General features: G+C 70.6%; 35 protein-coding genes and 2 pseudogenes. 20 read left to right on the forward strand and 17 right to left on the reverse strand.

Annotation, left to right across the window (positions count from 1 at the left end; all coding sequences use genetic code 11):
- On the reverse strand, positions 1-258 hold a 258-nt coding region (locus OO52_RS43510), incomplete at its 3' end, for a hypothetical protein (protein WP_159024659.1).
- Positions 259-395: 137 nt separating this feature from the next.
- On the reverse strand, positions 396-1,169 hold the full coding sequence (locus OO52_RS53680; protein WP_234339990.1) for an HNH endonuclease family protein: 774 nt from the start codon (positions 1,167-1,169) through the stop codon (positions 396-398).
- A 1,227-nt stretch (positions 1,170-2,396) separates the two neighbouring features.
- Here OO52_RS53680 and OO52_RS43520 point away from each other — a divergent pair.
- Together OO52_RS43520 and OO52_RS54425 are read left to right on the forward strand one after the other, a co-directional pair.
- Positions 2,397-3,965, forward strand: coding sequence for an alpha/beta fold hydrolase (locus tag OO52_RS43520; protein WP_051847982.1), 1,569 nt, complete (start codon positions 2,397-2,399; stop codon positions 3,963-3,965).
- Between the two features lie 849 nt (positions 3,966-4,814).
- Positions 4,815-5,204 (forward strand): hypothetical protein, encoded by a 390-nt coding sequence (locus tag OO52_RS54425; RefSeq protein WP_209439615.1) that lies wholly within the window; start codon positions 4,815-4,817, stop codon positions 5,202-5,204.
- A gap of 321 nt (positions 5,205-5,525) precedes the next feature.
- On the opposite strand, the gene larE is transcribed toward OO52_RS54425, so the two are convergent.
- The 8 genes from larE to OO52_RS43560 form a co-directional block, all read right to left on the reverse strand.
- Positions 5,526-6,350 (reverse strand): ATP-dependent sacrificial sulfur transferase LarE, encoded by an 825-nt coding sequence (larE, locus tag OO52_RS43525; protein ID WP_030655827.1) that lies wholly within the window; start codon positions 6,348-6,350, stop codon positions 5,526-5,528.
- A complete protein-coding gene (gene larC / locus OO52_RS43530; protein WP_030655825.1) occupies positions 6,340-7,521 on the reverse strand; it encodes a nickel pincer cofactor biosynthesis protein LarC in 1,182 nt (393 codons plus the stop codon). The genes larE and larC overlap by 11 nt, the downstream gene beginning before the upstream one ends.
- Positions 7,518-8,207, reverse strand: coding sequence for a nickel pincer cofactor biosynthesis protein LarB (gene larB, locus OO52_RS43535; protein WP_030655824.1), 690 nt, complete (start codon positions 8,205-8,207; stop codon positions 7,518-7,520). The genes larC and larB overlap by 4 nt, the downstream gene beginning before the upstream one ends.
- Positions 8,204-9,484: a nickel-dependent lactate racemase gene (gene larA / locus OO52_RS43540; RefSeq protein WP_030655821.1), complete on the reverse strand. Its 1,281-nt coding sequence runs from the start codon at positions 9,482-9,484 to the stop codon at positions 8,204-8,206. The genes larB and larA overlap by 4 nt, the downstream gene beginning before the upstream one ends.
- Positions 9,481-10,416: an amidohydrolase family protein gene (locus OO52_RS43545; protein WP_078877527.1), complete on the reverse strand. Its 936-nt coding sequence runs from the start codon at positions 10,414-10,416 to the stop codon at positions 9,481-9,483. Before OO52_RS43545 ends, larA begins: the two co-directional genes overlap by 4 nt.
- Positions 10,413-11,408: an aldo/keto reductase gene (locus OO52_RS43550; protein WP_030655817.1), complete on the reverse strand. Its 996-nt coding sequence runs from the start codon at positions 11,406-11,408 to the stop codon at positions 10,413-10,415. Before OO52_RS43550 ends, OO52_RS43545 begins: the two co-directional genes overlap by 4 nt.
- Positions 11,408-12,259: a fumarylacetoacetate hydrolase family protein gene (locus tag OO52_RS43555; protein ID WP_030655814.1), complete on the reverse strand. Its 852-nt coding sequence runs from the start codon at positions 12,257-12,259 to the stop codon at positions 11,408-11,410. Before OO52_RS43555 ends, OO52_RS43550 begins: the two co-directional genes overlap by 1 nt.
- A 112-nt stretch (positions 12,260-12,371) precedes the next feature.
- Positions 12,372-13,076, reverse strand: coding sequence for a FadR/GntR family transcriptional regulator (locus OO52_RS43560; protein ID WP_030655812.1), 705 nt, complete (start codon positions 13,074-13,076; stop codon positions 12,372-12,374).
- Positions 13,077-13,380: 304 nt separating this feature from the next.
- On the opposite strand from OO52_RS43560, the gene OO52_RS43565 reads away from it, so the two are divergent.
- The 7 genes and pseudogenes from OO52_RS43565 to OO52_RS43595 all read left to right on the forward strand — a co-directional run.
- On the forward strand, positions 13,381-14,688 hold the full coding sequence (locus OO52_RS43565) for an enolase C-terminal domain-like protein (protein ID WP_030655809.1): 1,308 nt from the start codon (positions 13,381-13,383) through the stop codon (positions 14,686-14,688).
- Entirely contained in the window at positions 14,685-15,443 is a 759-nt protein-coding gene (locus tag OO52_RS43570; RefSeq protein WP_030655807.1) for an SDR family NAD(P)-dependent oxidoreductase, read from the forward strand. Before OO52_RS43565 ends, OO52_RS43570 begins: the two co-directional genes overlap by 4 nt.
- Before the next feature lie 103 nt (positions 15,444-15,546).
- The gene (locus OO52_RS43575) at positions 15,547-16,623 is read left to right on the forward strand and encodes a sugar ABC transporter substrate-binding protein (RefSeq protein ID WP_030655804.1); all 1,077 of its coding nucleotides are present in this window, start codon (positions 15,547-15,549) and stop codon (positions 16,621-16,623) included.
- A 20-nt stretch (positions 16,624-16,643) separates the two neighbouring features.
- A complete protein-coding gene (locus OO52_RS43580) occupies positions 16,644-18,152 on the forward strand; it encodes a sugar ABC transporter ATP-binding protein (RefSeq protein WP_030655802.1) in 1,509 nt (502 codons plus the stop codon).
- Positions 18,145-19,206, forward strand: coding sequence for an ABC transporter permease (locus OO52_RS43585; protein WP_030655800.1), 1,062 nt, complete (start codon positions 18,145-18,147; stop codon positions 19,204-19,206). The genes OO52_RS43580 and OO52_RS43585 overlap by 8 nt, the downstream gene beginning before the upstream one ends.
- Positions 19,207-19,286: 80 nt before the next feature.
- Entirely contained in the window at positions 19,287-21,704 is a 2,418-nt protein-coding gene (locus OO52_RS43590) for a glycoside hydrolase family 95 protein (protein ID WP_030655798.1), read from the forward strand.
- 173 nt (positions 21,705-21,877) lie between these two features.
- Positions 21,878-22,282, forward strand: a pseudogene (locus OO52_RS43595) (transposase); the annotation flags it as partial.
- 4 nt (positions 22,283-22,286) lie between these two features.
- On the opposite strand, the gene OO52_RS43600 reads toward OO52_RS43595, so the two are convergent.
- Positions 22,287-23,000: an SDR family oxidoreductase gene (locus OO52_RS43600; protein ID WP_030655794.1), complete on the reverse strand. Its 714-nt coding sequence runs from the start codon at positions 22,998-23,000 to the stop codon at positions 22,287-22,289.
- Between the two features lie 71 nt (positions 23,001-23,071).
- Here OO52_RS43600 and OO52_RS43605 point away from each other — a divergent pair, with 71 nt between their 5' ends.
- Positions 23,072-23,887, forward strand: a complete 816-nt coding sequence (locus OO52_RS43605) for a helix-turn-helix transcriptional regulator (RefSeq protein ID WP_030655793.1) — start codon at positions 23,072-23,074, stop codon at positions 23,885-23,887.
- A gap of 888 nt (positions 23,888-24,775) precedes the next feature.
- Here OO52_RS43605 and OO52_RS43610 read toward each other — a convergent pair.
- The 3 genes from OO52_RS43610 to OO52_RS43620 all read right to left on the reverse strand — a co-directional run bounded on the left by OO52_RS43610 (position 24,776) and on the right by OO52_RS43620 (position 28,163).
- Complete coding sequence (locus tag OO52_RS43610) at positions 24,776-25,771, reverse strand: helix-turn-helix domain-containing protein (RefSeq protein ID WP_030940702.1); 996 nt, start codon at positions 25,769-25,771, stop codon at positions 24,776-24,778.
- Positions 25,772-25,965: 194 nt separating this feature from the next.
- Positions 25,966-27,267, reverse strand: a complete 1,302-nt coding sequence (locus tag OO52_RS43615) for an FAD-binding oxidoreductase (RefSeq protein ID WP_037630679.1) — start codon at positions 27,265-27,267, stop codon at positions 25,966-25,968.
- Positions 27,264-28,163: an LLM class flavin-dependent oxidoreductase gene (locus OO52_RS43620; protein WP_030655791.1), complete on the reverse strand. Its 900-nt coding sequence runs from the start codon at positions 28,161-28,163 to the stop codon at positions 27,264-27,266. Before OO52_RS43620 ends, OO52_RS43615 begins: the two co-directional genes overlap by 4 nt.
- Before the next feature lie 64 nt (positions 28,164-28,227).
- Here OO52_RS43620 and OO52_RS43625 point away from each other — a divergent pair, with 64 nt between their 5' ends.
- A complete protein-coding gene (locus OO52_RS43625; RefSeq protein ID WP_051818962.1) occupies positions 28,228-28,578 on the forward strand; it encodes a winged helix-turn-helix transcriptional regulator in 351 nt (116 codons plus the stop codon).
- Between the two features lie 182 nt (positions 28,579-28,760).
- Here the strand turns inward: OO52_RS43625 and OO52_RS43630 are convergent, their stop codons facing one another.
- Positions 28,761-29,633, reverse strand: coding sequence for a helix-turn-helix domain-containing protein (locus tag OO52_RS43630; RefSeq protein WP_030655788.1), 873 nt, complete (start codon positions 29,631-29,633; stop codon positions 28,761-28,763).
- Between the two features lie 255 nt (positions 29,634-29,888).
- Between OO52_RS43630 and OO52_RS43635 the strand changes: the two genes are divergently transcribed.
- Positions 29,889-30,812 (forward strand): SDR family NAD(P)-dependent oxidoreductase, encoded by a 924-nt coding sequence (locus tag OO52_RS43635; protein WP_030655786.1) that lies wholly within the window; start codon positions 29,889-29,891, stop codon positions 30,810-30,812.
- A gap of 44 nt (positions 30,813-30,856) precedes the next feature.
- A complete protein-coding gene (locus OO52_RS43640) occupies positions 30,857-31,702 on the forward strand; it encodes an NAD(P)-dependent oxidoreductase (RefSeq protein ID WP_030655782.1) in 846 nt (281 codons plus the stop codon).
- Between the two features lie 106 nt (positions 31,703-31,808).
- Here the strand turns inward: OO52_RS43640 and OO52_RS49020 are convergent.
- Positions 31,809-32,317, reverse strand: a pseudogene (locus OO52_RS49020) (MFS transporter).
- Between the two features lie 1,058 nt (positions 32,318-33,375).
- On the opposite strand from OO52_RS49020, the gene OO52_RS43650 reads away from it, so the two are divergent.
- The 7 genes from OO52_RS43650 to OO52_RS43680 all read left to right on the forward strand — a co-directional run bounded on the left by OO52_RS43650 (position 33,376) and on the right by OO52_RS43680 (position 40,545).
- Positions 33,376-33,957: a TetR/AcrR family transcriptional regulator gene (locus OO52_RS43650; RefSeq protein WP_030655776.1), complete on the forward strand. Its 582-nt coding sequence runs from the start codon at positions 33,376-33,378 to the stop codon at positions 33,955-33,957.
- A 545-nt stretch (positions 33,958-34,502) separates the two neighbouring features.
- Complete coding sequence (locus OO52_RS43655; protein ID WP_078877529.1) at positions 34,503-35,405, forward strand: NADP-dependent oxidoreductase; 903 nt, start codon at positions 34,503-34,505, stop codon at positions 35,403-35,405.
- A gap of 581 nt (positions 35,406-35,986) precedes the next feature.
- Positions 35,987-36,604, forward strand: coding sequence for a nuclear transport factor 2 family protein (locus OO52_RS43660; protein WP_078877530.1), 618 nt, complete (start codon positions 35,987-35,989; stop codon positions 36,602-36,604).
- A 55-nt stretch (positions 36,605-36,659) separates the two neighbouring features.
- Complete coding sequence (locus OO52_RS43665; protein WP_030655770.1) at positions 36,660-37,760, forward strand: Gfo/Idh/MocA family protein; 1,101 nt, start codon at positions 36,660-36,662, stop codon at positions 37,758-37,760.
- 1,576 nt (positions 37,761-39,336) lie between these two features.
- Positions 39,337-39,630: a DUF1778 domain-containing protein gene (locus tag OO52_RS43670; RefSeq protein ID WP_234339992.1), complete on the forward strand. Its 294-nt coding sequence runs from the start codon at positions 39,337-39,339 to the stop codon at positions 39,628-39,630.
- Entirely contained in the window at positions 39,627-40,010 is a 384-nt protein-coding gene (locus tag OO52_RS43675) for a toxin Fic (RefSeq protein ID WP_030655765.1), read from the forward strand. The genes OO52_RS43670 and OO52_RS43675 overlap by 4 nt, the downstream gene beginning before the upstream one ends.
- A gap of 268 nt (positions 40,011-40,278) precedes the next feature.
- On the forward strand, positions 40,279-40,545 hold the full coding sequence (locus OO52_RS43680) for a hypothetical protein (RefSeq protein ID WP_030655762.1): 267 nt from the start codon (positions 40,279-40,281) through the stop codon (positions 40,543-40,545).
- Positions 40,546-40,861: 316 nt separating this feature from the next.
- Here the strand turns inward: OO52_RS43680 and OO52_RS43685 are convergent, their stop codons facing one another.
- The gene (locus OO52_RS43685) at positions 40,862-42,427 is read right to left on the reverse strand and encodes a glycosyltransferase family 39 protein (protein ID WP_051818957.1); all 1,566 of its coding nucleotides are present in this window, start codon (positions 42,425-42,427) and stop codon (positions 40,862-40,864) included.
- Between the last annotated feature and the right edge of the window lie 288 nt (positions 42,428-42,715).

Here is a 42,715-nt window from a genome sequence, read left to right on the forward strand (position 1 = left end):
GGTCTCGGCGTAATGCGGGGCGGCGGTCCAGTTGAGCTGGCTGGAGCCGCCTGTGTTGCTGACGGTGGCGCCGAAGTCGTCGACCTTGGCGCGGTACGCTCCGTTCCGGGACGCGATTTTGTGGAACTGGCGGGCCATGAGCCAGGGCTGTATCACGAACAGCAGCACGACGAGCAGGCCAGCGATCACCAGCGACTGCGTGTCGGGGCTCTCACCTTTCACCAGCGGCTCCGCCGACGTTCCGACGAACGCGGCCACGCCGATGAGAGCGAACCGTTGCGTCCGCCGGGCACGGCCCGACGCCTTGGCCCGCGCTTTGAGTGCCTGTCTCATGTCCTCTCGCGACGAGGCTGTGGCAGCGTCGCGCCGTGCCCCCGCCGGGTGCCGGCACGGGGTCAGCGCGCGGTGGTGACGGTGACCGGGACGTTGGGGCAGGCGTCGAGGACGTCGGACAGAGCAGTGTGTTCGGCCGCATCGATGCTCAGGCCCCAGCGGATTTTGTCGGCGATCCAGTCGGTGACGTACTGGCAGCGGTAGCCGACGGTCGGCGGCAGCCACGTCGTGGGGTCCTGGTCCGCCTTCGACCGGATCGATGCAGCCGACACGGCGATGAGGGCGCGGTCGTCACCGAGGTCGTTGGCGTATGCCTCGCGCTCCGCAGCCGTCCAGGTCAAGGTGTAACAGCCGGTGCGGTCCGAGGTGTTGAGGACCTCGATACGGTTGACGGCGTAGTACGCGGCGCAGTCCGGACGGGTCGTGGTGCCGGCGCGGTCGGTCAGATACGCGAAGACCTGGCCGTCCGGGTTGACTGCGAGCCGCTGGGCCATCTCCTTGGCCGAGCCGACCACCTTGACGCGCCCGTATTCGTGGCCCCGGTGGTCCAGGAAGCGGACCCCTTCGCCGTCGTCGCCGTAGGTCGCCACCAGTCCGCGCCGGTGCGTGCCGACCAGTTCGTACGCGATCGCCGAGCGGTTGATGAAGAGGAGCGCGCCGGTTGCGGCCGAGATCCCGAACACGGCGTTCTGGGGGCCGTAGGGGGTGTATGCGCTCGCGGTCCCGTACACGTTGCCGTCGGCGCCGTTCATCAGCTTCCACACGCCCAGGGACGCGTTGTTGCAGGTGGAGGTGATCGGACGGGACCACAGGAGGTCCGCGCCGCGGTAGGCCACGACGGTCGACGGGTCCCGGTTGTCCGGATGCGGGCGGGCCGGATGCCGACCGTCAGGCCGGAGCTCGTGACCGTGCGGACGCACATGGCCAACGCGCCTGCGGGCGTGCCCGGCAGGGCCGTGCCGGTCGCGTTGAAGCGGCGCGTGGCGGGGGCGGTGCCTGCGGATCCGTCGCAGTCCTGCACGGTGACGCCGCCCTTGGGGTCGGTCTCCAGCCGCGCGGAGCGGCGCCCGGGACCGGGCGCTGCCAGGAGCCGGGCGCGGCCTGCGACGGGGGCGCATCCGCCTGCGCCGCGGGTGCGGCCGGCGCGCCGGCGCCCAGCACCAGGAAGGCGACGGCCAGGGTCCCCGTGATGCGGCACCTGCCCCGGGCCCAGTGTGTTCGAACAAGAGCCCCCGCCTCTTCCCTGGGCCCGGACACCGGGTGCGGTGGCCGGAGCGGGGCCACGGCCAGACCTCCGACGGGCGGCCGGAGGCCGGGCAGCGGACAGCCAGGGGCGCGGACGGGGCCACCACGGCCGGACGGCGGAAGGCGGCCTCCAAGCACAGCGCCGCGCGACCGCAGAACGGCGGGGCGCCGCGCGGGCGGCGGGCGGGGCGCCGCGGGACGGCGCGGACGCGCCGGGAGTACGGCGGGCCTGGGCGCGCGCAAGCGGCGCGGGGCCCGGCGGCCCCGGAGCGGGGCTCGTCCGGCCGCCGGCTCAGGGGGCCGGGGGCCGGCGCGGTGGGCGGCCGGAGGGACGGCACACGGGCGCAGCGGGGGCAGGCCCGGGACGCGGCAGAGGCGGCGCAGCACGGCGCAGGCTGCCGGACGGCCAGGTGGAGGCGGGGTCGGCGCGGCCGGGCGGTCAGGCCCGGGCTGGCGCGCGGGCCGCGGCGCGAACGCGGGCCGCGGCCCGGCGGCGCCGCCGGGCGGAGACGGGCGGCGAGCGGCGGCGCGGGCAGCTGGGCAGTGGGGCGGCAGGGCGGGTGCCCGGGCAGCACAGCGGCCGCACGGGAAAGCCCAGGAGCACGGCACGACCTCGCGGCACAGACGGCACGAGCAGCGCGGCCGGGTGGAGGCTCCGGGCACCAAGCGCAGGGGGCAGTGCACGACCGCTTGAGGCGGCCGACCCGCAGGACGGGCAGGCCATACCGGCCGCACAGCACCGGGGGTGAGCAGGGCGATCGAACCGCGCCCGCCACTCGTTCGAGTGGCGGGGGTGGGTCGGGCTCCCGGCGATCGGCATGCTCGACCAGTGGGGTCTCGCCGATACCTACGAGGTGCAGGCGGAGATCGCCGAGTACCGGGAGTTCCCGATCGTCATGGCGGACGGGACCCGGATCGACGCCGGGCTGAGCACGCCGCGCCGTCTCGCGCCGGGGCAGACCTGTCCCGCCATCGTCATGCCTGCCCCGCTGAACGACCTCGGCCGCCTGGCCTACTTCGGCACGATCCCGCGATGGACACTCGGGGGCTACACCGTCCTGGCCTACAGCCAGCGCGGCCTGGCCCGCTCCGAGGGTGAGATCCACGTCGCCGGGCCCCAGGACGTCGCCGACGGCGTCGAGATCCTCAACTGGCTCACCACACTCGAAGGCGTCGACGCGGAGCGGATCGGATGCTTCGGCGCCTCCTACGGCGCCGGGACAAGCCTACTGCTGGCCGCGGAGGACCCTCGTGTCAAGGCCGTGGCCGGCGCCAGCGCCTGGGGCGACCTGTTCACCTCACTCTTTGAGAACGGCACCCGACACACGCGGGCGTTCGATGCGCTCGTGGCCCTCTTCCACGAGGAGCGCTGCTCGACGGAGTTCCAGAAGATCATCGCGAAGATCCGTGAGAACGTCATCGACGACGACGTCAGGGAATTCGCCCGGCTGCGCTCGCCGATGCAGCACCTAAAGACGTACAACGAGCGCAAGCTGCCGGTCCTGATGACCACCTACTGGCACGAGACGATCTTCTCGGTGCCCGCCGTCATCGACCTGTTCACCCAGCTGCAGGGCCCCAAATCGCTGCTGGTGCAGATCGGCGACCACGGCAACGGCGAACTGCCCGGTCTGTTCGGCGCCATCTCCAAGCCCACCGAGATGACCTACCGCTGGATGGACCACCACCTCGGCGGCAGCGCCGGCGACGGCGCCACGCCGCAGTTCGGCATCCGCTCGGAATACATGCACAACCTCCTGTCCGACCTCGCCCACCCCGACTGGGCGAGCTACGCCCTGCCCAAACAGCGCTTCCACCTCGGCGCCGTCCCCGGCGGGCAGCAGGACGCACCGATGATCCAGGACCAGCCGCAGCCGGGCTGGACCCGCTCCGTGCAGCCCGCCGGCCCGGACACAGGGATCGTCGTCGCCCCAAAGCTCGTCCAGACCGGCCTGAAGGAGCGTGCCGGACTGCCTCACGTCTACCGGACCGCCGAAATCAAGCGCGACGTCGCCGCAGTTTGGACGACCGCGCCGCTGGAGCAGCCCATGCGCGTCCAGGGCGACCTGGAGGCCAAGGTCACCGTGAAACCGCAGACGAACAACGCCACCTTCGTCGCCTACCTCCTGGACTGCAACCCCGCCACCGGCCGGGCCGCCATCATCACCCACGCCCCCTACACCCTCACCGACCAGCAGGCCGCCACCGTCACCTTCCGCCTGCAGCCCGCCCACTACGTCCTCGCCAAGGGCCGTCAACTGCAGCTCATCATCACCAGCTACGACCCCTTCTTCGCGGACGACAACACCATCCCATCCGCCCTTGAGATCACTTCTCCCGAAGGAAACGAGTCCTACATCGACATCCCCCTCGCCCCGCTGCTGTGACACCTTTGCTCCGCCGGGCGTCCGCAGCCCGGCGCAGCAACGGCGCCAGACAGCACACCCCACGGGCGACATGCCCTTACCGGCGCAGCAAGGACAAAGGCCGACGCTCCGCTCCCCACCTGACGCGAACGCTGCCGGAGCCGACGTCGAGCACTCCCGTCCTTGCGCCGGGCCCGCGGCCAGATCGGGCGGGTAAGCCGCAGCGGGACGGGTTCCGGGCGGCCGTCGTGGTCGACGCGGGCCGGATGGTGCTGCGCTCCCGAACCAGCGGCTCGCCGCTTCGGGCGGTGAAGCGGCCGGTTCGCGGGGCGGTTGACCGCCGACGGTACTGATGTTGGCGCCGGCGCAGGGTTCGAGGCGCTTGGCGAGCGTGTGCGGCGGCGGGCGGGACGCTGCGCAAATGCACCGTCCCGCCCGGCCGGCGTCACGTTGCGGGCAGAACCTTCCAGGACGTCACGTTGCTGTTGAATCCAAGACGGCTCCGACGCCGTGATCACTGAGCGGCGAATCCCGGTGCGGCGGGCACCCGGGCCCGCGCCGGGTGGCGGGTGCCGCGAACGGCGAACGCACCGGCATCCTGCGGCACCGGCCGGGCCGGCTCGGCTGACAAGTCGGTACGGCGGCGCGCTGAGGGACGCCGGTCACCCGAGTTCGCCCGCTACCTCGGCATCCCCACCACCACCCGGGTGACCCAAGCCCAGTTCACCTCGGCCGTGTGTACCATCTCGCCCAGGCAGGCGTCCGGCTCGTGCTGATCGACGACATCCACCGGCTGAACCCGCACACGTCAACCGGGGCCGAAACCGCTGACCTGTTAAAGGATTCAGCGAACGCATCGGCGCGACGTTCGTGTACGCGGGCATCGACGTCACCCGCACCGAACTCTTCACAGGCATCCGCGGCGCTCAACTCGTCGGCCGGAACAGCCTGATCGACTTCGGTGCCTTCCCCACTCGCCTCGGAAAGCACCAGCCGTTCAAAGAGCTGATCGCTCTGATGGAACAGGCACTCGACCTCAAGAACCACACAGAGGAGCACGACCGGGCCGACACGGAACCGGGGAACACCGACCCGGGCAGGCACCCGGGACGTGCGCGAAAAGCCACGGCTGCCTTACAGCCCGGCAATGGATCTGCACAAGCCATCCCACCAGCACCCAATCAACCTGCGCAGACCAACAAAGCTCCAGGTCACCAGCGAAGGCACCCCCTGCCGAACGAACGGAACGGGCAGACCTAAAACCGGACTTGGCCCCCCCAACGGAAGATCACCCAGGCAGCCCGCGAAGGTCGTCGTCATCACTGATCAGAACCCTTGAGCGGACACCCTCCCCAGCCATCCAGCCCACCTGAACAATCCGCAGGCCACAGCACAACCACTACGCAGATCGCTGGGCGAGAAGCCTCCCGTCTGCTCGGTCCTGACGCGCCGCCCCGTCCCCGACTCGCCGCTCGCCCGCCGCACCGGCACCTTCCCCGTGGACGGGGTCGCGCGAGCGCACGTCAGCCCCCACGGGCGATGCGGTACAGGTCTGATCCGGCACTCCCCGACACGTCGGTTTCAGGGCTCGGTGTTGAGCCGTCCCGAGCGGAACGGTTCGACCCGGTGGGGCAGGCCGGCGAAGCCGGCGGCGGCAAGCACCTCGCCGAGTGCCGGAAGTGCCGCGGTCCGCGACACGAGCGCCGGGTCCACCTCGACGCGGGCCCGATCGCCGAGGTCGCGGACCCGGAGGTCGGTCACCTGCAGTCCGGCCTCGGCCAGGAGGGTCCGGACGGCCGCCTCGGCGCGGTCGACCCGGGCCAGGCGGTAAGGGGTGACCTCGATGCCGTAACGAACCCGGCTGGCGAGACACGGTGTCGCCGGTTTGTTCCATGTGGGCAGCGACCAGTGCCGGCTGAGGCGGCGTACCTCCGCCTTGGTCAGCCCGGCGTCGAGGAGCGGGGTGCGGATGCCGCGTTCCCGGCCGGCGCGGATGCCCGGCCGGTAGGGGTCCGCGGCGTCGTCCGCGTTGGTGCCGGTGGCCACCGTCTCGAAGCCGTGCTCGTGGGCCAGCGCCGCGATGGTGTCCAGCACCTCGGACTTGCAGAAATAGCAGCGGTCAGGGCCGTTGGCCCGGTAGCCGGGGAGTGCCGACTCGTGGGTGCGCGGGGTGAGATGGGTGACCCCGAGGTCGTCGGCCAGCCGCCGGGCGGCAAGAAGCTCTCCGTCGGCCAGGCTCTCCGACACGGCCGTCACCGCGAGGACCTGGTCGGGCCCGAGCACCCGTGCGGCCGCGGCGAGGACCAGCGCGGAGTCGGCGCCGCCGGAATAGGCGACGGCCACGGGGCCGCCGAGCGCGCGCACGCGGTCCGCGAGCCGGTGCTCCAAGGTGGCGTCACTGGGCACGTTCTTCCTCCTGGTTCGTCGTCATCGTTCCCGCTCGGCTCAGACGCAATGCGCGTACGGCGACGGCGCGCAGGGACAGACCCAGTGCGGCGGCCGCGGCCACCACGTCGTCGTGCTCCGGCTTGGCCGCGTACGGACCGTGTTTGACACGTATGGGGTGCCCGTCCACCTCCACCGTCTCGAAGGCGCGCGGCAGCGTGGTGCGGGTGGCGCCGACGCGCCGGATGCCGAGGGCACCGGTCTCGGACAGCAACAGATCGCGCAGCCGTCGTTCCTGGTGCGGGCTGGTGAGGACGTGCAGCACCTGCGCCGGTCTGCCCTTCTTCATCACCGCCGGGGTCGTCCAGGCGTCGAGGGCGCCGGCGTCCAGCGCCCTGGTGATGACGTGCCCGAGGAGTTCGCCGGTGACGTCGTCGAGGTTGGTCTCCAGCACGACCACGTCCTCGTCCGGTGCACTGGGAAGAGGGGAACCGAGGCTGACAGAGACGACGTTGGGCCGGTCTGGGAGGCGGCGGGTGCCCGACCCGTAGCCGGTGGCGTCCAGGGTCATGGGCGGGGGCGGGCCGTAGCGGGCTCCGGCGGCGTGCAGCAGCGCGGCGCCGGTGGGTGTCACCGTTTCGCCCGGCAGGTCGCTGCCCGTGACGGCGGCTCCCGCCAGAAGGGCGAGGGTAGCCGGCGCGGGGCAGGGCAGGACGCCGTGCGCGGCCTCGACGCGGCCCCGGCCGAGCGGCAGGGGCGCGCTGACCACGTCGGTGACACCGAGGGCGTGCAGGGCCGCGGCGCTGCCGACGATGTCGACGAGGGTGTCGTGGCCGCCGAGTTCGTGCAGGTGGACGTCGGCCGGGTCGGCGTCGTGCAGCCGCCCCTCCGCCTCGGCGATCGCGGTCACGGCGGCGGTGGCGAGGGCCGCGACGGGCCGGGGGGCCGCCCGGGCGGCCATCTCCAGCACCTCGGCGGCCCGCCGCTCGGTGTGGGGGTCGGTGACCTCCACCTGGACCCTGGTGGCGGCCAGTCCGTGGTCGGTGATGCGCTCGGCGGTCAGGTTCCAGCCGGTCAGACCGGTGGCGGCGACGGCGGACCGGATCCGGTCCAGCGGTGCCCCTGCGTCGATCAGTGCGGCCAGCAGCATGTCTCCGGCCAGCCCGGTGAACGGGTTGACCCAGCAGATCACTCGGCGCCTCCGCGGTCTGCCGCCGGCCGGGCCTGGGCGATGCGGTGGACCGCCATGGCCGCGGAGAATCCGGAGTCGATGTTGACCACGGTCACCCCGGCGGCGCAGGAGGCGTGCATGGCGAGCAGCGCGGTGACGCCTTCCAGTGAGGCGCCGTACCCGGTGGAGACGGGCACCGCGACGACCGGGGCGCGGACCAGACCGCCGACGACGCTGGCGAGGGCGCCTTCCATGCCGGCCACCACGATCACCGCGTCGGCCTTCTGCAGCCGGCCGCGCACCTGGAGGACGCGGTCGAGTCCCGCCACGCCCACGTCGTGGACGACCGTCGTGTCCAGCCCGATGGCCGATGCCACGGCGGCGGCCTCGGCGGCCACCGGGCCGTCGGAGGTGCCGGCGGCCGCCACCACGACGGAGAACTCCCCGGTGGCGGCCGGCCGCCAGGTCAGCAGCCGGGCCTTCTCGTCGTACGTTCCGCCTTCCACCTGCCCCAGGACCGCCGCCGCCGTTTCGGGGACGACGCGGGTAGTGAGGACGGGACCGGTGTTGTGGCGCAGGAGGCCGGTGACGATTCCGGCGATCTGCTCCACGGTCTTGCCGGGGCCGTAGACCACTTCCGGCAGGCCCTGGCGGGCCTCACGGCCGAGGTCGAGCCGGGCGTATCCCAGGTCCAACACCTCGTTCACGGCCGCCCCCGTCCGATGTAGGGAATGGTCTGCGGGCCTTCCGGCAGGACGCACACGCGGGCGTCCGGGCCCGCGGCGGCCAGCGCCTCCGCGACGGTGGCGGTGATGTCGTGGGTCTGCCGCAGATGGGCCGTGGCCAGCTCCTCGTCGCTGAGGAAGGAAGTGTGCATGATGACGCGGCTGCCCGACTGGATGCGGGCCTGGATCTGCACCTGCCACTGGTCCGGAACCGTTTCGGTGCGCGCGCCGATGTCGGCGAACAGGGCCTGCGGGGACGGCGCGGAGGCCAGCACCTGGCGGTAGGAGCCGTGGTCTGGGAAGCCGTCGCGGCACTCGGCCGCGCACACGATCGTCCCTCCGGGCCGGACCACCTGGTAGGCCGCCGACATCCCCTTGACCGCCTGGTACAGGTTCTGGTCCAGCGGGAAGCCGGAGTTGGTGGTGACGACGACGTCGAACGGCGCCTCGACGGGGCGCATCGCCATGCGCTTGGCCGTGGCCGTCGCGGCCGCGTGCATGGGCAGCAGGTCGCCGCCGAACGCGGACACGATGTCCTTGGCCCGGTTGAGCACCACGTCCAGCGCGAAGGTGACACCGGTGGCCTCGGCGATGGCGCGCACGTCGTCGTGGACCGGATTGCCTTGGGTGATGCCCCAGGTGGCGCGCGGGTCTCCGATGCGCGCCGCGTCGTGCAGCACGAGCACGGTCTCCAGCGCGGCGAGCCCGGGGGCGACGAGCTTCGGGCCGCCGGAGAAGCCGGCGAAGAAGTGGGGTTCGACGAAGCCGGTGGTGATGCGGACGTCCGACTCCCACCACTCGCGGTTGAGCCACACCGGGACGCCGTTGCCGTAGGTGCCGATCCACGCCAGTTGGTCGGCGTCGCGGGCGTCGTGGTTGACGATCCGTACCCCGTCGACGATCTCGTCGCCGAACATCGCCCGCAGCTCGGACTCGTCGTTGCCGCGATGCGTGCCGGTCGCGACGAGGATCACCACGTCCTCCCGGCGGACGACGCCCTCCAGTTCGTCCAGGACGGCCGGGATCATCAGGTGGCGGGGCTGCGGGCGGGTGCCGTCGCAGGCCGAGATGGCCACCGTCTGCCCCGGGCGGACCCGCTCGCGCAGCGGCGGTCCGGCGACCGGGTCGCGCAGCGCGGCGCGCAGGACGGCCATCTGGTCCGCGGCTCCCTCGTGATGGACGGGTTCGACGACCGTCGCCGTGCGCGGATCGACCTCGATGTCGAGCCCCGACTGCCCGTAGGCCAGACGTACTTTCACCGGACCACCCCCACCGGGCCGTCGTCCGCGGATCGTCCCGGCTGGTCGCCCTCGCCCAGTCCGTAGGCGCGTTCCGCCGTCGTGGCGAAGACCTGGGAGCGCTCGGCCGGGGTGAGGCCGGCGGTCAGTGCCTCCGCCGCGCCGACGACCTCCGCGTAGGAGGCGACCGGCAGGCAGACCGGCCAGTCCGAGCCGAACATCACCCGCTGCGGGCCGAAGGCGTCGAGCACCACGTCGGCGTAGGGACGCAGGGCGGCCACGCTCCGGTCGTTGCGGTCGGCCTCGGTGACCATGCCGGACAGCTTGCAGAACACGTGGGGCTGGGCCGCCAGTTCACGGATCAGCGACGCCCAGGGCTGGAGTGCGCCCGTGGCGATGGGCGGCTTGGCCAGATGGTCGAGGACGAACGTGAGTTCCGGCAGCCCCCGGACGGTGCTGATGGCGGCGGGCAGTTGGTGCGGGAGGACGAGCAAGTCGTAGGCGAGGTTCGCCTGCGCGACCGTGCGCAGGCCCCGGCGCACGTCCGGCCGGCTCAGCCAGCCGGGGTCCGGTTCGCTCTGCACCAGGTGCCGCAGGCCGACCAGACGGTCGCCGCCGGGCGCCGCCCGCAGGGCGTGCAGGGTGTCGGCGAGGCCGTCCGAGGTGAGGTCCGCCCAGCCCACGACGCCGGCGACCAGGTCGTCGGCCGCGGCCAGGGACAGGAACTCCGCGGTCTCGTCGAGGTCGGGCAGGACCTGGACCAGGACCGTACGGTCGATGCCCGCCGCCAGGGCCGCCGGCGCCAGGTCCGCCATGGTGAAGTCCCGCCGCAGGGGGGCCATGCCGGGCGCGTCGAGCCATGTGTGCACGCGGCGCCGCGGGCCGGGGCCCGGGGCGGGCCCGGGGGCCGAGGCCGGCCGCCAGACGTGGTGGTGTGCGTCGATCCTGCTCATGATCCGTCTCGTTCGCGTTCGAGGGCGTCGAGCTCCGTCCACAGCTCTTCGGGGATCGTCGCGCCGGCGTGTGCGACGTTGACGGTGATCTCCTGGGCACTGCGCGCCCCGACGACGACGCCGGTGACGGCGGGGTGTCGCAGCGGGAACCGCAGGGCCGCGGCGGCCAGCGCCACGCCGTGAGCGGCGCAGCGCTCGCTGAGGGCGAGGGCGTGGCGCCGCACCGCTTCGGGGGCCGGCGCGTAGTCGTAGGTGGCGTCGGATGCGAGGTTCGCCAGGATGCCGCTGTTGAAGACCCCGCCGACCAGGACGCCCACCTCGCGTTCGGCGCACGCGGGCAGCAGTTCGTCGGCCGCGCTGCGGTCCAGCAGGGAGTAGCGGCCGGCCACGAGGACGCAGTCGAGGTCCGTCTCGGTGACGAAGCGGGTGAGCATCGCCGTCTGGTTCATCCCGACGCCGATCGCCCGGACCGCTCCCTCGGCGCGCAGCCGGGCCAGTGCCGGGTAGGCGCCGGTGAGGGCCTCCTTCCAGTGTTCGTCCGGGTCGTGGATGAACACGATGTCGAAGGCGTCGAGGCCGGAACGCTCCAGGCTCTCGGTGAGGGAGCGGTGGACGCCGTCGGCACTGTAGTCGCGGATCCTGACCAGGCCGGGGTCCCCGTGGAAGTCCTCGTCGCCTGGTGCGGATTCGCCCGGCACGAGCAGTCGGCCGACCTTGGTGGACACCGTGCAGTCCGCGCGCGCGTGACCGAGGCCGGTCAGGAAGGCGCCGAGCCGTCGTTCGGCGAGCCCGGCACCGTAGTGCGGGGCGGTGTCGAAGTAGCGGATCCCGGCCGCCCAGGCCGCCTCCAGCGTGCCGGTGGCCTCCCGGCCGCCGACCGCGGAGAACAGACCGCCCAGCGGTGCGGTGCCCAGCCCGATGCGGCTGACGGTGACGCGGGAGCGGCCGAGGGGGACCCGTTCGGCATACCAGGGGTGCGCCGCGGCGGACATCAGGCCTGCCCGAAGACGTGCCGCTGACGGCCGAGCCGGTCGATCTCGGCCTCGACCACGTCACCGGCCCGCAGGTAGGGGAAGTCGTTGGCGCCGAAGGCCACGCCCGCCGGGGTTCCGGTGTTGATCACGTCGCCGGGGTCCAGCACCATGAACTGGCTCAGGTACCAGACGACGTGGTGCACCCCGAAGATCATGTTTTTGGTGTGCCCGTGCTGACGCGGCTCGCCGTTGACCCACAGCCGCAGCGCCAGCTCCTGGGGGTCCCCGGTCTCGTCGGGGGTCACCAGCCAGGGGCCGAGGGGGTTGAAGGTCTCGCAGGACTTGCCCTTGTCCCACTGTCCGCCGCGTTCGTGCTGGAAGGAGCGCTCGCTGACGTCGTCGGCGATGGCGTAGCCCGCGACGACGTCGGCGGCGGCGGCCGGGGAGTCCAGATAGCGGGCGGTGCGGCCGATGACGACCGCGAGTTCGATCTCGTAGTCCGTCCGGGTGCTGGTGCGCGGTATGAGGACGGTGTCGTCGGGTCCGACCACCGTGTTGGACGCCTTCATGAAGATCACCGGCTCCGCCGGGGGCGGGGTCGCGGTCTCCTCGGCGTGATCGGCGTAGTTCAGCCCGATGCACACGACCTTGCCCGGGCGGGCCACGGGTGCTCCGGTGCGCTGCCCGCTGATGTCGATGCGCGGCAGGGCTCCCCCGGCCAGCGCTTCGCGGGCGCGCTCCACGCCGTCACCGGCCAGGAAAGCGCCGTCGATGTCGGCGGTCAGCGAGGTCAGGTCGTAGGCGAGGCCGTCGGTGTCGAGGACGGCGGGACGTTCCGAGCCCGCGGGGCCCACGCGCAGAAACCTCATCGAAGTGCTCCTCACTGAGCGAACGTGCCTGCCCGTGGCTCACGGCTGTCCGGGCCAGGCACGGGGCTGGTGGCATGTGATGGACGAGGGTGGGTCGTGAATTACCCGGTGTTCACGGCCGGTCCGGGACGGCGCTGTTCGGCTCCAAGTGCTCGCGCAGCCACTGTTCGGTGGTGCTGACGTGCAGGAGCGCGGCGGCCTGCGCCAGGCAGGCGTCACCGGCGGCCAGTGCCTGGAAGATCGCCTCGTGTTCGGCGACGGTGCGGGCGGCGGCGTTGTCGTCGACCAGACCGCGCCAGACGCGTGCGCGCACCGTCCGGCTGGAGATCCCCTCCAGCAGGGTGGCGAGGGTGGCGTTGCCGGTGGCCGCGACCACCGCCCGGTGGAACGCCGCGTCGTGTTCGTTGAGCCGCTCGACGTCCTCCCGGGCCGCCCGCATCGCGTCCAGGTGCCGCTCCACCTCGGCCAGTTCCCCGGCCGAGATGCGGGTGGCGGCCAGTCCGGTGGCGACCGGTTCGAACAGCCGGCGCACCTCGGTCAGCTCCAGCAGAGTGTCGCCGCGGAGCAGTTCCACCGCCGATCCGATGCTGCTCAGCAGCAGCTCCGGTTCGAGGCTGGTCACGTATGTGCCGTCGCCCCGGCGGATCTCCAGCACGCGTGCGACCACCAGTGCCTTGACCGCCTCCCGCATCAGGTTGCGCGACAGCCCCAGCTCCGCGGCCAGCTGCTGCTCGGGCGGCAGTTTGGCGCCCGGCGGCAGCTCGCCGGACTGGATGAGGTCCCTGATGCGGTCGATGGCCTTGTCGGTCAGTGACATGCGGCTGCTCCCTGCTCGTTTCCCAGGCGGCGGCAGCGTAGCAATACATCCCATCACTCAGGAAGAGATGGGATGGCCTGTAGATGACCTCGCACATAGCCTCACTGCAAATAAGCAGGTGGGCAGCGACCACTTACATATTTCTCTCCTGAGGTATGGACACCAAGGCGGGGCGACTCTATAAATCCATCCCATGTCCAGCATCTGCCGTAGCAGAACGGACATCTCGTTGACACACGACGATGGGTGGTGGCCATGGAGCCGACACGACACCGGACCCTGCGAACCGAAGGTGCCGGGCCCGATGAGTGAGCTCATCAGCGCGGTCGAGGCCGTGGACGTACGGTTCCCGACCTCGCGGGACCTCGATGGCTCCGATGCCATGAACCCCGAACCCGACTACTCGGCGGCGTACGTGACGATCCGCACGAGCGCCGGGGACCGCGGATACGGACTCGCCTTCACCGTGGGACGCGGCAACGACGTCGAGGTCGCCGCCGTACGCGCCCTGGCCCCGCTGGTCGTGGGGCTCCCGGTGGCGGAGGTGCTGGCCGATCTCGGCGCCTTCTCCCGGCGGTTGACCGGCGACAGCCAACTGCGCTGGCTCGGCCCGGAGAAGGGGGCCATCCACATGGCCGCCGCGGCGATCGTCAACGCAGTCTGGGACCTGTACGGACGCCGCACCGGCAAGCCGGTCTGGCGGCTGCTGGCCGAACTCTCCCCCGAACAGCTGGTCGACCTGGTCGACTTCCGCTACCTCCAGGACGCCCTCACCCGCGACGAGGCCCTGGACATCCTGCGCCGCGCCGAGCCCGGCCGCGCCGAGCGCACCGCGCACCTGCTGGAGCACGGCTACCCCGCGTACACCACGACCCCCGGCTGGCTCGGTTACGACGACGAGAAGCTGGTGCGGCTGTCCAAGGAGGCGGTCGCCGACGGGTTCGGGCAGATCAAGCTGAAGGTCGGTGCCGACCTCGAGGCGGACCGACGCCGCATGCGGCTGGCCCGCGCCGCGGTCGGCCCGGACATCAGGATCGCCGTCGACGCCAACCAGGCATGGGGAGTCCAGCAGGCCATCGACTGGACGGCCTCGCTCGCCCCCTACGACCCGTACTGGATCGAGGAGCCCACCTCGCCGGACGACATCCTCGGCCACGCCGCCATCCGCCGGGCCGTGGCGCCGGTCAAGGTGGCCACCGGTGAACACACCCACAACCAGGTGATGTTCAAACAGCTCCTCCAGGCGGGAGCCCTCGACATCCTGCAGCTCGACGCCAGCCGCACCGCCGGCGTCACCGAGAACGTCGCCATCCTGCTGCTTGCCGCCAAGTTCGGCGTCCCGGTGTGCCCGCACGCCGGCGGGGTCGGACTGTGCGAGATGGTGCAGCACCTGGCGATGTTCGACTACGTGGCCGTCAGCGGCACCACCGAGAACCGCGTCATCGAGTACGTCGACCACCTGCACGAGCACTTCACCGACCCGGTCCGCATCCGCGACGGCCGCTATCTCGCCCCGTCCGCCCCCGGCATCAGCGCCGAACTCCATCCGCGGTCCTTGGCGGACCACCGCTACCCCGACGGCCCGGTGTGGAGCGGGGAGGCCGAGGGATGAGCGCTCCCGACTGTGCGGGACTGACAGCCCTCGTCACCGGCGGCGCCTCCGGCATCGGACTGGCCACCGCACGCCTGTTGACCGCCCGCGGGGCCCGCGTCGCCTGCCTCGACCTCGAACCCGACGGCCTGCCCGAGCCCTTGACCGGGATCCAGGCGGACGTGGCCGACGACGCGGGCGTGCGGGAGGCCGTCGCCGAGGCCGCGCGCGTCCTCGGCGGTATCGACATCCTGGTCAACAACGCCGGCATCGGCGCCCAGGGCACCATCGAGGAGAACGCCGACGACGAGTGGCACCGGGTGTTCGACGTCAACGTCCTCGGCATGGTCCGGGTGACCCGGGCCGCCCTCCCCCATCTGCGCCGCTCCGCCAGCGCGGCCATCGTCAACACCTGCTCCATCGCCGCCACCGCCGGGCTCCCCGACCGGGTGCTGTACTCCGCGACGAAGGGCGCCGTGCTGGCCCTGACCCGGGCGACCGCGGCCGACCTCGTGCACTGCGGGATCCGCGTCAACTGCGTCAACCCCGGCACCGCCGACACTCCCTGGATCGGCCGCCTCCTGGACCGCGCCGCGGACCCCGCGGCCGAACGCGCGGCCCTCAACGCCCGTCAGCCGATGGGCCGTCTCGTCTCCGCCGATGAGGTCGCCGCGGCCATCGCCTACCTCGCAAGCCCCCTGTCCGGCTCCACCACCGGCACCGACCTCCCCGTCGACGGTGGTATGCAGGGCCTGCGGATCCGTCCGCGCACCTGACTCCGCTCCTTCCCTTCCCCTCTCGCGACCGGCACCCGCACACCGCACGACCGGTCGCGCAGGCAGCCCGTCCGCGCGACCCCGTCAGCAAGGAGAGCGAGCAATGCAGCTCAGGTTCACCAGGTACGCCTGTCTCGGCGCCCTCGCCGCCCTGTCCGTCCCCGCACTCACCGCCTGCGGGGGTTCGGGATCCGCGTCGGCCTCGGGCCAGGGCGGTGGTTCCACCGTGGTCGGGGTCGACTACCCGCGCTCCGACACCGACTTCTGGAACTCGTACATCAAGTACACCCCGCAGTTCGCGAAGGAGCTCAAGCTCGACCTGAAGACCACCAACTCGCAGAACGACGTCGCCAAACTCACCGCCGACGTCCAGACGTTCATCAGCCAGGGCGTCAAGGGCGTCGCGATGGCACCTCAGGACACCGCCGCCATCGCACCCACCCTGGCGCAGCTGGAGGCGAAGAAGATCCCGGTCGTCTCCGTGGACACCCGCCCCGACACCGGCAACGTGTACATGGTCGTGCGCGCGGACAACCGCGCCTACGGCGAGAAGGCCTGCCAGTACCTCGGGACCAAGCTGGGCGGCAAGGGCAAGGTCGTCATGCTCCAGGGCGATCTCGCCTCCGTCAACGGCCGTGACCGCACGGAGGCGTTCAACGACTGCATGAAGAAGAACTATCCGGACATCAGGGTCTTCGGCGAAGCCGCCAACTGGGACGGCGCCGTCGCGGCACAGAAGCTCCAGACCGACCTGACCGCCCACCCCGACATCAAGGGCGTCTACATGCAGTCCAGTTTCGCGCTCTCCGGCACCCTGCAGGTGCTCAAGCAGAAGGGCCTGCTGGTCGGACCCGAGGACAAGAAGCACGTGTTCGTGGTCTCCAACGACGGCATCCCCGAGGAGCTCAAGGACATAGCCGCGGGCAAGATCGACGCCACCGTCTCCCAGCCGGCCGACCTCTACGCCAAGTACGCCCTCTACTACCTCAAGGCGGCGATCGACGGCAAGACGTTCAAGCCCGGCAAGACCGACCACGACAGCACGATCATCCAGGTCCGCGAGGGCCTTCTGGAGGACCAGCTCTCCGCGCCCCTGGTGACGGCGGACGGCGGCACCTACGGCGGGGTCCCCAGCCTCAAGAGCAACGACAGCACCCTGTGGGGCAACAACCTCAGCTGACCGGAAGGCGATTCGCAGACATGTCTACGGCTGCGCCCGTCGCCCAGGCGGCGGCGATAACGAAGCGGTTCGGTTCCACGGTGGCGCTGTGCGACGCCCGGATCACGATCGCACCCGGTCAGACGCACGCACTCGTCGGACGCAACGGCGCGGGCAAGTCCACGCTGGTCTCCATCCTCACCGGACTGCACGCACCGGACGAGGGCACGGTCACCTTCAACGGCGAACCGGCGCCCCGGCTCGCGGACCGGGACGGCTGGCGGCAGCGGGTGGCGTGCGTGTACCAGAAGTCCACCGTCATCCCCGAGCTGACAGTCGCCGAGAACCTCTTCCTCAACCGGCACGACCGCGGTCGCGGCGGGCTGATCAGCTGGCGGACGGTGCGCGCCAGGGCACGCGAACTGCTGCGGACCTGGTCGGTCGACGTGGACGTGCGCACCCCGGCGGGAGAACTCGACGTCGAACAGCGCCAGTTCCTGGAGATCGCCCGGGCCCTGTCCTTCGGGGCCCGCTTCATCATCCTCGACGAACCCACCGCGCAGCTGGACGGAGCAGCGATCAACCGGCTGTTCGCCCGGATCCGGGACCTTCAGCGGCAGGGCGTGACCTTCCTGTTCATCAGCCATCACCTCCAGGAGGTCTACGAGATCTGCGACACGGTGACGGTGTTCCGCGACGCCCGGCACATCCTGACCGCCCCGGTGACCGAACTGCCCCGCGCCGAACTGGTCGCCGCCATGACCGGCGAGGGCGCCACCGAGGCCGCCAGGGCCCGCCGCCGCCCGACGGACAGCAGATCCCCCGATGTGCTCGTCGTGGAGGACGCGACGCTCGACGGGATCTACGAGGACGTGTCCGTCCGTGTCCGCGGCGGGGAGATCGTCGGTCTCGCGGGCGCGGCGAGCAGCGGCCGCATCGAAGTGGCGGAGACGGTCGTCGGACTGCGCGCCGCCGACACCGGCACGGTGCGGATCGCCGGGGTGCGTCCACGCCCCGGCAGCGTGCCCGCGGCCCTGAAGGCCGGCGCCGGCTTCGTCCCGCAGGACCGCCACCACCAGGGCTACGTACCGGAGATGTCCATCGCGGACAACGGCACCCTCACCATCCCCGAACGGCTCGGTCCGCCCGGCTTCATCGACGGACGCCGCCGGGACACCTACGCCCGTTCCATGATCGAGAACCTTGCGATCAAGACGCCGGGGCCGGAGCTGCCCGTCTCCGGGCTCTCCGGGGGCAATCAGCAGAAGGTCGTCATGGCCCGCGCCCTGGCCAGCGATCCGAAGGTGCTGGTCCTGATCAATCCGACCGCCGGTGTCGACGTGCGGTCCAAGGAGTTCCTCCTCGGCAAGGTCGAGGAGATCGCCGAGTCCGGCACCGGGGTGCTGATCGCCTCCGACGAACTCGACGACCTGCGCATGTGCGACCGGGTCCTGGTGATGTTCCAGGGCCGAGTAGTGGCCGAGAAAGCCCGCGGCTGGCACGACCACGAGCTCGTGGCCGCAATGGAAGGAGTGGACCTCGATGTCTGAGAGCGCGACTGCGGCCACCGCGAAGAGTCCTGACGACGGCCCGCCGTCCCTCGTGAGCGACCAGTCGGCCACCGGCAGGGCGGGCCAGCGGAGGCTGGCCTTCGCACGGCTGCGGGACCTGGCACTCATCCCCGCGATCATCGTCATGGCGATCGTCGGCCAGCTGGTCAATCCGGTGTTCCTGCAGCCCGACAACCTGATCAACGTGCTGCAAACCATGTCCGAGATCGCCCTGCTGGTCCTCGCCCAGACCCTGGTGCTCATCGTCAAGAAGATGGACCTCTCCCTGGAGTCCACCGTGGGGCTCGCCCCCGGCGTCGCGGCCTGGCTCACCGTCCCGGCGGGCGCGGCGCACGGCGTCGGACTGCTGCCCGGCCCCTGGTCCGTCCCCGTCACCCTGACGGTCGGTCTCCTCATCGGCGTGGTGAACGCGCTGTTCATCATCCGGTTCGGGCTCAACGGCTTCATCGTGACGCTCGGCATGCTGATCGTGCTGCGCGGCATCCTGACCGGCATCTCCGGCGGCCAGACCTTCTTCCAGCTGCCCCAGTCGATGCTCTACCTCGGCACCGCCCAGTGGCTGGGCATGCCCGCCTCGGTGTGGATCTGCCTGATCCTCTTCGCCATCGGCATCGTCGTGCTCGGCTTCACCAGCTTCGGCCGCTCCCTCTACGCGATCGGCGGCAACGTCGACGCGGCCAAGGCGGCCGGCATCCGCACCGACCGCGTGCTGTGGATCGTCATCGTCACCGCGAGCGTCCTCGCCGCGCTGAGCGGCCTGCTGCTCTCGGGACGCCTGGCCTCGGTGGCCTCCGCCCAGGGCAACGGCTACATCTTCACCGTGTTCGCCGCCGCCGTCATCGGCGGCATCAGCCTCAACGGCGGCAAGGGAACGGTCTTCGGCGCGTTCACCGGCATCCTGCTGCTGTTCCTGATCCAGAACGTCCTCACCCTCGGCGGTGTCCCCGCCCAGTGGATCGGCGCCCTCAACGGCGCGATCATCCTCGTCGCCCTGGCGCTGTCCCGCATCACCGGAGGCAAGGCTCAGGACTAGACACCGCCCGCTGTTTGCGCAGCGGCCCGCACCACTCCCGAATGACCAGCCCAACCCGCACTCCTAAGGCAGGCATTCTCATGGAACGAAGAGACTTTCTCGTCACCTCCGCAGCGACGTCGGCCGCACTGGCCGTCGGTCTCCCGCCCGCCGCGGCGGCCGCGGCCCCACAGTCCGCGGTGGAGGCGGAGGACTCCGCCGCGCCGGACGCCTCGCGCCTGGCCCTGTGGTACGGCAAGCCCGCAGGCCAGTGGCTGGAGGCCCTGCCCCTCGGCAACGGCCGCCTCGGCGCCATGGTGTTCGGCGGAGTCGACACCGACCGGCTCCAGCTCAACGAGGACACTCTGTGGGCGGGAGGCCCCTACGAACCGGCCAACCCGCAGGGCCTGGCGAACCTCCCCGAGATCCGGCGCCGGATCTTCGCCGGCCAGTGGGGCTCGGCCCAAGACCTGATCAACTCGACCTTCCTGGGCAACCCGGTCGGGGAGTTGATGTACCAGACGGTCGGCGATCTGCGCCTGACGTTCCCCGGCACGGGTGACGTCGGCTCCTACCGAAGGGAGTTGGACCTCGACACCGCCGTGGCCACCACGACGTACACCCGCGGCGGGGTGACCTACCGCCGCGAGGCGTTCGCCAGCCATGCCGACCAGCTGATCGTGGTGCGGCTGACCGCCGACACCCCCGGCGCCCTCTCGCTCACCGCCGCTTTCGACAGCACCCAGCAGACCCAGAAGTCCTCCCCCGACCGGATCACCGCCGCGCTGGAGGGCACCGGGCAGACCCGCGAGGGCGTCACCGGCCGGGTCCGCTTCCGCGCGCTGGTCCGTGCCCGCGCCGAAGGCGGCACCGTACGCAGCGAGAACGGCACCCTCACCGTGACCGCCGCCGACGCGGTGACCCTGCTGGTGTCCGTGGGCACCAGCTACAACGACTACCGCGACACCTCCGGCGACCACCGCGCCCGCGCCGAGCGCCCGCTGAACGCCGCCACCGACACCCCCTACGGGCAGCTGCGCGCCCGCCATGTGCGCGACCACCGCGCCCTCTTCCGGCGCGTCACGCTCGACCTCGGCGTCACGGACGCCGCCAACGCACCGACCGACCAGCGGGTGGCCGCCTTCGCCCAGTCCGACGATCCTCATCTGGTGGCCCTGCACTACCAGTTCGGCCGCTATCTCCTCATCGCCTCCTCCCGCCCCGGCACCCAGCCCGCCACTCTGCAGGGCATCTGGAACGACCAGCTCTCCCCGCCCTGGGACTCCAAGTACACGATCAACATCAACACGGAGATGAACTACTGGCCGGCCTCCACCACCAACCTTCTGGAGTGCTGGGAGCCGATCTTCGCCCTGCTCGACGACCTCGCCCAGGCGGGGCAGAAGACCGCACGGGTGCAGTACGACGCGAACGGCTGGGTCGCCCACCACAACACCGACGCCTGGCGCGGCACCGCGCCCGTCGACGGCGCGTTCTGGGGCATGTGGCCCACCGGTGGCGCCTGGCTGGCCACCTCGGTCTGGGAGCACTACCGCTTCACCGGTGACCGCGAGGCGCTGCGCCGGCGCCTGCCGGTCGTCGAGGGCGCCGTCCGCTTCTTCCTCGACGCCCTCGTCACGGACCCCACCACCGGGTATCTGGTGACCTGCCCGTCCGTGTCGCCGGAGAACGCCCACCACGCCGGCGTGTCCGCCTGCGCCGGTCCCACCATGGACAACCAGATCCTGCGCGACCTGTTCGACGGTTACCTCGCCGCCTGTGACGCGCTCGGCGTCACCAGCCCGTACGCCGCCCAGGTGCGCCAGGCCCGCGGCCAGCTTCCGCCCATGAAGATCGGCGCGCTGGGGCAGTTGCAGGAATGGCAGCAGGACTGGGACGCCGGCGCGCCCGAGCAACAGCACCGCCACGTATCCCACCTGTACGGTCTCCATCCGAGCAACCAGATCTCCAAGCGTGGCACGCCCGAACTGTTCCGGGCCGCACTGAAGACGCTCGAGATGCGCGGGGACGCCGGTACCGGCTGGTCCCTGGCCTGGAAGATCAATTTCTGGGCGCGCGCGGAAGACGGATCGCGCTCCTACAAACTCCTCACCGACCTCCTCACTCCCGACCGCACCGCTCCGAACCTGTTCGACCTGCACCCGCCGTTCCAGATCGACGGCAACTTCGGCGCCACCGCGGGAGTGACCGAATGGCTGGTGCAGTCCCACACCGACGAGGTCCACCTCCTGCCGGCGCTGCCCCCGCAGCTTCCGCAGGGCCAGGTCACCGGCCTCCTCGCCCGCGGCGCCCTCACCGTCGACGTCTACTGGAGCGACGGCGCGCTGACCCACGCCCGCCTTGCGGCACGCCGGACGGGCGCGGTCCGTCTGCGCACCGCGGCACCGGTCGCGGTGCACGCCGAGGGCGGTGCCCGCACCGATGTGAAACGCCCCGAGAGCGCCGTCGTAGTGTTCGACACCCAAGCGGGCGAGAAGTACGTGATCACGCCGCTGTGACATGCGATCGGGACCGGGCAGGCCGCCCGGCCCCGATCACACGCCGCACGGCCCTGGCTGGAATCGCAGCGGCTCGGGGGGATCAAGGTGGCAGAGCCGAGCAGGTCCACCGGCGCCAACGAGTCCCGTGACGGCAGCTCGCACAACAGCGGGTCAGGCAGCGTTGCAGCACGGTGGGTCGTGTCCTGGCCGGTGCCAACCGCCACGACTCCCCGTTGCTCGCCCCGACCCTGGACCGTCTGAACGACCTGGGGCCGTTACCCGACGACATCACCGTGCACTTGGACGCCGGCTACGACTCGGACAAGACCCGCGCGCTGCTCAGCGAACGTGGCCTGCACGGGCGCATCGCGCACAAGGGGGAGAAGGCGCCCATCCAGGCCAGTCAGCGTCTGCATGTCGAACGCACCCACGCCTGGCACAGCGCCTTCTATCGGCTCGCCCGCTGCTACGAGCGGCGCACCACCGTCATCGACGCCTTCTTCGACCTCGCCGACACGATCATCACCGTGCGCAGTCTGATCCGGCAGGCATGGAGTACACACCGCTGGGACACCCGTCCTCGACGCCGCCCATGACTGATCACCAGGGCACGGGCGTTCCGTCCCAGGAGAAGAAGCCACCGGTGGGGCCGTCGTCCGGCAGCAGGGCCAGGCGGAGGGCACCCTGGGCGGCCTCGGCCGGGTCGCCGCCGGCAGCGGCGGCCCGGGGGTTGAGATCGGTGGCCCGCAGGCCGGGGGCGAGCGCGTTGACCTTGAAGCCGTCCTCGGCCAGCGTCTGGGCGTAGAGGACGGTGAGGGCGTTGAGGGCGGCCTTGGACGACCGGTAGGCGGCGGCGCCGCTTCCCGGGGTGAACTGGGGGTTGGGGGTGGTGCTCCAGGTCAGCGACGCCGTGCCACTGGAGATGTTGACTATGCGCGGGCGTGGGGACCGGCGCAGGGCGGGCAGGAAGGCATCGGTCACCGCCACTACCCCGAACACATTGGTCTCGTATGTGCGCCGGTACTCCTCGACGCCGGTGTGGGTCGGCGGGGCGAGTGACGGAGAGATGCCCGCGTTGTTGACCAGCACGTCCAAGCGGTCCATCTGAGCCGCGGCCTGGGCGACGCCGTCGGGATCTGTCACGTCGAGGACCAGCAGACGGGACCCGGCTCCGATCTCCTCGACGGCCCGCTGCCCGCGCCCGGGGTCACGGGAGCCCACGTACACGGTGAGACCCTCGGCGGCGAGCAGCCGGGCGATATGCTTGCCGATGCCCTTGTTGGCACCGGTAACCAGAGCTGTGCGTTCGTTCATGGCGACCACACTTCCCTGGTCGTGGGTGCCCTGCCAGGGACAGCCTGTACCAGGCAGTGGGAGGAGGCGACATGGCGCGGCAGGAGCTGGCCCACTACCTACGGGACCGCCGAGCGGCCCTGCGTCCGCACGAGATCGGCCTGGCGGCGACGGGCACCGACCGCCGCACACCGGGTCTGCGCCGGGAAGAGGTGGCGGAGCTCGCCCACATGTCGGTCGACTACTACACGCGGCTGGAGCAGGCCCGGGGGCCGCGGCCATCGGCCCGGATCCTGGACGCGCTGGCCCGCGCGCTGCGGCTCACGCCGGCCGAGCGCAGCCATCTGTTCCGCCTGGCGGGTTCGAGCGCGCCGCCTGGCCTCAGCGCCGTGCGGCGGGTGCGCCCGCACGTGGCCCGGATGCTGGAGCGGCTGCCGGAGACCGGTGCCATCGTCACTGACGCGGCGTACGACGTTGTCGCCTGGAACCCCCTGGCCCGGGCACTGCTCGACGCCGACCTTGGAGGCGGGACGACGAACCTGGCCCGACGCCGCTTCCTGGGCCAGGGGCGGATGTACGAGAGCTCCAGCGCCGAGGAATTCGGGCACATCGTGGTGGCGCGGCTGCGCCGGGCCGCGGACCGCTACCCGCAGGACCCGCAGCTGGCCGCGCTGCTGACCGAACTGCACGCCGGCAGTGAGGAGTTCCGGCAGATCTGGGAGGCGCGTCCAGTCCACGCTCCCGGGCATCGCACCAAGACCCTGGACCATCCGGAGGCCGGTGCGCTGCGGTTGAACTGCGACGTCCTGCTCGTGCCCGAGGATGACCAGGAAGTTGTCCTGATGACGGCCGACCCCGGATCACCTGCCGTGCGGGCCCTGCGCAGGCTGGCCACACAGGCGACCTGACTGCCCGTTCTCTATCCGGTCGCGTGGTCGATCAGCTTCGAACGGGGTGCTGGATCGGGTGACTTGTGGGCTGGTAGGGCATGGAGGAAGGGCCTCTTGGTAGCTCGCGGCTGTCGAGTCCAGCGAGAAGCAAGAGGCCCTGTTGTCGAAGTGTCGCGTGGTCGTGGTTGCCGGGTCCATTGCGTCCACTCCTGGGTGTGACTGTCTCGCCCATCGGTTCGGGAATGCGGCTGACCGGCCAGAGCGCCGACCGCGGTACGGCTCCGACATGAGCGATGCGGAGTGGGCACTGGTGCGGGATCCGCTGCCAGCGCCGGGATGGCCGGCCGGGGCGGGCCGCCGGAGGGCTGCTGCCACCGGCAGACGATCGACGCGGTGCGCTGTCTCGTCGACAACGGCATCAAGTGGCGGGCGGTGGACGCGAGAACGGGAGTCGTCTGTCTGCGACTTCGGGAGTCACTTCGCGGCACGGCTGCATGATCCATGTCGAAGAGTTGGGGAGTTAGCGCTCCCGTTGTCGGGCCTGTCCGGAGTGTGGTCCGTCCTTCGTGGTGATTGTGCAGAGAAGCACCGGACTCCTCCGACGAACCTGGTACGGGGCTGCGCGCACCGTGAGACTGGCAGCCAGCCGTGGCGACCTGCCCGCGGCAGCGTGTCGGCCGCCGAACCCCATTGGCCCGTCATCGTTTGAGGAGTTCAGATGCGTCTGCGTAAGCGCGCGACAGCCGCCGTGTTGATGAGCACCGCGGTCTTCACCGCCCTCGCTCCCCAGGCCATGGCCGCCCCCATGCCCTGGGATGGAAGTCGGCGTCGATGTCGCCCGCGACAGCGCCGGCCGGTGGCGGCACCCAGCGCGAAGGCACCGCCCGCGCCCCGAGACCTTGCATCTCAGCCCTGGGGCGTCGCGGAAACGGTGGCTCCGAGCACAGCGGAGTTCCGCCACTCGGCGGGGGAAACGCCGTAGGTGGCGCGGAACACCCGGCTGAAGTGCGAGGCGCTCGTGAACCCCCAGCGGTGGGCCACTGCAGCGATCGTGAGCTCCGCCGACCGGCGGGTCAGATCGCGTCGGCAGTGTTCCAGTCTGCGCTTCTGTATCCACCGGCTGACGGTGACGTTCTCCAGCTCGAACAGTTTGTGCAGATAGCGGACGGAGATGTGGTGCGCCCGGGCGATGGCGTCCGGCGTCAGGTCCCGATCCGACAGGTGCTGATCGATGTAGGCCCGGATGCGCAGCAGGAACATCCGGGTGGCAGTCGGGGTGTCCGTGGAGGATTTGCCGAGTCGCTCCTCGGCCAGGGTCTGCACCATGTCCACGACGTTGCGGGCGATCGACTCGCCCGTCCGCTCCGGGTACATCGCGGCAGTCTCCACGAGCCGGGACAGCAACGGCGTCAGCAACGCGCCGAGCGCCGACTCGCGGCCGAACGGCGCGGCCGTGATCTGCCGCAGGTCGGACTCGCCCAGTTCCAGGACGTGCCGTGGCAGGACGAGGGACTTCGTCTGGAACGGTTCGGGGAAGGTCAGCCGTAGGGGCCGCGCCCTGTCATAAACGAAGAGCGCCCCTGACCGCACGTGCACGTCTCGCGTATCCTGCTCGACCCGGGCGTCGCCCCTGCTGAGTAGCATCACGACGACGTGGTTGTCGTTGGTGCTCCCTGTGATGAGGCGTCGGGTGCGGAGGGTCTGCATGGGGTCGCCCTCAACGGTGACGCCCCGGATGGGGCCCAGCGATGACGTACGGACCGTGCCGGAATACACCTCTTCAGGAACGCTGATGTCAACGGCTCCGAAGGTCTGGGACAGCACCTCTCGCCAGTACGTGCGTCGGCGGTGGGCCGGCACCGAGTCCGTCGTGTGGAGGGCTGTTGATGGGTCCGGCAACATGGAAACCCCCGTCGTTCACCATACTTCTTACGGCACACATAATGGCGGCGCGAACGGTGTCGTGACATCACGTGAATCCGTGAGACCCACAGTAAGACCGTGTCCTATGTGGTGGCGGCTCGTTGAGCTTGAGGGCGGGTGCCTGCGGCGGGTGCCGTAGGGCTCGTGGTCGGTGAGTTCGATGGGGTCGGCGGTCAGACCTGCGGCCAGGGACGTAGGACGCCGTCGGGGTCGTAGCGCTTCCACAGGTCGGTGACGCGGGTGCCGGTCGGTTCGGGGTAAGCGCGTGCGAACGTCGTCTTGTCAGGATTGCTCTCGAAGTTCACGTAGGCGCCGTCGGTGTGGGGGGCGAGGGGCGCCCAGGCGGCAGTCAGCGTGGCGCGGTCGTCCGGCGGGAACGCCGAGGCGATGACGAGGGTGTTCTGATGGCGGTGTGTGAACGCCATGGCGGAGGGGGCCGGGTCGTGGGCCGCGCCGCCGAGCGAACGCAGCTGAACCAGGACCGGGTCGGGGGCGGCCGACGCCGCGACCAGGGCGCGGGCGGCGTCGGGGGTCATGTCGGTGAGCAGGCCGTTGGTCGTGCTGGATGGCATCTGCCCGGTGTTGGTGTGCAAGTGGAGCGGTGGGACCAGCTCTGTGTAGGAGACGACATGGGCCTGCTGGGCCATGACGTCACCGATGCCGAGCAGCGGTTCGATGGCGTCGCGGATGACGGACGGGCTGTCCGAGGCAACGACGGCGGTGATGAACGCGGTGGTGGCGGCGCCCTGCGAGGACAGCATCACCGCCGTCGACAGCTCGCGCGGCGCCCGCGCCATGACGGCCTCCCAGCGCCGTAGCGTCTCCCCGGCCGGGTCCACCGCCGCGACCAGCTGTGCACGACCCACGTCACGAAACTCCATGGCCTCGATTTCGAAGGCCACCGCGATCCCGGCACCCGCGCCGGCCCCGCGCATCACCCACAGCAGCTCAGGCTCTGCCTCGGCATCGGCACGCACGGCTGATCCGTCGGGCAGGACGACCTCGACGGCGCGGATGTGGTCGACGGTGAGCCCGTACTGCCGTACGAGCCATCCGACGCCGCCCCCGGTGGCGATGCCTCCGACACCGACGTTGCCGTGGTCGCCCGAACTGATGGCGAGCCCGTGCGGGGCGAGCGCCTGGGCGACCTGGGCCCAGCGGGCGCCCGCCTCGACGCGGACCAGACGGGAACCGCGGTCGAGGACGTCGACTCGGTGCAGCGCGCTCAGGTCGATGACGAGCCCGCCGTTGTTGGTGCCGCTGCCGGACAGGCCGTGCCCGCCGCTGCGGACGGCCACCCGAAGCCCCGTCTCCCGCGCGAACCGCAGCGCCGCCGCGACATCGCCCGCGGACTCGGGCAGGACGACGGCGGCTGGGTGGCCCACGGCCGTGTAGGTGGAGCGGAGCAGCGGGTAGCGGCGATCGTCGGGCGTGACCAACTTGCGGGCGAGTTCGACCGGCACGGTGCCGTTCATCGCCCGCTCCGGAGAGCGCCGACGCGCTCGCGCACCGCGGGCACGACCTCGGCGGCGAAGAGCGCGAGCTGCTGCTCGGGGTCCGCGGCGGGCCAGAAGACGAAGGTGTCGAAGCCGAGTTCCACGGCCCACTCGGCGAGGGTGTCTGCCCACCGCCGCACATCGCCGACGAGCCCCGGTCCGTCCATGTGGTCGCCGATCACGCCGATCACGTTGTAGACGCGCCGGAGCGTCCTCGGGTCGCGGCCCGCGTCGGCGACAGCCTCGTCGATGATCCGCTGACGCGAGGGCACCTCCTGCGGCGGGACGTAGATGTTCAGCGGAGAGATCCAGCCGTCGGCCAACCGGCCGGCGACGGCGAGCATCCGCGGCTTCTGGGCACCGAGCCAGAGCTCGACGGGCTTCGGGGGCACCGGTCCTGCGCGGTAACCGCCGACGGCGTGGTACTCGCTGTGCAGCCGGACGACGCCCCCGGACAGGGCCGCGCGCAGGAGCCCCAGGGACTCCTCGGTGAATGCCACCATGTCCTGCCCGCGTCGCGCCGGGCCGCCCATCGAGGCGATGGCATCGGGGATACCGCCTCCGCCGACACCGAGCTGGATCCGTCCGTCGGTGATCACACTTAGCGACGCGGCGGCCTTGGCGAGCATCACCGGCGGACGCAACTGAAGGTCGGCGACGTCGGTGAGGAAGGAGATACGGTCGGTGGCCGCGGACAGATGCGTGATCAGGGTCCAGGTGTCGAGGTGGCCGGGCTGATAGGGGTGGTCCTGGACGGCGAGGTAGTCCAGGCCCGAGTCATCCGCCGCCCGCGCAAGGCGCCGGGTTTCCACCCAGGCCCCGGCGGAGGGGTCGAGACTCACTCCGAAGGAGAGCGGGCGTCCGTAGTCGGTCATGCGTCTACGGTGCGCTGGACCGCCCCATCGGCGAAATTACAGGTAAGGTGCTAATATTATGTAAGTGGGCTCCATTCATGACGACACCTGCCCGAGCTTCGCGGGCACCCTCGAACTGATCGGACGCCGCTGGACGGGTTCGGTACTGCAGGCCGCCGACCGTGGCGCCCGGCGCTTCGGCGAGTACCGGGCGATGATCGACGGCATCTCCGACCGGCTGCTCTCCCAGCGTCTGAAGGAACTCGAGGCCGCGGGCCTCATCGAGCGCACCATAATCCCCACTACGCCCGTACAAGTCCGCTATCAGCTGTCCCCGGACGGCCAGGCACTGGTGGACGCCCTGCTGCCGCTCGCGCAGTGGACCTTGCGCCGCTCGGGGCCCAGGGGTGCGGGGGCGCGTCCGTCGTCGACGTAGCCTCCGGCCGCCGCCGTCCAGGAGGCGCGCGCACTCGACGCCGCTACCGCCGGCGGCATACCCGATGACGTCCTGAAACCGCCACGGCCACCGCCACCGCCACCGCCACCGCCATGGGCACGCAGCTGCCAGTTCCCGCGGATGTCGCGTGATCGGTGTCAGTGCGAAGTGATGCCACCAAGTCAGCTGTCCGTGGCGATGCGCACGGCGTCCCCGGACGTGCGTGCGGAGTCGTCCAGGGAGGCGAGCAGGCGCAGTCGGTCTTCGGAGTCGCTGCCGGGGCGGGCGTGGTAGGTGACGAGGGTCTGTCCTTGAGTGCCGGGGATCAGCAATTTCTCGTAGTGCAGCTCCAAGGGACCGACCTGCGGGTTTTGCAGCAGGCTGGTCCCGGTGGCCTTGTGCTTGACGTCCTGACGTGCCCACAGCTTGCGGAAGCGTTCGCTGCGTACGGACAGCTCTCCCACGATCTCGACGAGTCGCGGATCGTCGACGTCCGGTCCGACGACGGACCGCAGATAGGGCACGATCCGGGCGGTCATCTCCTCCCAGTCGGCATGCAGCGCTCGCAGTCCCGGTTCCAGGAAGGCGTCGAGGATGCTGTTGCGGCCGGGTGCGTTGAACGGTGAGAGGGCAACGGCCAGGGGGTTGGCGACGAGAACATCCATGTACGTGCCGTGGACGTACGCCGGGGTCAGCGGCCAGGTGTTGATCAGGGTGCGGATGCCGTCGCCGACTTTCTCGGGGCGGCAAGAACGCCGGGGGCGGGTGCTGGGAGAGGTGGCCAGCCGGACGAGGTAGGCGGTGGCCTCCTCGTCCAGTTGCAGTGCGTTGGCGATGCTGACCAGGACCTGTTCGGAGGGGTGCCGGTCACGGCCTTGCTCGAGCCGAACGTAATAGTCGGAGCTGACACCGGCAAGGAAGGCGACCTCCTCCCTGCGCAGGCCCGGGACGCGCCGGTTGCCGGCGTCGGGGATGCCCACGGCGGCAGGCTGGACGAGTTCCCGGCGGGCCCGCAGGTACTTCGCCAGGGCTCCCGGATCACCGTTGGCTGTCATGCGTTCCAGCATAGGTATGCGCCGGCTCGTCCGGGTGGCCCTGCCAGTCCCAGTCTCAGGCGGTCCTGGGCGACGCGCGACAGGTCCCGCACAGTGGCACAAGCACGGCCGCAACCGACAGGGACAGACGGTGAGCGCCATCCCGCCCCACCGACAGGGCAGGGCGACGCTGTTGCCCCTGGGGAGCTCGTCCGTACTGGTCACTTACCGGTTCTGCCGTACTTTCCGCACTTGCACCCCGACCGAGGAACACCCATGTCCGAACTCTTCCGTACTCCCTTCGACCGCCACTCGACCAGTGCGGAGGTGATCGACGGTGTCGACCTCTCCGGCAAGCGCGCCGTGATCACTGGCGCCACATCCGGCATCGGCGTGGAGACCGCCCGGGCCCTGGCGTACGCCGGCGCCGAGATCACCCTCGCGGTCCGGCGCCCCGACGCCGGAGAGCAGGTTGCAGCCGACCTGCGGACAAAGACCGGCAACGACGCCGTCCACGTCGCCCGGGTGGACGTGGCGGACCTGGACTCCGTCAACGCGTTCACCGCTGCCTGGGCCGGCCCCCTGCACATCCTGGTCAACAACGCCGGGATCATGATGCTCCCCGAACTGGAGCGGGGCACCGGCGGGCACGAGCAGCAGTTCGCCACCAACTACCTGGGACACTTCGCCCTGGCCCTGGGCCTGCACAGCGCACTCGCCGACGCCGGCGGTGCGCGCATGGTGACCGTCTCCTCCAGCGGCCACCTGTTCTCCCCGGTTGTCTTCGACGACCTCGACTACCGCTTCCGCCCCTACGACGCGCTCGGCGCCTACGGCCAGTCCAAGACCGCCGAGGTCCTCCTTGCCGTCGAGGCGGACCGTCGCTGGTCGAGCGAGGGCATCAGGGCGAACGCGCTCCACCCCGGGGCGATCGCCACCAATCTGCAGCGGCACACCGGCGGCCTGAAGACACCCGAGCCCTACCGGAAGACCATCGAGCAGGGCGCGGCCACCTCCGTCTTCCTCGCCGCCTCCCCGCTGGCGGAAGGCGTCGGCGGACGCTACTTCGAAGACGTCAACGAAGCCCCGCAGGTCACCTCGCGGCCGACACAACTGGGCGTGCCGGGAGTGGCGGCGTACGCACTCGATGCCGCGAACGCCGAGCGCCTGTGGGACCTCGGCACCACCATCCTGCGCTGAACGCGGTCATGAAATACGGCGAAGATCCTCAAGGAGGCAGGCACATGAGCAACATCAGAAGAGTCGGTTTCGTCGGGCTCGGTGACCAAGGCGGGCCCATTGCCGAGGCGATCAGCGAGCAGGGTTTCGAACTGCACGTATGGGCGCGCCGGCCGGCGTCGCTGTCCGCCGTGGCGGCTGTACCGCACGTGGTTCACGACACGGTGGCCGCCCTGGCGGCCTCCGCGGAGCTGATCGGGCTCTGCCTGCGGGACGACTCGGACATCTGGAGCCTGCTCGGCGACCAGCGACTCCTGGCGAACACCGCCCCCGGCACGATTATCGTCAACCACGGGACAGGCGACCCCGCCGAGGCCGAGCGGATCGGCGCGCACGTCGCCGAAGCGGGCGCGCTCTATCTTGACGCACCCGTCAGCGGCGGCGGTCCGGGCGCCCGCGCCCGCACCTTGACCACATTCGTCGGCGGGCACTCAGGCACCTTCCACACCGCACGTCCGGTGTTCGAGGCTTTCAGCGACACCGTGCGGCTGATGGGTCCGGTCGGAGCCGGGCAGCTCACCAAGCTGTTCAACAACGCACTGACCATCACCAACATGAAGAACGCCGAAGACGTCCTCGCCCTGGCCGAACAGCTCGGTCTCGACCTGCCCACGCTGATCGAGACCATCGGCGCCAGCAGTGGCGGCAGCGCGGCACTACGCGCCCTCGGCACCGACATCACCCCCGACCTCGCCGAACACCTCCACTCGCTGATGCGCAAGGACATGCAGCACTTCGCGCATGCCGTACGCGAGCGCGGCGCACGTCCCGACGAGGTCCTGGCACGCGGTGAGGCCGGCGCGTCCGGTCTGGTCCAAGCCGCCCGCCTGATCGCCCGGGCCAGGACCTGAGCCTTCCACCAGGCCCGTCCAGTCGGCTGAGGGCAGCAGGGCCCGGGTTCACCGGTGGTGGAGGGGGCTGTCGCCGTCGAAGAGTGGTGTCCACATGCCGTATCTCTCAGTCGCGCACCACGGTCAGGACACCCATGATCCCGATGGCCGCGATGGGGAGGTTGATGCAGAACCCCCAGCGCCAGTCGGCGTACTCGGTCAAAAGCCCGCCAAGCAACAGGCCCAGGGCGCCGCCCGCGGTGGCTACGGCGCCGTGGACGCCGAAAGCCTTGGCGCGCTCCCTGGCGTCGGTGAAGGCCAGGGAGATCAGCGCCAGGGCGGCAGGAGCGAGGAGCGCGCCGAACACGCCGTGAGGGCACGGGCAGTGAGGAGCGTGGGCAGATTCTGCGCCGCACCACCGAGGCCCGAGGCGAGGGCGAAGCCGACCAATCCGATCACGAACACCCTCTTGCGCCCCCAGAGGTCGCCCAGCCGTCCGCCCAGAATGAGCAGACCTCCGAAGGCCAAGCCGTATGCGGTGATGACCCGCTGTCGGTCGCCGTCGGTGAAGGGAGGTCGTGCTGAGCGGGCGGCAAGGCGATGTTCATGATCGCCCCCGTCCAAGAAGACCAGCAACTGGGCGACCGCAATGAAAAGCAGGGCCAACCAGCGGCGAGGTCGGGACGGTGGACGTCTTGGGACATGACTTGCATTCCTTTGAGGTGTCGTTCGTCGGCCGGGTTCTCCGGCCGCGCTGCGTCAGCGGAAGCGCCGTGCCGGTGAGCGGAGGCGCGGTTGTCGGCATCGATCAGGCGGCGCGGTGGACAGGCCGTGGCGGAGGTCGCGCACCGTGCACATGCCGTCGGCCGGATGTCGGGCGAGGCGGGTGGCGTTCCAGGTCACGACACGGGCCTGGTCGGCGGTCAGCCGGTCGCCGACCTACGACTCCCGCCCCCGGAGCGGGCGACCGCGGCGTCCGCCCCGGCCGAAGCCGGGGAGAGATCGGCGACCCGTACGTTGCCCCAGATCCGCCGAGCACCACGTCGTCCGCGGTGCCGTCGATCTCCCGGCCGGAAGTCGTCGCTGTGGGCCGTCAAGCTGCGGTAGGTCACCGATTCGCCCGCCCAACCCGCCAGCAAGCCGACCTTGTCGGCTGCGGCGGCGAACGGGACGGTGCCGCCGTCCTCGGCGACATCGGCCTCCTCGCGGTCGGCGTCATCGCGGAGGTACGCCGCCAGAGGATGGCACTCCCTGACACTTCCCGGAGCGGTGGGCCACCAGTGAAAGGCATATGGAACGGAGCGTCAAAAATATCTTGACCCATCGTTAGTTCGCGTTCTGGCAGACGTAACGGAAGGGCCGGCTCGCGACGACCGGCCTGTCGCAGGCACGTCGAGAGCCATCGCCGGTTCTTCGGCTGCGGTGTCGTGATCAGGGACGTAGAACAAGACGGCAGTACGCCTGCCGCGATCCCCACCATGTCGTCGAGCCCTGCCCCACCCAAGGCGGACCAGGGCGATTCCTCCTCCTTCACCTCTCATGCGGGTACAACTGCCGCGCGCGTTGATCAGCACGCAGAGGGCGGTCCCCTTCGGGACGCCGGAGTCCGAGGCCGGAGCAGATGCTGATCGAGTGCTTGCCGGCAAGGTACAAAATTGTTTGGCGATCGCTCGTCAAAGAGCTATGGTGGACTGATGGCACGCACTCGTGAGTTCGACACCGAAGCCGCCGTCACCGCGGCGATGGAGGTGTTCCGGCAAACCGGATACGGTGGCGCATCCGTGCGGGACCTGGCCGAGGCCATGGAGATCGGCAGTGGTTCGCTCTACGCGGCCTTCGGCAGCAAGGAGGGTCTCTACCTGGCCGCACTGGACTTGTACCGGCGGCGCTACGCGTTGCCGTTCATCGAGATGCTGCGGGCCGGCGGTGACGTGCGCGAGACGGTCCGTGCGGCTTTCGAAGCAGTGATAGACGAGATCACCTGTGGTCCCGGTCAGGCGTCATGCCTGATCGTAGGGGCGGCCATGGAGCGGGCGCACAGCGATGCGCAGGTGGCTGAGCGGCTCCGCACGACGACGCAGTTGCTTGAACTCACACTCTTCGAGGTGATCGTCGAGGCGCAGGGACGCGGCGAGATAGAAGCCGGCCGGAGCGCCGCGGATCTCGCGGGATTCCTCGTCATGACCTTCCAGGGGCTGCGGGTCATGGGCGCCATCAATGCGGATCGCGCCGCGCTGACGCGGGCCGCAGAGGTCGCTCTGAACTGCCTTCGTTGAGTGTGCGGCGCCGGAACCGCCCAACCATTAACGGCGCTACATGTCCATCGAAGGCGTTTTTCTGGCCGCTTTGTTTAACGAGCGTTCGATTTTGAATTGAGGAAGGGGTGTGACCCAGCCTCCGCAGGAATCAGCTGCGCGGGCGTGGGCGCCGGGCGTCCATGAGGCACCAAGCGTCCAGCGGCGATGTGAGCGCGCCAGCTCTGGGCGGCGCACCCGGCATGACAGCGGAGTAGCAGCCGCCACCGATCCCGCCCTTCGGGTCTGTCTCGCAGGAGCGATCCATGACCCCGTCATCGGCGCGAGCCCGGGAGATATGGCGAAGGCAACACCGTCATCACCACGACCCCCCAACCCGGGTCTCGGCTGTCGGCACTGCTGAGAACGGGGCCGCCTCAGTCCTCACCGTGCCGGCACCTCACGCGGGGGCCCCGGCCGGCTACCTCCCTGCTACGAAGATCCCGCTTCGATCAACATCAAGAGGAAGCATGAAAACAGTAGGAGTATCTGAATTCGGAGGGCCGGAAGCCCTGCGCGTCTTCGAGATGCCCGAGCCTCATGCCGGTCCCGGGCAGGTACGCATCCGGGTGCACGCTGCCACGGTGAACCCTGGTGACCGCTACTTGCGCAACGGGGCACTTGGCCGTACGTCCCCCGCACCCCCGTACGTCCCCGGCATGGAAGCAGCCGGGGTGGTGGACGAGATCGGCAGCGACACCGACACCGACTTGCGCCTGGGAGACCGCGTGATGGCGATGGCCAACCCGACCACCCCCACGGGCGGCGCCTACGCGGAATATGTTGCCCTGCCCGCGGAACAGGTGGCCCGCGCGCCACAGGGGGTGACTCATGCCGAAGCGGCCACCTTGCCCATGAACGGACTGACCGCGCGGCTCGCTCTCGACCTGGCCGGGCTCTCACAGGGGCAGACGCTCGCGGTCACCGGCGCGCCGGGAGCCGTGGGCGGCTACGTAACCCAGTTGGCCAAGGCGGACGGACTCACCGTCGTCGCGGACGCCTCGCCGACCGATGAGGAACTCGTGCGCTCGTTCGGTGCCGACATCGTCGTACCCCGGGGGGCCGATGTCGCTCAGCACGTCCTGCGAGCGGTGCCGGGAGGAGTTGCGGGGCTGATCGACGCTGCCGTCATCGGATCGACGGTGGTGGCGCCCGCCGTGCACGACGGCGGCGTCATCGTCACCGTCCTCGGCGAGGGATCCCGCGCCCTCAGCCCCGACGAGATGGGGCGCCGGTCCCTGCGCATGCGCATGGCCTTCGTCCCGGACTACCTAGGCGACCGCAGCCGGCTCGACCGTCTGCGTCAACAAGCCGAATCAGGAGAGCTTCTTCTCCGCGTAGCTCGTACCTTCCCTGCCGAACAGGCAGCCGAGGCTCACCGCCTGATGGAGGCCGGCGGCATCCGAGGCCGCCTCGTCCTGGAATTCTGACCCCCTCCACCTACCTTCGGCGGCCGCTCCATCCTGCAGGGAGTGTCGTCCATCACCTGAGCCCACTCAAGGAGACCGGCGGGCCGAGGACTCACATGGGTGGGCACAAAGAGAGATGGGGAGCCGACACCCGAGCGCGGTGGAGTCGTCCCCCTGAGACGGTCCGCCGGTGATGTGCCGAGTGCCGGCAGGGCTACGCCCGCGTGCTGCGCCCCGGCGGTCGGTTCCGCCGTATACCGCTGAAGGCCCCCCGCACAGGTCCACCGGTGGTCGTCCCATGTCAAGGTGCGCTTCTGCGGCGCGGCTCCGAGGCCATGCCTCGGCGGAGACGCACCCCCGCCCCGCCATCACCTGACTGCCCACACATGACTTCCGAGTGCGTCGCCGACTGGAACGTTCGATACAAATAGGTTCCATCTTTTCTTGACAGAGTGTTCCACATAGGGTTCACTGAGGGGGCGGGGCCTGATCGCGACGTACCGGTAGCGCGGCATTCCCACGGTCGAGTGCCAGGCCGGTCCAAGGGCCCGGACCCCAGTGCCCGTCGCCCACGTACTGCGGCGGCGTCGAAAGGAATCAACATGGACACGCAGGAATACCGCACGCCCTCAGCATGGCGTTCACGTGTGGTCGGCGCAGCCGCGATAGCCGCGCTGATGGTCGGCGGGGGTGCGGGCGCGGCGGCCTGGGCCTCCCAGCCCGCGTCCGCGGCGCGCCAGCCGGCTGAAACCACCCACACCACTGCGGCACGCAACGCGGCCACACTGCAGCAGCTGACTGACGTCGAGGACATCCGTCAGGTGAAGGCACGCTACTTCCGCTACCTCGACAGCAAGCAGTGGTCCAAGCTGGCCGCCCTCTTCACCGCCCACCCCACCATCGACGTGGGCGCCAAGTACAGCAGCGGCAAGGAACTCGCCGAGAAGACGGCGGCACTCCTGGGTGACGCGCCCACCGCCCACCAGGGTTTCCTGCCCGAGATCGAGGTGCGCGGAAACCGCGCGTCAGCGATCTGGGCAATGGAGGACTACGTGAGTTTCCCGCCTGGCTCCAGCTACAAGAACGGCTTCCACGGTTACGGTCAGTACCACGACACCTATCAGCGCATCGACGGCCACTGGTACATCTCCAGCACCGTGCTGTCCCGGTTCCGGGTGGACACCGTCCCCAACTGGACGCCGTCCGCCGCACAGAAGTAATCGCCGACCACAACCCCTTCGGCCCGCTTAGGGCCGCTCTCACAGGAGTCACAACATGAGCACCCTCGGTGTCGGAATCATTGGCGGAAGTCCGGGTGGCTGGGCCTCCATCAGCCATGTCCCCGCTCTGAAGGCACTACCGGATTTCGAGCTACGGGCTGTCAGCACCTCGCGCCGCGCGTCCGCAGAGGCGGCCATGCGAGAGTTCGGCGTCGAGGCGGCCTTCGACAACCACGCCGCACTGCTGGCCCACCCGGGGGTCGACGTCGTCGTGGTGGCGGTCAAAGTACCGCATCACCGGGAGCTGGTCTCGGCGGCGATCGACGCCGGGAAGACCGTCTACTCCGAGTGGCCGCTCGCCCTGAACCTGGCCGAGGCCACCGAACTGACCCGGCGCGCAGAGGCCGCCGGAGTGCGCACCGTCATCGGCCTCCAGGGTCGCTATCATCCCGAGTTGCGCTACGTGCGGCGCCTGATCGAGGACGGCCGAATCGGCCGGGTCATCGGCACCACCCTGGTCGGCTCCGGAATGGTCTGGAACGGGCAGACCACCAAAGCGCACACGTACTGGTACGACGACACCCAGGGCGCGACCCCCCTGTCCGGCGCCGCCCTGCACGCCGTCGACGCGCTCAACGTCACCCTCGGCGAGTTCAAGCACCTGTCGGCCAATCTCGTGCGCGGCCGCACGGAGGTGACCGTGACAGACGACGGCGACACCGTCGTCCCGGTGACCGCCCCGGACCAGATCTCTCTCATCGGTACCCTCGACAACGGCGCCGCCGCCTCGGTCTTCTACCGCGGCGGCACCTCACGCGGCGACAACTTCCGCTGGGAGATCAACGGCACGGACGGTGACATCGTCCTGACCGCTCCCTGGGGCAACGTCCAGGTGACCGACCTCACCCTCCAGGCCGGCTTCGGCGAGGACGCGACAGTCTCCACGCTCCAAGTGCCTGCCGAGTACTCGGCCGGCATCCCTGCGGGCCTCATCGGCCCGGCCAGGAACGTCGCCGCGCTCTACACCCATCTGGGACGGGACCTGCGCGAAGGGACCCACACCGTTCCCGACTTCGCCTACGCCCACACCCGCCACCAGCTCCTGGATGCCATCGGAAACGCGTCACGGCAGAAGACCGCGCAGACCCTCGGTTGAGTCGCCGGTACGCCGCATCATCCGGACGCTGTACGCAGTGAATATATAACGAACGCTCGCCAATGAATCGTGTCGCTCCATGAATGGTGAGTGGTGCGCCCACAAGTCCGGACTGGGAGGCGCGGCGGGTGGTGCGGGCCGGTGCGCAGTCGGAGCGGGTGTTCGGGCCGGCGCAGACGTTGGTGGCTCGGTGGTGGGAGCGGGCCCTGCAGTGGGAGCGGGAGCCGATCTGGCCGCGGCGCCTGCATCGAGTTGCGGGCGGGGAAGCGGGTAGTGATCTGGAGCGGTGGCGGATCGTGGGGCGGGACGCGGTCGTCTTCGGCGGAGGTGGTGACAGTGGCCGACGCCCTGCTGGATCCGGCCATGTCCGAGCTGGTGTGGGCCGACAGCGGTGCCGCACGGCCGCGGGCGCTGCCCGCCGACGGGGTGTTCTGCCGCAGGCTCGGTGAGCGACTGCGGACAGGAGCGCGGCCGCCGTGTGGGCGGCGGCGCCGGGGCGGGTGTCACGCAGCGCGGCAAGCAGCTCGGCGCGCTCCAGGGCGGCGAGGGTCTCTCGGTCGGGCACGCCCCAGCACAGCCAGGAGGCGGCTGGCGAGGGCCTACCGGGGGCGAGAGCGTACAGCGCGGTGCGGTGTGCGGCGGTGAAGGCGGGGGCGTACCGGTGCAGGGCGGGAAGGCGCACCCCGATCGCGTGGGCCACCGCGTCCTGGTCCCCGCGCGCGGCGAGCGCGCCGGACACCGTCTGAAGGACGTCGGCGGGTATCTCTCCTGGCGTGCGGGCCTGGTGGACGGCTTGCTCGAGCAGGCACCCCAGCGCCCGCACAGACGTCCCCGGCCCAGCAGCGGCGCGTCCGCTCTCCCGCCATCTGCCGGGCCGGGGGCGTCGCCGGGGGCGTCCGGGGCAGGGATGGCGGCGGGGCGGGCCAGTGGGGCGGCCGCGGCGTGCAGGGCGTGCAGGCGGGCCAGGCTCGTCTTCTCCTGGTCGCCGAGAAGGGCGGTGTCGGTGCGCCACATGGTGGTGAGCAGGTCGAACAGCGCCTGGTCGGCGAAGGCCCCTGCGGCCGACCGGTTCTCGGCGGCTGCGGCGCCGGTGGCGGGGGCTGTGGCGTCGAGGCGGCCGCGCACGTCGAACACCGCGGTGACAGCGACCTCAAGGGCACCGTCGGGGAGAGCGCCGGGGCGGTCGGCGAGGACGGCGGCCGCAGCGAGGTAGAACGCGCCGAGCTCTGGCAGCTGCAGAGCGGCCAGGACGGCGGGCACGTCGGCCGTCCAGGCGGCCGGGTCTGCGGCCAGGACCACGGCATCAATGCTGTCCGGCCTGGGCGGCGGCGCGTTCGGCGACGAGGCCGGCCTCTTCCTGGGCCGGGGTGTCGGCGCTTCGGGCAGGCCAGGCGCAGCCACACCTCATCGGCAAGGGCGGAGGGGTGAAGTAGCCGACGGCGGCAAGAAAGCCTGGCCAGGTGCCGTATTCGGGGCCGTCAGCGCCAGGGTGTCGTCAGGCATCGCGGCGCGCCGGATAGCAGTCCCTGGGCTTGAGAGCTGTCCAAGCAGTGGTACCAGCGATACCATCGGTACCATGACCAAGGCCATGAACTTGCGCTTCCCCGATCCAGCGCAGCGTGCCGCGATCGAGGCCGCTGCGAAGCAGGAGGGCGTCAGCCTGCAGGAATACATCCTTTCGGCTGCCTACGCCCGGGCCACCGCCGTGGAGGAGCGCTTCCTCGAGGCGTTCAGGGCGTCGATGTCGCACAGCGGTGACGCGTTCGCCGAGGAGGCCGGCGCAGCCGGTTCCGGTGCGCAGCAGCGCGAGGCGGAGCTTCAGGCGCGACGTGATCTTGACAAGCAGCAGGATCGGGGTCACGCCGCGTGACGCAGGACGAACCGCTCCACCCGCTGGACGTCGCCTTCCTGCTGCACGCCGCAGAGCTGCTGCCCGGTGATCCCCAGGTGGACGACTACGGGCCGCTCTACGCGGCGGCCGGCCGGGTCAACGCCAGGGCGATGGAACGCGACATCTACGGATCGGTGTATCTCAAGGCAGCCGCGCTGCTCCAGACACTGGTGAAACTGCCATGCCTGGAGCACTCCAACGAGGCGTTCGCCTGGCACTCCACCGAGGCCTACCTGGCCCTGAACGGGCACCGGCTCGGCTACCCGCCCAAAGAGGCCGTCTCTCTCGTGCGCGATACGGCGTCCGGCACCTTGGGAGTCGGCCTGATCGGCCGCCAACTGCGATCCTGGACCGTCTGACCCCCCTGGCTGGGGAATTGCGTGGGCGTCCACAGAGCCCGCTCGACTCCCTGTCCACCCCCGGCGTAGGTCAGAAAGCCACCGGTGCGGCCGACGGCTGCGCTCAGGAGCGCGGCACACCGCATGCGGTTGTTTTCCGGCATGGCTGGAAGGGGTGCGCTTTCCGGCCAGTACTCGCAGGTAGCGGTTGGTGGGGCCGGCCCGTATGGGCATGATCGGGGTTGTGTTACGCGAAGACGTTCCCGCTTGCGTGCGGTGGGAGATCCTGATGCACGAGCGGTTCAGCCGCGTCTGGATCTGCAAAGACTTCGGCCGCGCGGTCACTGGCGCGGACCCCGCCGAACTGGGCCGGACCGTCCTCGCCGCGTACCTCGCCGGCCGGTCCACCCAGGGTGAGACGTTCCGCGTCGTTGTCCGCACCGACGACGGCAGCCAGTGCGTCATCACTCCGGGCCAGCTCGCGGGCCCCGGCTGGAAAGCGGATCCGGTCATCTGCCAGGCACTGCCCGCGTACCTGCGCAACGCCCTGGCCTGACCCCGGCGGATCCACCGGCGCAGGCGGATGGCTATGGAAAGCGGGCCCGCCGACGAGGAGGGCCCGGCCGGCTGTCCGCCCCTCTGCTGCGGGCCTCAGGGGACGTCGCTGCGCCGCCGCGGCCGCTTACGTGAGTGGGTGGGGTCGCGGCCATGCCGTCTTCGCGGTCGGTCCCCAGCCCGGAGCCGCGCGGGGCGCGCGACTGGCCGGGCAGGGCGGCCAGCCACGGTCCGGATCGCGGGGTCAGGTCGGCCGGCGCATGCGGCCTCGCCCCGAACGGGCACAGCGCACGGGGGTAGAACTGATGCTGAGCTGATCAGCTGTAGATGTCACGTCCGGGCGCGCACAGAGGGTTCGTCGGTGCGGCGTCACGGCGGATGAAGATCGCCGATTCTCCGCCGTTGACCGGTGTCACCCAGCAGAGCCGGTAATGCCGGCGTAGGACTTCCCGCTTGGTGATTTCCGCGGGGGTCTGGTCCAACGGCTGGCCGGGGCGGTCGCGCAGGACGTTGATCTCGCGGTGCCTGAGCATGCGCTGGCGGATGACGTCCGGGGACGCCTCGACGCCGTACAACGTGCCTGAGGCCGCCGGGGTCTGTCGCAGTGCGATGTCGTCGAGCGGCCCGAAGGCGGTGGGCCGGGCGAGCACCCATGCGCGGCGGCGTGCGGGCTGGAAGAGGACCGGTTCGGGATCTCCGGGAACGGTGACGGTGAGTCCCCAGTAGCTCTCCACGGTGTCGGTGCGACTGACCGGGGAGCGTAGTTGCCAGTACCAGGGGCCGAGTGATGAGAAGAGGGCGAAGGCCGCGGCTGCTGTGGCGCCCAGTCGGCGCCGCCTGCGTGCCGGATCCGTCTGTTCGCGCACGATTCGCTGCCATTGCCGTGCGGCCTGGCCGGCCAGGAGGGCCAGCCCGGACATGCCGTACAGGACGTAGCGGTCGACGTACCAGGGGTGGACAAGGGACACCGTCAGCAGGAACCCGGCCGGGACTGTCACAAGCGGCACGCCGATCGCTTGGAGAGTCACTGCGCGGGGCGGCACAGGGTCCTGCCGGTGGAGCCATACCCCCAAGGCGGTTGCCACGGCGGCAGGGACCACGAATCCGAGCCAGTCGTGCAGACTCGGACGGCCGAGCCAGTCCAGCTGCGCGGACGCCTGACCAGCGCTCACCACGGCCAGCGGAGACACGGCACACCCGACACTGGCGGTCACCAACGCCCAGCGCCACCCGAGGCGGCGCACCCGGCCACTGCGCCAGAGCGTCACGGCGTGCGCGAGGGCGGCCAACAGGGCGAACACGTGCAGCCAACCGCCCAGCAGGAGCAACACTGCGTACCCGACCCACCAGCGTCGTCGCTCGTCCTGCAGCGCGCGCACGAAGAACCACGTCGCCCACACGACCGCAGCACTCACCAGTGCGTAGGAGCGGGCCTCTTGCGCGTAGAACTGCACCTGCGGGACACACAGAAACACAACCCCGGCCAAGAACCCGGTCGCCGGATCACCAAGCCTGCTGCCGATGGCGTGGACCCCCAGAACAGCGGTCAACGTGCCGAGCACCGACAGCGCTCGCAACGTCCAGACACCGTCGTCCCGCACGGCAAGCACGAGGTGCGCCAGGAAGTAGTACAGGCCATGGACAGCGTCAATGTTGTGCACCAAATGCCACAACTCGCCAAGAGAGCGTCTTCCCACCGCGTAACTCACGGTCTCGTCCCGCCACGACGAGGCGTCACGGTCAAGCTTCCACAGACTCACCAGCCCGGCCAGCAGGACGAGAAGAACCGTGAGCAGCCGCCGATACCGGCGGTTCAGCCGACGCTCATCATGGACCGGATGCCGCAGGTCGTGCGCCGCCTGAGTCTCCAAGATGCTGAACACCGCTTGCCCAGCATCCCGCAGCAGAGACAGCAACGACGCTAAGCGCGCAAGTAAAGACCGATGACGCCGGAGCCCGACGACCGGCACGACAGATCCCCCCCCCGCTCAACCTCCCTCACTCCGAGCCGAGGTGTGTCGATCCAGTCTGCACCCGACGGAACATACCGGCTGCCCGAGTCCTGTGTCCGTGTTACTGACCTTGAAGGCGGGTTGTCGTAGGGGCTGACGGTCGGTGATCGTCGCGGTATGCCGGGTGTATGAGGTATCCGCAGGGTGGGGGTCTGACCG

Origin of the sequence: Streptomyces flaveolus, assembly GCF_000716535.1 — a bacterium.
GTDB classification, from domain to species: Bacteria; Actinomycetota; Actinomycetes; order Streptomycetales; family Streptomycetaceae; genus Streptomyces; species Streptomyces flaveolus_A.

Coding starts and splice junctions, on each gene's coding strand:
- OO52_RS43520 (WP_051847982.1), top strand. CDS start 2,397: ATGCTCGACCAGTGGGGTCTCGCCGATACCTACGAGGTGCAGGCGGAG.
- OO52_RS43545 (WP_078877527.1), bottom strand. CDS start 10,416: ATGAGCAGGATCGACGCACACCACCACGTCTGGCGGCCGGCCTCGGCC.
- OO52_RS43550 (WP_030655817.1), bottom strand. CDS start 11,408: ATGTCCGCCGCGGCGCACCCCTGGTATGCCGAACGGGTCCCCCTCGGC.
- OO52_RS43555 (WP_030655814.1), bottom strand. CDS start 12,259: ATGAGGTTTCTGCGCGTGGGCCCCGCGGGCTCGGAACGTCCCGCCGTC.
- OO52_RS43560 (WP_030655812.1), bottom strand. CDS start 13,076: ATGTCACTGACCGACAAGGCCATCGACCGCATCAGGGACCTCATCCAG.
- OO52_RS43565 (WP_030655809.1), top strand. CDS start 13,381: ATGAGTGAGCTCATCAGCGCGGTCGAGGCCGTGGACGTACGGTTCCCG.
- OO52_RS43570 (WP_030655807.1), top strand. CDS start 14,685: ATGAGCGCTCCCGACTGTGCGGGACTGACAGCCCTCGTCACCGGCGGC.
- OO52_RS43575 (WP_030655804.1), top strand. CDS start 15,547: ATGCAGCTCAGGTTCACCAGGTACGCCTGTCTCGGCGCCCTCGCCGCC.
- OO52_RS43580 (WP_030655802.1), top strand. CDS start 16,644: ATGTCTACGGCTGCGCCCGTCGCCCAGGCGGCGGCGATAACGAAGCGG.
- OO52_RS43585 (WP_030655800.1), top strand. CDS start 18,145: ATGTCTGAGAGCGCGACTGCGGCCACCGCGAAGAGTCCTGACGACGGC.
- OO52_RS43590 (WP_030655798.1), top strand. CDS start 19,287: ATGGAACGAAGAGACTTTCTCGTCACCTCCGCAGCGACGTCGGCCGCA.
- OO52_RS43600 (WP_030655794.1), bottom strand. CDS start 23,000: ATGAACGAACGCACAGCTCTGGTTACCGGTGCCAACAAGGGCATCGGC.
- OO52_RS43605 (WP_030655793.1), top strand. CDS start 23,072: ATGGCGCGGCAGGAGCTGGCCCACTACCTACGGGACCGCCGAGCGGCC.
- OO52_RS43610 (WP_030940702.1), bottom strand. CDS start 25,771: ATGTTGCCGGACCCATCAACAGCCCTCCACACGACGGACTCGGTGCCG.
- OO52_RS43615 (WP_037630679.1), bottom strand. CDS start 27,267: ATGAACGGCACCGTGCCGGTCGAACTCGCCCGCAAGTTGGTCACGCCC.
- OO52_RS43620 (WP_030655791.1), bottom strand. CDS start 28,163: ATGACCGACTACGGACGCCCGCTCTCCTTCGGAGTGAGTCTCGACCCC.
- OO52_RS43630 (WP_030655788.1), bottom strand. CDS start 29,633: ATGACAGCCAACGGTGATCCGGGAGCCCTGGCGAAGTACCTGCGGGCC.
- OO52_RS43635 (WP_030655786.1), top strand. CDS start 29,889: ATGTCCGAACTCTTCCGTACTCCCTTCGACCGCCACTCGACCAGTGCG.
- OO52_RS43640 (WP_030655782.1), top strand. CDS start 30,857: ATGAGCAACATCAGAAGAGTCGGTTTCGTCGGGCTCGGTGACCAAGGC.
- OO52_RS43650 (WP_030655776.1), top strand. CDS start 33,376: ATGGCACGCACTCGTGAGTTCGACACCGAAGCCGCCGTCACCGCGGCG.
- OO52_RS43655 (WP_078877529.1), top strand. CDS start 34,503: ATGCCCGAGCCTCATGCCGGTCCCGGGCAGGTACGCATCCGGGTGCAC.
- OO52_RS43660 (WP_078877530.1), top strand. CDS start 35,987: ATGGACACGCAGGAATACCGCACGCCCTCAGCATGGCGTTCACGTGTG.
- OO52_RS43665 (WP_030655770.1), top strand. CDS start 36,660: ATGAGCACCCTCGGTGTCGGAATCATTGGCGGAAGTCCGGGTGGCTGG.
- OO52_RS43670 (WP_234339992.1), top strand. CDS start 39,337: ATGACCAAGGCCATGAACTTGCGCTTCCCCGATCCAGCGCAGCGTGCC.
- OO52_RS43680 (WP_030655762.1), top strand. CDS start 40,279: ATGCACGAGCGGTTCAGCCGCGTCTGGATCTGCAAAGACTTCGGCCGC.